This is a genomic window from Arthrobacter sp. FW306-1B-F12A (genome assembly GCF_058781865.1).
On record NZ_JBYSXD010000036.1, the window covers coordinates 1 to 47,921 of the forward strand.

General features: G+C 61.9%; 43 protein-coding genes and 2 tRNA genes. 22 read left to right on the top strand and 23 right to left on the bottom strand.

Going from position 1 to position 47,921, the window contains the following annotated elements; all coding sequences use genetic code 11:
* The coding region (locus AC3WJU_RS16020; RefSeq protein WP_492260340.1) for a hypothetical protein at positions 1 to 256 on the top strand (256 nt) is incomplete at its 5' end.
* 354 nt (positions 257 to 610) lie between these two features.
* On the opposite strand, the gene AC3WJU_RS16025 is transcribed toward AC3WJU_RS16020, so the two are convergent.
* Complete coding sequence (locus tag AC3WJU_RS16025; RefSeq protein WP_059388855.1) at positions 611 to 1,195, bottom strand: histidine phosphatase family protein; 585 nt, start codon at positions 1,193 to 1,195, stop codon at positions 611 to 613.
* Positions 1,196 to 2,692 (bottom strand): CCA tRNA nucleotidyltransferase, encoded by a 1,497-nt coding sequence (locus AC3WJU_RS16030; protein WP_492260341.1) that lies wholly within the window; start codon positions 2,690 to 2,692, stop codon positions 1,196 to 1,198.
* A 216-nt stretch (positions 2,693 to 2,908) separates the two neighbouring features.
* On the opposite strand from AC3WJU_RS16030, the gene AC3WJU_RS16035 reads away from it, so the two are divergent.
* The 5 genes from AC3WJU_RS16035 (at position 2,909) to trxA (ending at position 8,902) form a co-directional block, all read left to right on the top strand.
* Entirely contained in the window at positions 2,909 to 3,409 is a 501-nt protein-coding gene (locus AC3WJU_RS16035) for an NUDIX hydrolase (RefSeq protein WP_059388857.1), read from the top strand.
* A 60-nt stretch (positions 3,410 to 3,469) separates the two neighbouring features.
* Positions 3,470 to 5,524: a murein biosynthesis integral membrane protein MurJ gene (gene murJ / locus AC3WJU_RS16040; protein ID WP_492260354.1), complete on the top strand. Its 2,055-nt coding sequence runs from the start codon at positions 3,470 to 3,472 to the stop codon at positions 5,522 to 5,524.
* A 143-nt stretch (positions 5,525 to 5,667) separates the two neighbouring features.
* Positions 5,668 to 7,314: an ABC transporter substrate-binding protein gene (locus AC3WJU_RS16045; protein ID WP_492260342.1), complete on the top strand. Its 1,647-nt coding sequence runs from the start codon at positions 5,668 to 5,670 to the stop codon at positions 7,312 to 7,314.
* Between the two features lie 268 nt (positions 7,315 to 7,582).
* Complete coding sequence (gene trxB, locus AC3WJU_RS16050) at positions 7,583 to 8,539, top strand: thioredoxin-disulfide reductase (RefSeq protein ID WP_492260343.1); 957 nt, start codon at positions 7,583 to 7,585, stop codon at positions 8,537 to 8,539.
* A 36-nt stretch (positions 8,540 to 8,575) separates the two neighbouring features.
* Positions 8,576 to 8,902 (top strand): thioredoxin, encoded by a 327-nt coding sequence (gene trxA, locus AC3WJU_RS16055; RefSeq protein ID WP_059388860.1) that lies wholly within the window; start codon positions 8,576 to 8,578, stop codon positions 8,900 to 8,902.
* A 6,099-nt stretch (positions 8,903 to 15,001) separates the two neighbouring features.
* Here the strand turns inward: trxA and AC3WJU_RS16060 are convergent.
* The 8 genes from AC3WJU_RS16060 to rpmH all read right to left on the bottom strand — a co-directional run bounded on the left by AC3WJU_RS16060 (position 15,002) and on the right by rpmH (position 20,608).
* Complete coding sequence (locus AC3WJU_RS16060; RefSeq protein WP_306963417.1) at positions 15,002 to 16,198, bottom strand: ParB/RepB/Spo0J family partition protein; 1,197 nt, start codon at positions 16,196 to 16,198, stop codon at positions 15,002 to 15,004.
* Positions 16,199 to 16,265: 67 nt separating this feature from the next.
* Positions 16,266 to 17,321 carry a ParA family protein gene (locus AC3WJU_RS16065; RefSeq protein WP_253257323.1) on the bottom strand — a complete coding sequence of 352 codons (1,056 nt, stop codon included), beginning with the start codon at positions 17,319 to 17,321 and terminating at the stop codon, positions 16,266 to 16,268.
* Between the two features lie 86 nt (positions 17,322 to 17,407).
* Positions 17,408 to 18,058, bottom strand: coding sequence for a 16S rRNA (guanine(527)-N(7))-methyltransferase RsmG (gene rsmG / locus AC3WJU_RS16070; RefSeq protein ID WP_059388861.1), 651 nt, complete (start codon positions 18,056 to 18,058; stop codon positions 17,408 to 17,410).
* 6 nt (positions 18,059 to 18,064) lie between these two features.
* The gene (locus AC3WJU_RS16075; protein WP_492260344.1) at positions 18,065 to 18,640 is read right to left on the bottom strand and encodes a Jag family protein; all 576 of its coding nucleotides are present in this window, start codon (positions 18,638 to 18,640) and stop codon (positions 18,065 to 18,067) included.
* Positions 18,640 to 19,614, bottom strand: coding sequence for a membrane protein insertase YidC (yidC, locus tag AC3WJU_RS16080; protein ID WP_059388863.1), 975 nt, complete (start codon positions 19,612 to 19,614; stop codon positions 18,640 to 18,642). Before yidC ends, AC3WJU_RS16075 begins: the two co-directional genes overlap by 1 nt.
* A 17-nt stretch (positions 19,615 to 19,631) precedes the next feature.
* Positions 19,632 to 20,021, bottom strand: a complete 390-nt coding sequence (yidD, locus tag AC3WJU_RS16085; RefSeq protein WP_306963491.1) for a membrane protein insertion efficiency factor YidD — start codon at positions 20,019 to 20,021, stop codon at positions 19,632 to 19,634.
* Between the two features lies 1 nt (position 20,022).
* The gene (gene rnpA / locus AC3WJU_RS16090; RefSeq protein WP_084784496.1) at positions 20,023 to 20,430 is read right to left on the bottom strand and encodes a ribonuclease P protein component; all 408 of its coding nucleotides are present in this window, start codon (positions 20,428 to 20,430) and stop codon (positions 20,023 to 20,025) included.
* Positions 20,431 to 20,470: 40 nt separating this feature from the next.
* The gene (gene rpmH, locus AC3WJU_RS16095; RefSeq protein ID WP_011776797.1) at positions 20,471 to 20,608 is read right to left on the bottom strand and encodes a 50S ribosomal protein L34; all 138 of its coding nucleotides are present in this window, start codon (positions 20,606 to 20,608) and stop codon (positions 20,471 to 20,473) included.
* 456 nt (positions 20,609 to 21,064) lie between these two features.
* On the opposite strand from rpmH, the gene dnaA reads away from it, so the two are divergent.
* The 12 genes from dnaA to AC3WJU_RS16155 all read left to right on the top strand — a co-directional run bounded on the left by dnaA (position 21,065) and on the right by AC3WJU_RS16155 (position 34,353).
* Complete coding sequence (dnaA, locus tag AC3WJU_RS16100; protein WP_059388864.1) at positions 21,065 to 22,486, top strand: chromosomal replication initiator protein DnaA; 1,422 nt, start codon at positions 21,065 to 21,067, stop codon at positions 22,484 to 22,486.
* A 536-nt stretch (positions 22,487 to 23,022) separates the two neighbouring features.
* Positions 23,023 to 24,147, top strand: a complete 1,125-nt coding sequence (dnaN, locus tag AC3WJU_RS16105; RefSeq protein ID WP_059388865.1) for a DNA polymerase III subunit beta — start codon at positions 23,023 to 23,025, stop codon at positions 24,145 to 24,147.
* A 96-nt stretch (positions 24,148 to 24,243) separates the two neighbouring features.
* A complete protein-coding gene (gene gnd, locus AC3WJU_RS16110) occupies positions 24,244 to 25,128 on the top strand; it encodes a phosphogluconate dehydrogenase (NAD(+)-dependent, decarboxylating) (protein ID WP_059388866.1) in 885 nt (294 codons plus the stop codon).
* Positions 25,129 to 25,151: 23 nt separating this feature from the next.
* A complete protein-coding gene (gene recF / locus AC3WJU_RS16115) occupies positions 25,152 to 26,345 on the top strand; it encodes a DNA replication/repair protein RecF (protein ID WP_284988560.1) in 1,194 nt (397 codons plus the stop codon).
* Complete coding sequence (locus AC3WJU_RS16120; protein ID WP_492260345.1) at positions 26,332 to 26,886, top strand: DciA family protein; 555 nt, start codon at positions 26,332 to 26,334, stop codon at positions 26,884 to 26,886. Before recF ends, AC3WJU_RS16120 begins: the two co-directional genes overlap by 14 nt.
* A 397-nt stretch (positions 26,887 to 27,283) precedes the next feature.
* Positions 27,284 to 29,359: a DNA topoisomerase (ATP-hydrolyzing) subunit B gene (gene gyrB / locus AC3WJU_RS16125; protein WP_492260346.1), complete on the top strand. Its 2,076-nt coding sequence runs from the start codon at positions 27,284 to 27,286 to the stop codon at positions 29,357 to 29,359.
* A 63-nt stretch (positions 29,360 to 29,422) separates the two neighbouring features.
* A complete protein-coding gene (gene gyrA / locus AC3WJU_RS16130; RefSeq protein ID WP_306963406.1) occupies positions 29,423 to 32,158 on the top strand; it encodes a DNA gyrase subunit A in 2,736 nt (911 codons plus the stop codon).
* Positions 32,155 to 32,868 (top strand): DUF3566 domain-containing protein, encoded by a 714-nt coding sequence (locus tag AC3WJU_RS16135; protein ID WP_492260347.1) that lies wholly within the window; start codon positions 32,155 to 32,157, stop codon positions 32,866 to 32,868. Before gyrA ends, AC3WJU_RS16135 begins: the two co-directional genes overlap by 4 nt.
* 113 nt (positions 32,869 to 32,981) lie before the next feature.
* Positions 32,982 to 33,055, top strand: a tRNA-Ile gene (locus tag AC3WJU_RS16140).
* A 57-nt stretch (positions 33,056 to 33,112) separates the two neighbouring features.
* The gene (locus AC3WJU_RS16145; protein ID WP_216363197.1) at positions 33,113 to 33,229 is read left to right on the top strand and encodes a DLW-39 family protein; all 117 of its coding nucleotides are present in this window, start codon (positions 33,113 to 33,115) and stop codon (positions 33,227 to 33,229) included.
* Between the two features lie 73 nt (positions 33,230 to 33,302).
* A tRNA-Ala gene (locus AC3WJU_RS16150) sits at positions 33,303 to 33,378 on the top strand.
* Positions 33,379 to 33,444: 66 nt separating this feature from the next.
* Positions 33,445 to 34,353 (top strand): DMT family transporter, encoded by a 909-nt coding sequence (locus AC3WJU_RS16155; protein ID WP_284988564.1) that lies wholly within the window; start codon positions 33,445 to 33,447, stop codon positions 34,351 to 34,353.
* A gap of 4 nt (positions 34,354 to 34,357) precedes the next feature.
* On the opposite strand, the gene AC3WJU_RS16160 is transcribed toward AC3WJU_RS16155, so the two are convergent.
* Positions 34,358 to 35,242: a glycosyltransferase family 2 protein gene (locus AC3WJU_RS16160; protein ID WP_059388873.1), complete on the bottom strand. Its 885-nt coding sequence runs from the start codon at positions 35,240 to 35,242 to the stop codon at positions 34,358 to 34,360.
* Between the two features lie 123 nt (positions 35,243 to 35,365).
* Positions 35,366 to 36,346, bottom strand: a complete 981-nt coding sequence (locus AC3WJU_RS16165; protein ID WP_492260348.1) for a hypothetical protein — start codon at positions 36,344 to 36,346, stop codon at positions 35,366 to 35,368.
* Positions 36,347 to 36,499: 153 nt separating this feature from the next.
* Here AC3WJU_RS16165 and AC3WJU_RS16170 point away from each other — a divergent pair, with 153 nt between their 5' ends.
* On the top strand, positions 36,500 to 37,042 hold the full coding sequence (locus AC3WJU_RS16170; protein ID WP_059388874.1) for a peptidylprolyl isomerase: 543 nt from the start codon (positions 36,500 to 36,502) through the stop codon (positions 37,040 to 37,042).
* Positions 37,043 to 37,063: 21 nt separating this feature from the next.
* On the top strand, positions 37,064 to 37,933 hold the full coding sequence (locus tag AC3WJU_RS16175; RefSeq protein ID WP_059388875.1) for a rhomboid family intramembrane serine protease: 870 nt from the start codon (positions 37,064 to 37,066) through the stop codon (positions 37,931 to 37,933).
* A 13-nt stretch (positions 37,934 to 37,946) separates the two neighbouring features.
* Here AC3WJU_RS16175 and AC3WJU_RS16180 read toward each other — a convergent pair whose 3' ends face one another.
* From AC3WJU_RS16180 to AC3WJU_RS16230, 11 genes are all read right to left on the bottom strand, one after another.
* Positions 37,947 to 38,417 (bottom strand): SRPBCC family protein, encoded by a 471-nt coding sequence (locus tag AC3WJU_RS16180; RefSeq protein ID WP_284988567.1) that lies wholly within the window; start codon positions 38,415 to 38,417, stop codon positions 37,947 to 37,949.
* A complete protein-coding gene (locus tag AC3WJU_RS16185; protein WP_492260349.1) occupies positions 38,392 to 38,796 on the bottom strand; it encodes an ArsR/SmtB family transcription factor in 405 nt (134 codons plus the stop codon). The genes AC3WJU_RS16180 and AC3WJU_RS16185 overlap by 26 nt, the downstream gene beginning before the upstream one ends.
* A gap of 721 nt (positions 38,797 to 39,517) precedes the next feature.
* Entirely contained in the window at positions 39,518 to 40,873 is a 1,356-nt protein-coding gene (locus AC3WJU_RS16190) for an FtsW/RodA/SpoVE family cell cycle protein (protein ID WP_284988568.1), read from the bottom strand.
* 140 nt (positions 40,874 to 41,013) lie between these two features.
* Complete coding sequence (locus AC3WJU_RS16195) at positions 41,014 to 42,057, bottom strand: cation diffusion facilitator family transporter (protein WP_284988569.1); 1,044 nt, start codon at positions 42,055 to 42,057, stop codon at positions 41,014 to 41,016.
* The gene (locus AC3WJU_RS16200; protein WP_059388880.1) at positions 42,054 to 42,416 is read right to left on the bottom strand and encodes an ArsR/SmtB family transcription factor; all 363 of its coding nucleotides are present in this window, start codon (positions 42,414 to 42,416) and stop codon (positions 42,054 to 42,056) included. The genes AC3WJU_RS16195 and AC3WJU_RS16200 overlap by 4 nt, the downstream gene beginning before the upstream one ends.
* A 306-nt stretch (positions 42,417 to 42,722) precedes the next feature.
* On the bottom strand, positions 42,723 to 43,325 hold the full coding sequence (locus AC3WJU_RS16205) for a DNA-3-methyladenine glycosylase I (RefSeq protein ID WP_492260350.1): 603 nt from the start codon (positions 43,323 to 43,325) through the stop codon (positions 42,723 to 42,725).
* Between the two features lie 56 nt (positions 43,326 to 43,381).
* Positions 43,382 to 44,077 carry an alpha-ketoglutarate-dependent dioxygenase AlkB family protein gene (locus AC3WJU_RS16210; RefSeq protein ID WP_492260351.1) on the bottom strand — a complete coding sequence of 232 codons (696 nt, stop codon included), beginning with the start codon at positions 44,075 to 44,077 and terminating at the stop codon, positions 43,382 to 43,384.
* Positions 44,074 to 44,694: a methylated-DNA--[protein]-cysteine S-methyltransferase gene (locus AC3WJU_RS16215; protein ID WP_492260352.1), complete on the bottom strand. Its 621-nt coding sequence runs from the start codon at positions 44,692 to 44,694 to the stop codon at positions 44,074 to 44,076. The genes AC3WJU_RS16210 and AC3WJU_RS16215 overlap by 4 nt, the downstream gene beginning before the upstream one ends.
* A complete protein-coding gene (locus tag AC3WJU_RS16220) occupies positions 44,691 to 45,197 on the bottom strand; it encodes an RNA polymerase sigma factor (RefSeq protein WP_492260353.1) in 507 nt (168 codons plus the stop codon). Before AC3WJU_RS16220 ends, AC3WJU_RS16215 begins: the two co-directional genes overlap by 4 nt.
* Positions 45,197 to 45,706: a methylated-DNA--[protein]-cysteine S-methyltransferase gene (locus AC3WJU_RS16225; RefSeq protein ID WP_059388882.1), complete on the bottom strand. Its 510-nt coding sequence runs from the start codon at positions 45,704 to 45,706 to the stop codon at positions 45,197 to 45,199. The genes AC3WJU_RS16220 and AC3WJU_RS16225 overlap by 1 nt, the downstream gene beginning before the upstream one ends.
* A gap of 42 nt (positions 45,707 to 45,748) precedes the next feature.
* Positions 45,749 to 46,000 (bottom strand): cell division protein CrgA, encoded by a 252-nt coding sequence (locus tag AC3WJU_RS16230; protein ID WP_059388883.1) that lies wholly within the window; start codon positions 45,998 to 46,000, stop codon positions 45,749 to 45,751.
* A 178-nt stretch (positions 46,001 to 46,178) separates the two neighbouring features.
* Here AC3WJU_RS16230 and AC3WJU_RS16235 point away from each other — a divergent pair, with 178 nt between their 5' ends.
* Positions 46,179 to 47,039 carry a class E sortase gene (locus AC3WJU_RS16235; RefSeq protein WP_370872727.1) on the top strand — a complete coding sequence of 287 codons (861 nt, stop codon included), beginning with the start codon at positions 46,179 to 46,181 and terminating at the stop codon, positions 47,037 to 47,039.
* Between the two features lie 170 nt (positions 47,040 to 47,209).
* A complete protein-coding gene (locus AC3WJU_RS16240) occupies positions 47,210 to 47,851 on the top strand; it encodes an aminodeoxychorismate/anthranilate synthase component II (protein ID WP_059388885.1) in 642 nt (213 codons plus the stop codon).
* The last annotated feature ends 70 nt before the right edge of the window (positions 47,852 to 47,921 follow it).

Consider the following 47,921-nt stretch of genomic DNA (forward strand, 5'->3'; position numbering starts at 1 on the left):
TCCATCATCGGAAGACCTCGACCCCTATCCGGCCAACGACGCGCCCACCCCCGCTACACCCTCAAATGCGATGAGCCAATTAAGCCCCCCTGAATTCGAAGAAAACAAAGGCGGAATTAGGCATGTGAATGCCGGCGATGGTGGGTGGATTAAGCGGATCTATCGAATGACCGTAAACAGTACCGAAGCGTGGAGTTCCGGTACCTGGTATCCAGGGGGCAGCCGTCCCCAACAAGAAGCTGGTTCCGAACTATGAGGAAACTGCGCACCACGTCGATCGCGTGATACCGCTCAATGGCAGGCCCGACTCGAAGCCTGATTGCACTGTGAACCGCCCCGAGGAATCAGGGGAGGAAGTACATCAGGGGGAGTTAGGCCGCAAAACGGCGTCGAGCAGCAAAGGCCGGGGTGCCAGCAACGGTCATCTTCCATCCGCTAGTCAAAGTAATCATTTTCCCAACCTCCTTTTCTGCTTTGGCACTACCGCAGTTGACTGACTGGATAGTGCACGCCTCAATCCCGGCGAATCGCTCTGGGATCAAAAATAAAGTTACACCATGAATCGCACTGTTGACCAGCCAATTACAAAGAATTTAGAAATTAATTCTTCCTACAGTCCCCAGCGAAGAATGGCAGGCGTCCGCTTGTCCCATCCCAAGGTACAAACTTTGGCTGTTCCCAGGACAAAATGGCGTCCTTCCCGGGCATCCAATTCAAGCCAGCGGGCCGTGAGGATGCGGGAGAAATGGCCGTGGGCCACAATCAGGACGTTGTCCATTCCGGACTCGAGGACGCGGGCAATGATCTTGTCGGCACGGGCCGCCACGGAGTCGAGAGTCTCGCCGTTGGGAACGCCGTCGAACCAGATGAGGTAGTCAGGGTTGTCTTTGCGGATGAGGTCCGAGCTGATGCCTTCGTAGTCGCCGTAGTTCCACTCCACAGCGAGCGGTTCATGAACGGCGTCGGGGAAGCCCGCCAACTCCGCGGTACGCCGGGCTCGGCGCAGCGGCGATGTCAGGACCAGGTCGAAGTCGATGCCTTCCAGGATCTTGCGGGCTTCCACCGCCTGCTGTTCGCCTTCCACCGTCAAGGGAAGGTCCGTCAAACCGGTGTATTGGCCACTCTTGGACCATTCGGTCTCGCCGTGACGCATGATCCAGAGCTGTGGCCGGGAAGGCTTGGCTGCAGGGTTCACTTAGGACTCCTCTGGTTCGGCGGTGCCTGCTTTGGCATCGACGGCTGGTTCCGATGAAAGTTTGACGGCGGACTCCGGTTGCCCGGCCCACCACGCCAGGAGCTTGGACTCGGCATCCTCCTGGGACAGCGGACCGTTTTCCATGCGCTCCTCCAGCAGGAACTTGTAGGCGCGGCCAACCACGGGCCCGGGTTTGAGTCCCAGCAAAGCCATGATCTGCGCTCCGTCCAAGTCAGGCCGGATGGCATTGAGCGATTCCTGTTCGGCCAGGACCTCAATCCGTTGCTCAAGGTCATCGTAGGCAAAAGAGAGCCGCTCCGCCTTGCGCTGGTTACGCGTGGTGACGTCGGACCGGGTGAGTCGGTGCAGGCGCTCCAACAAGGGGCCGGCGTCGGCGACGTAACGGCGGACCGCGGAATCGGTCCAGCCCGCGTCTCCGTAGCCGTAGAAACGCATGTGAAGCTCCACAAGCCTGGCCACGGCCTTGATGGTGTCGTTGTCGAAGCGCAGGGCCTTCATGCGTTTTGCGGTCAGCTTGGAACCCACCATGTCGTGGTGGCGGAAGCTCACCGCGCCGCCCGGTTCGAAACGGCGCGTCGCCGGCTTCCCGACGTCGTGCATCAACGCGGCGAAGCGCAACACAAAGTCCGGACCAGGCACCGGGCCGTCCGGGCCCGTCTCGAGCGACGCGGCTTGCTCCAGGACCTGGAGGGAGTGTTGGTAGACATCCTTGTGGCGGTGATGCTCATCGGCTTCAAGGCGCAGCGCGGAAACCTCGGGGAGGACGAATTCGGCCAGTCCGGTCTCCACGAGGAGGTCGATGCCCGCACGCGGGTGCGCACCGTTGACGAGCTTGACGAGTTCCTCGCGCACGCGTTCGGCGGAAATGATCTTGATCCGCTCGGCCATGCCGGACATGGCGAGGCGGACGTCGTCGTGCACTGCGACGCCGAGCTGCGCGGCAAAGCGGGCAGCACGCATCATGCGCAGGGGATCGTCGGAGAATGACGATTCGGGAGAGCCAGGGGTAGCAAGCACCGAGGCGTGGAGGTCGCGGACCCCGCCGAATGGATCCACGAGTTCCAAGGAGGGCAGCCGGAGCGCCATTGCGTTGATGGTGAAGTCGCGGCGTAGGAGGTCGTCCAGGAGCGAGGAGCCGAAGGCCACCGCGGGCTTGCGGGAATCGGCGTCGTAGGCCTCGGCGCGGTAGGTGGTGATCTCGATCTGGAAGCCGGACTTCTTCATCCCGATCGTTCCAAAAGCGCGGCCGATCTCCCAGAAATTGTCGGCCCACCTCTTGATGATGGAAAGGGTCTGGTCCGGCGTGGCGTCGGTGGTGAAATCCAGGTCCGGCGAAACACGGCCCAGGAAGAGGTCACGCACGGGCCCGCCAACCAGCGACAGTTCAAAGCCAGCGTCCACAAACCGCTGGCCGAGGTCCAGGACCACTGGATCCATCTGGAAATTAACTGAAGAACTGTCCAATACTTGCGCCATAGTTCCTTAAGCTTGTCAGATTTCGCTGCGCCATCCCACCGGATCCTTGTCATTGCGCTGTGATTGCGTGGCGACTGCACCGGGATCACGGCCGAACGCCATCCGCACGTCACCGTGAGTCCATGTCCCGGTCATCACCAACGGGCAAGAGTCGTTAGAGTGGACTTCATGGCCAACCCGATCCCGAGTGCTCCTGGCAGGAGGACGAACGCACCATTGCCGTCGGCAATTGGTGCCCACGTCGCGCCCGCTCCGCACCCGGCACAGGCCGCCCTTCCGACCGTGGAAGAAGTCTCCGCCGGCGGCGTCGTGGTGGACACGTCCGACGGCGAACTGAGGGTTGCGATCATCGCCCGCCTTAATAGGGGTGGCCGGCTCGAGTGGTGCCTGCCGAAGGGGCACCCGGAGGGCAAGGAAAACAACGAAGAAGCAGCCGTGCGCGAGATTGCGGAGGAGACCGGGATCGAAGGCAACGTCCTCGCTCCGCTCGGCAGCATCGACTACTGGTTCACCGTAAGCGGGCACCGCGTGCACAAAACGGTGCACCATTTCCTCCTGCGTGCGACGGGCGGAGAGCTGACCATCGAGAACGATCCCGACCAAGAGGCCATCGATGCCGCTTGGGTTCCGCTCCAGGAATTGGCCCGCAAGTTGTCCTTTCCCAATGAGCGGCGCATCGCCGATCTTGCCCGGGAAGTCTTGCCCGAACACCTCTAACGCGGCCTTTTATATGGTCTTGACGCATCAGGCAGCCCGGCTCATGGGACGATAATGACAATGTCTGCCGCCAAAACAACCCAGTCAACCCAGTCCGGAGAAACCCGTTCCAGCGCCGTCATGGCCGCAGGGACGCTCGTTTCACGGTTCCTCGGCTTCGCCAAAACCTGGATGCTTGGCGCCGCGCTGGGCCTGGGATCGACGGTTAACGACACGTTCATCAACGCCAACAACCTGCCCAACCTGATCTTCCTCCTGGTGGCGGGCGGTGTGTTCAACGCCGTGCTTGTCCCGCAAATCATCAAAGCCAGCAAGGGCCCGGACCGCGGCGCGGACTACATCAGCCGGCTCCTGACGCTGGCGGTGCTGGTTCTCTTGGCGCTGACGGCGCTGGTCACACTGGCCGCGCCGATGGTTATCGACCTCACGACCCAGGGCTATTCACCCCAGCAGAAATCGCTGGCCGTAACCTTCGCGTTCTATTGCCTGCCGCAGATCTTCTTCTACGGTTTGTATGCGCTCCTGACCCAGGTCCTCAACGCCAACGGCGCCTTCGGGCCCGCCATGTGGGCGCCGATCCTGAACAATGTGGTGGCCATCGCTGGACTGGGCATGTTCATCTGGATCCTCGGCGCCAACATCACCAACCCCCACACTTTGGACAATTGGGGACCTTTCCAGACCTTCCTGATCGCGGGATTCTCGACCGTCGGCGTGATCGCGCAGACCGCCATACTCCTCGTCCCGGTGATCCGCCTGAGGCTCGGGCTCCGGCCGCGTTTCGGCTGGCGGGGCGTGGGACTGGGCCAGGCAGCAAAACTGAGCGTCTGGACGCTCCTGACTGCCGCCGTCGGGCAGCTCGCTTTCCTTTACGTCATGAGGATTGCCACGATTCCCGGCTCCGAGCGGCTCCGCCTGGCGCACGAAGGGGACCCTGCTGCCGCCACCCTCCCCGGTAACGCGGTCCTGGAAGTCGCCAGCCAGCTGTACTTGCTCCCGCACTCGATCATCGCGTTGTCGCTCGCCACGGTGCTGTTCAACCGGATGGCCCACGCCTCCCAGGCAGGCAACAAAGCCGAGCTCCGCGAAGCACTTTCGCACGGGCTGCGGACCATGGCCGTCGCCACTGTCTTCGGGGCACTGGCCCTGTTCGCCCTCGCCGGACCGCTGGGCATGTTCTTCTCCGGCGGGAACCCCCAGGACGGCGTCATGCTCGCCCAGACGCTGACGATCCTCGCGCTGAGCACGCCGTTCATGAGCGCCAACTTCATGATGTCCCGGGTCTTCTACGCCAACGAAGACGCCCGGACGCCCTTCTACATCCAGCTCATGCTGGCCCTGCTCAACGTTGTGGGCGCGTTCATCATCCAATTCCTGCCGGTGGGCCGGATCATCTTCGCGATCGCCGTCCTGTATACGCTCGGCAATATCCTTTCCGTGGTCATCAGCGTCTGGTTCCTGCGTCGCCTCCTCGGCCACGTGGACGGCCCCCGGATCGCAAACTCGTACATTCGCATGGGCTACGCCGCTCTGGGATCGGCGATCGCCGGCGCCTTGGCCCTATGGCTCCTGGGCAGCTATCACGCTGACGGCTTCGCCTGGAGCAGCAGGCTCGCCGCTTTGGTGACGGTGGTCGTCGTCGGACCCGTCATGCTCGTTGCGTATCTGTTCCTCCTGCGCGTCTTCCACGTCAGTGAGCTGCGCGATTTGCTCCGCCCGGTGCTCGGCCGGGGAGTTCCGGTCGCCAAGGCACCGTCCGCGGGCGGAAAGCAGCCCACGACGGCGGTCCGCGCCACAGTTTCGGACGACACCGGGCTCATTCCGCGCATCTCGGGCGAGTTCGACGCCGCATCCTTCCGCGCCGGACCCGCCTTGCAGACCATCCCTTCCAAGGACGGGTGGGATGACGTCCGCGATGGAGCTACTGCCGAAGGGAAAGATAAGGTGGACGCTTGGTCCGACGTCGAGAAGGCATACCTGCCCGATGAAGACATCCCCAGCACCGCGCAGGGGGCCGCAGGCCGCCCAGGCATCCCGTTGCCCGGCCGCCGCACCTATCAGGGGACGCTGGGAAACAACCCCTATTTCCGCGGTGGACCCCGCCGCAAAAGGTGACGCATCCTCGCAAACCGGGAGCCAGAACGGCCCAATCAGCTAGGATCAGAAACTAATACAGGTAGTTGCAGACCACGGGTCACCCGGCTGGCCGGATCCCGTATTCAGGACCCGCAGCTTCCGGACAGTCATAGGAGGAACCCGTGTCCCACCCGATCGATGTCGGATCAGTGCTTGGCGGCCGCTACAAAGTCACAGCCACCGTGTTGACTTCGCACGACCAAGATCTGGTGCTCGACGGCGTGGACCAGGTCCTCAACAGACCCGTCAGCATCCTCGTGGCGGGCCCCGGAAACGCCGATCAGGTTGCCAAGAGCGCCCGCGAGGTAGCCACTGGCGAACGCCCCGGGCATGTCCAGATCCTCGATCTCGGCGTCAGCGACAGCACCACGTACCTCATCACCAACCACAGCAGCGCTCCTGACCTGCTGGACCTCGTGGTGGCTACCAACCCGCCTTACGTCGAACCGTTCTTCACGGACACCCTCGGCAGCGAGATCTTCGGCCAGGCCCGGTCCCACGAGCCCGAGACCTACGACGGACTGTACGACGACGAAGAGCACGACGCCGAGTACATCAGTTACGACGAGGTCGAGCCGAATCCGGCCGGCGAACCACTACCAGGCGCCGCGTCACCCGCGGACCCGCGCCGCCCGGTGGTTCCTCCCATGCCCGCCAGCCGGCCGGCGTCGGCCCCGGGAGGCATCGGTTCCCGGATCGCCGCTGCGGCAGCCGGAGCAGGGGCGGCTGCCGCTGCGGCCGCGGCCGCCGTTAAGGGCACCGGCAAGTCAAACAGCGACGACGTCGAAGCCGCACCTTCGGCTGCCGCCCCATCGAACCGGGCCGATGAGTCTAACCGGACCGCTCCCCAGCAAATCCAGGCGCCCCCTGCCACGCAGGCTGTTCAAGCGTCCACCGCTCCCGCGCCTACCTCCGCGAACCCCGCCCAGGAATCCAAGGTCTCCCTCTGGTCCGAAGACGACTACGGCTTCGTTAACGACGACGCCCGCTCCCGCGGCGCAGGCGCTTCCCGCGAAGCGGCTGCCGCTACCGGCGGGTACAGCCGAGGAGCATCGAGCTTCCCGTCGACTGCGCGTGAGCAGGCAGAGCCGCTCGACGAGGACGAATACTACGACGAGGAACCAGTACGCGAGCCCCGTTCCTTCCGTTGGCTCGTGGGCGGGGTCCTTGCCGCCGTCTTGATCGTGGGTTTGATCCTGGCAGTCACCAACCTCGGCAACCTGATCCCCGGCGGGTCGCCTGCTGCCAAGCAATCCTCCACAGCGTCCCAAACGGTGACCGGCCAGCCGAGCAGCAGCGCATCAGCACCTCCGGTCGCAGCGCCTCCGGCCATTGATGGAGTCACTCGCATGGGCGATTTCGAGTTCGCTGCGACCTACGACAAAGACCTGGTCAAGGCTTACGACGGCAATGCCGCGAGTTACTGGTCGGACATGGAGTTCGCCACTGCGGACTGGGGTGGACTCGCTCCTGATGGAGTTTCGCTGCTCGTCAAGCTCAAGGCACCCTCGCAAGTGACATCCGTCACATTGAGCCAGTTGGGCGCTTCCGGTGGAAACATCAACGTTTATACCAACGATCGTCCGGCTATGGACGGCGCCAAATTGGTTGGCACCAACAGCTTCACCTCACCGGAGCTCACCATGCCGCTCAGTTCCCCTGTAACGGCCCAATACGTCATCATCTCCATTAAGTCCCTGCCCAAGCTGACCGCGCCGAAGACGCGCTACGGTTTCGGCCTGCGCCTTGCGGAGATCAAGGTCCAGTAGCCGACGGCGGGAAGACCCTTCGGCCGCTTGTCACCGCTCTGGCGTTTGCTTCCGCTGGGAGCTTGGGGCGCGTGCGTCCCGGGCGGCCGTCAACTCCGGTAACGGAGCCTTGTTCCTTCGATGCCTTGTGCTCCCGGAAGGTACCCTGAATGGTGGCGGATATTAGGGTCCCCGGGAACATCGGAATATTCCGCGCCGACATAGGGTTGTGCCATGTGGCCGGCCGCAAGGATCCGGTGCATCGACTAAGGAAGAGGTTCACCCACCAGTGAGCAACGCAGAAAACACCGCGTCCAACGTACGTGATGTCATCATCGTAGGCTCAGGGCCTGCCGGTTACACGGCGGCCGTCTACACGGCACGCGCCAACATGAACCCGCTGCTCATCGCCGGTTCCGTGACTGCAGGTGGCGAACTGATGAACACAACAGACGTCGAGAACTACCCCGGTTTCCCCGAGGGCGTCATGGGACCTGATCTCATGGAGAGCTTCGAGAAGCAGGCGGCACGTTTTGGGACTGAAATCCAGTTCGAGGACGTCACCGAACTGGACCTCGACGGCGACATCAAGTCCGTGACCATCGCCACGGGGGAGACCTTCAAGGCACGTGCCATCATCCTCTCCACGGGTTCCGCATACCGTGAGCTCGGCCTCGAGAATGAAAAGCGTCTTTCCGGGCACGGCGTGAGCTGGTGTGCAACCTGTGACGGTTTCTTCTTCAAGGACCAGGACATCGCAGTGATCGGCGGTGGCGACTCTGCCATGGAGGAAGCGCTCTTCCTCACCAAGTTCGCCAAGTCCGTCACGGTGGTGCACCGCCGCGACACCCTCAAGGCTTCCAAGATCATGGGTGACCGCGCCCAGGCCCACGAGAAGATCAACTTCGTGTGGAACACCGCCGTCGAGGACGTCATCGGTGGGGACAAGGTGACCGGCTTGAAGCTGAAGAACCTCGTCGACGGCACCGAGTCCGAACTCGCCGTCACAGGCGTTTTCGTGGCCATCGGCAACGATCCCCGCACGGAGCTCGTCAAGGGAAAGCTGCAGCTCGCTCCTGAAGGCACCATCGCCGTCGACGGCCGCAGCTCCAAGACCAGCATCAAGGGCGTCTTCGCCGCCGGCGACGTAGTGGACCCCACTTACCGCCAGGCCATCACAGCCGCTGGTTCCGGTTGTGTCGCGGCCCTGGACGTCGAGCACTATCTTGCAGACCTGCACGCCTAATCGGCACAGCAGCCATCCATTCGAAGGGAAAGAATTATGAGCAACGCTAAAAACGTTACCGACGCCAGTTTCAGCACCGACGTCCTGGCCGCTGAAAAGCCGGTCATTGTGGACTTCTGGGCAGAGTGGTGCGGCCCGTGCCGCAAGCTGGGTCCCATCCTCGACGAGATCTCTGTCCAGTACGGAGACAAGGTCGATGTCGTCAAACTGAATGTCGACGACAACCCAGCCATCGCCGCTGAATACGGCATCACGTCTATTCCGGCGGTTTACCTCTTCAGTGGGGGAGAAGTGAAGAGCACGGTGATCGGCGCCAAGCCGAAGCAGTTCTTCGAAAAGGAATTTGAATCCGTCCTGTCCTAGGACGTCTGGCGTCCCTTAGCGGGCGCCTCTGATTCGGCCGGTGGTTTTCGCTCTTGAGCGAAGGCCACCGGCTTTTTCGTGCCTTCGGGCACACGGTCCTGGGTCCAAGCCTCGCCGCCGGTGGTGATTGCTGGGGTATTGGTGGTCACTGGTACGCGCGGCGGCTGTCCTAAGTTTGGCTCCGCCTTTTGTGACCTATTTCAATTTCAAAACAGGCAGTTCTTTTGGGAGACGGCATAGATAGTCGTGGGGTCCGTTGCTGAGCTGGAACCGGGCAGTGGTGGGGCAATTGCCGGGAAAGTACGGCAAAGAGCAAAGGGGACAGGGGGACTACTGTCGAGTCTCCTAAGGCAGGACCGATGCCGAGGGGTCCACACACCTGCGTGGCCCGCGGGATCGGTCAACGACGAAGTCCTCCACTCCACTGTTTCACGTGAAACCGCGTTGTCCACTCATACGATCTAGGAAAGCTCCCAAATTGAATCAATTCCAGACAGGTACCTTTTTGCACTCGGTACACGCACCGTTTCACGTGAAACGTAGCTACCGACTCTTGTCCTCGAACTGCACGTCGATTTCCAATTCCGAGTGGCCAGAAATGCATGAAAGTAGAAACTGACGCGGTTTCACGTGAAACGTAATAGCTGATCAATACGAGAGCTGCGGGCACGTTCCGGGCTGGCGGGCTCCAGCGCTGCCGCACTCAAGGTGGGCTAGGTTCCCGTTTTCTCGGAACCACTGAACGCCGCTTCCTGCTCGCCACTTGGAATCACCACTTGGTGAGTGCACGTGCACGCTCCGGGCCATTCGACACCGGTACATATGCGTATCGCCAGCGCGCCCTTCCGTGCTTCATGTTTCACGTGAAACGGCGATCTGTCCGGAGAGCATCCCGCACATCACTCGGGCTGACTGGGTGCGGGCGGGCGGACGATTCGCGCGTAAGGTCCCACCGCGACATGCGTCAACACGGCGACTCACGCATGGCCGAGAGAAGCTTCAGTTCCCACTCGCGGGATTCCTGGTCCTTGGTAGTCTCCGCTTCATCTTGCGGATGCCAAGGCAATTAGCCTGGGTCTTGGGTTCGTCGCACGCACTGCCCGGCGTATCCAGACGGCGCCCTCGTCGCACGCACTTCCCGGTGTGTCCAGACGGCGCCTTCGGTGGCGCGATGATGCATCGAGGCGCCTAGTTTCTACGGAAACCGGTGTTATACAACCGCGATCAATCAATTTAGGGTGTCTGTCTGCATATATGCGGGCTTCCGCGCCTAAGGACTCAGTCCCTTTCTGTGCAGCGTCCGCAGTAGCTTTCCGATCGGAGACTTTAAAGAAGGCTGCTGACAAGGGACTGAGAGAAGATGATCCACCGGTGCACTTGGGCTGGATACACCGTCAGGCGTGCGGGAAGGCATTGTGCAGAGACATCTCTCTCAATGGCGCCAGGACTGATGTTTGGCATCTTGCAGCGTGACGTTGGCTTCTTGGCGCGTGAGAGTGGTTCAGATGCGCGCGCGCCTGTCGCCGGCCGCGCGCCTGCCTTCGAGGGCAGCTTGCATGGTGAACCCACAAGGGCGACGTTGAAGATTACGCCTTCAGGCCAGGCGCCCGGATCTTCTCCAGCAGCCATCATTCGCACACGGCAAGAAGAACAGCATTGCATCCAACTCCTGCGGGGCCGGCGGCCGGGAAAACAGCACGCCCTAACAGACGTCCATTTGCCCCGGCACGTCATTCGGGGGTTGAATCGCGACCAGGCGACCGAACCAAGCCCGAGCGTGGCGGGCTGCCTCTCGAAGGCCAGGCCCGATAGACAGATCGTGTTTCCAATTGGCATGGGGTCCGGTCTGGCTGAAGCCACGCCCCCCTCACTAAGCTCGTCCGGCAGTTTCCACGCGCAATTCCAACGTAAGACAGTCGTCCGAGGCACCCCAGTACCGCACCGTAGGCAACTCTGCATCGATCCGGCAACAGTGGTGCTTGCTCGTGAATCCCGAGCCCAGAACCGACGACGGACCTCCGCTGGGCGAACTATTGCCTGGACTTCGGCTGAATTTGCCCCTCCTTCCGAGCTGGCAGCCTCACGGCACGGAGGCACTCAGACACCAACTGCGGGCTTGTGGGGGTGATCATCCAGACACGCAGCAACCGCGGACACCGCATAGGGACAGGACATACCGCTCAGACACCGCTTCCATGAGCTTAAACACCCGGCACAGCCAGGAGTGGGAACGGGCCGATTCGCCCGCAGGGAGCGCGGAACCTGGGGGCGATGAAGGGCATTCGGTACTTGCGGGGCGCGAAACGTCTAGCGTGTATTGAAGGACCGGTGCACATCCTGGAGCGTAAGGTGCGCCCGGTTGTACAGGCTGAAGATCGGACCACAGATCCCATGGCTGAGGATTCGCTCGTCGCCCGTACATGGCGATCGTCTACCGATCTTTCGCCCGTGAAAGTGGGACTCAAGCTGGACCCAAAACAAGCGTCCGTGCCTTCGATCTAGATCGAAGGCGGGCGCGACTACTCGCTGGTCCCGTGGACGGACACTAACTCGGCGGACCAGGCTTTCGTCCAAGGCCCATGTTGATGTACTCCCAGACCTGCATCCGAGACGTCTCGGTACCGCCTTGAGGGTCGAGAATTTCTCCGTCGGCTGACGTCGTTTCACGTGAAACATGACTATGTCCGGCCGCTCAAAACGCCGGTCACGTTAGGCTTGGGAGCCCGTGGGGTCCCGTCGATAGGCGATCAAAGTGGCGATACTAGTCCCCAACATGGGACGGCCTTCCACAGCGGCTGCGTCGAGGCTGCGCCGGATATCCACCGTTCAGTCAGAAGTTATGCACAAAGTTATCCACAGCGATATCCACCGCATGAATGGGTTAGTTCGAACAACTCCTCCTACCCGGGTATTGGGCGCGATCAGTGCGAATCAGGGCGACATCCAGCTCCGCAGGTCAAATCAGATCGAACGCGGGCCCGAAGTGCTCGCAAAGGGCGATCAACCGCCCAAAATCAGGCCCAATTCGGGTGAAAATGGCCAGCTTCAAGACCATGGCTCTGTTTCACGTGAAACAGAGCCATCGAAGAACACGAGCTTCAAAGGACTATGACCGCCAGCCAGATACAGACCCAGACGATGCTCGCTGTCTACACTTCAACCTGGCAGACTTATCAACAAAGTTATCCACAGAGATATCCACCGCTGCTCTCAGACTTTTCAACAGCGGCTTCTCGTGGTGCAGGACGTGTACACATCCTGCGGGCGGAGCAAATCTTCACTTTCGTACACGGAGCCAGCTCCACACGACGCCTCCATCTTGCGTCATCGTCAGCCCTTAGAACCGTCAATATTTCCAGCCGATCTTCCGAATGAAGTGGCCGGGGCAGGCTCAGTGTTCCTACGATGACGCGCTGAGAGACCGGTCCGCGTACTACCCCAGAATTCGGATGGTCATGTGAACCAGCGGACGCAAACACTGCGCATCACCAACCAGTGCTCAAAGCCACACCCACCTGATTCGCGCGGGCACGAGGATGCCGTGTCGGGTCCAGGTTCACACGCGTCACCGCTTCCAGGGCTTTCAACAACATACTTGTTCCTTCGCATGGGTTGCCGGCCATCCACCTTGCCCAGCGTCACTCACATAACGCGAACGCGTGAGCCAACGAAAGAACGGTCACAGCGAAAGCGCAGCGACGCAAGAGTTGGGCCCGGAGCCAGTAAGACCACATTCAAGGCACGAGGGCACACTCTGGTTACGAGCCTTGGGGGAGCAAACGCTCCTTCAACTCCTTCCCGGCGATCACTCGACTAGTACAAGAGCACGAATCACCCGTCCGACTCCCGGCGTGGAAGCTGGTCTCAGCTCCAACGAGAACACTCCTACACACGAAGCCGGCGAGTTCAGGCGTACAGAGGGAATGCGGTGAGGCTACGTCTGGATCCGCTGACCCTACCGGTCCTTGAGTCACGGCCCGAGCCGGCGGCACAAATTGGACGACTTCCATCCCACGGGCCGGGACGTTTGTGAGCAGTCTTGCCTGCTTACCTGCATCGGGCATGGAACAACGTTGATGTCTACCCAGACCGGACCGGCCTATTGTTCCGGAGCGAGATGCAATCTACCCAGAGGGCACTTTGCTTGTATCGATCTCACCTTGTATCCAAACAGGGAACCGGTATCCGAGCGCCGACCTTGACCGCGCGTCGCATGTGTCGGAGTTCACGAGGGTTCAGCATGGGCTCGATCCGAACCTTACGCTTGCCGTCATCGGTCGTCGACGCATGCGACAGACACCTCCGGCAAGAGAACTACAACCCGTCACGTGACGCTGCGCTGTCGGAGGCAACTCCGCCGCAACCTTCCCACACACCGTGACCGGCCCCTGATCCTTCGGCGTTCAAGACTCGCAGAGCACCTTTCTGCATTGCATCTATTGGTGCCCAACCGCCACAGTGAGCCGCGCACCCGCCTGCACCTGACGCGAGCAGAGCGCTATTGAAGCCCACCTCACGCTGGAGGGGAATTGGAGGAGGAAGCTGAACGGACGCGCGATTGCCGGCATCAAGCGCCCAACAGAACTACTTCTTGGCCTTCCGCGCGCAGCCAACTGGCCTGGCGCTGAGTGTGATCGTAGTCCACCACAGGGGGAGGCTAGCGCCGAAAGGAGTCAGTTCGGCGCTCGAGAATGGCGGATGCGAAGGCATCATCGGGCCATCGCCACCATCTGGAGGTTTCGCTCAGTGGCTTTAGGCCAGAGCGCCAGCTCCTTTGACAGGCCAGATGGCGGCGTCGAAATGCCGAAGCATCACCTTATGGATGGTGAATTGAAAGAACCAAAGCGGAAAACCACCAGCCGGTGAGACACGCTACGAAGCCGCGTCTTGGGGATTCACGTCGTTATGCGAGTCGACTACCAATTACCTTAGGTGTCTGGCCCTGAACCCCACAGCCCAGACTGCGCCGCTTCGTTTCACGTGAAACAGAGCAAGTCGCTATCCACTACAGAAGCACTGGCTACAGGCCCACTGGCAGACTAGTGCCCTAACCAAACGAGCTCACGGGGACTAGCCGAACTCCAGCTATGCGAGGCCTCGTCTGGTGCTCTTCCTGTTCCACGTGAAACAGTGGCCACTGCTGTGCGGGGAAGGAGTCCCTAACTGGCTGCTCCCGCATTCTGAACCATCCCTAAATACCGGGTGCCGTTGATCGGCATGGTCGCGATCTCTGCGCGCACGACATGTCAGCTGGACGTTGTTCAGCTCTTGTCCACAAGTCCGCCTCGCGCGGGTACAACACGAGAGAAGGGGACGAAGCTGAACCGAACGCCAGAGAACAAATCGATCCAGGACAGCAGATACCTGAGTCCGCAGCGAAATGTTGGCGAAGCCCCTGCGCTCTAGCCGAGGGAGATCCGGGTGACGGTCAATCTGACGGCCGGCAAGCTGTGTTGTTTCACGTGAAACGCCGGGGTATGGGCCCATAAGGAACCTGGCGGCTAGGCATGAAGGAGCATATCTCGAACACGCCAGGAGCGGAGGCGACCTCTCAATCAGTGCGAAAGGGATGCAGGGAAGAAGGCGCCCAAGTATTCAATCGCCTACTAGAGACTCGAACTGCAGCTCATCCGGTCAACGATAAGCGGACTCTTGCCTTCTGTGCACTAAAGTCTGTTCGTTTCGCGTGAAACACCCGACTAGATCCGCAGCAGCCCCGATCGTTCCAAACGGGAAGATCGCTTGCCGCCGACCCCGCGGGCGCGAAGGCGCGCCACGTACGAGGGATAAGACGCAGCGGAAAGTCTTACAGCGAAGCATCGTTGAGAAGAGCGGGTGGCGGCTTGCTCCATTCCAGGCAAGGGCGGCCGTCATCTGACCCCGTTTGTAGAAAGGGCAACGGATCCCAGTTTGCTGCAAAAGCCATCCACAGCCCCCGGATGCACATCGAGGGCATCCGCGGAGCGAATCGTCGCCAGTCAGCGCGAGAAACGTGGCCGGATATCCTCCGAATGTCGATTCCCGCCTCGATCGACCGTTAAACGAAAAAGGGGGCTTGCCCCATTAGAAGCAAACCCCGATTCCGTAGAGATCCAGCGACTAGCCTTCGTCCCCGGGCGACAATACATCCATGATGCGGTTCAGATCTTCAACGCTCGCGAACTCAATACTGACCCGGCCCTTACGCGCACCCAAGGTGATCTTGACGTTTGTGTCGAGTCGATCCGAAAGGGAGGAAGCAAGGTAGTCGAGACGCTCATGGCGTGCATTGGGGCGCGGGATGCTGTTCTTGGGCGGCACCGTAGGATCCTGGTACAACGCGACTGCTTCCTCGGTAGCCCGTACGGACATACCCTCGGAGACAATCTTCTGAGCGAGACGCTCCATCGCGGCTGCGTCCGGGAGAGCGAGCAGCGCACGAGCGTGGCCGGCCGAGAGCACGCTGGCTGCAACGCGCCGTTGCACCAAGGGAGGAAGCTTGAGGAGACGGAGCGTGTTGGACACCTGGGGACGCGAACGTCCGATTCGATCAGCCAGCTGCTCGTGTGTGGTGCCGAAGTCTTCCAGGAGCTGCTGGTAAGCAGCTGCTTCTTCCAAGGGGTTCAGTTGGCTCCGGTGGAGGTTCTCCAGCAAAGCATCACGGAGGAGATCGTCATCGTTGGTATCGCGGACAATCGCCGGGATAGTTTCGAGCCCGGCAGCCTGTACAGCCCTCCATCGACGCTCACCCATCACCAGCTCATACGGTTCTCCACCCTTTTCGGTTGAAGTACGTACAACAATTGGCTGGAGAACGCCTATTTCCTTGACGGAGTGAACCAGCTCCGCCATGTCGTCCTCATCGAAGACGCTGCGGGGCTGCTTGCGGTTGGGATGAATGTCCCCGACCGGGATTTCGGCAAAGCGCGCGCCGGGAACCTCGACCAGCTGGACCTCGGACGCTTCTGTCGGAGCGAATTCAGAAACTGCTTTCCCAGCAGCAGCGGCAGGAGCCTCGGACGGTTCGGACGCGGACGGGTCTTCACCAGTGGTGACCTTCGCGGATGGCGACTTCGCAGCAGGCGTCTTTGCCGCCGTCGTACTCTTGGACGAAGAGCCTCGAGAGGGGGAACTCTTCGCTACTTCGGTTTCAGGCACCTCAGGCGTATCCACCGCCTCCGGGGCTTTGCGCGCCTCAGGGAAGAAGAGGTCCACGGGGCGGGACGCCGGAACGCCATTGCCCGATGCACCGGCCGAAGCGGAGCTGGGAATGAGAGCCCCAAGACCCCTACCCAGGCCTCGTCGCTTTTCGCTCATTAGTATGTCCCTCCGGTGGAATGGCAAGAATAGAGCCCGCCAAGGATATTGCAGTGATTAAGGAAGTCTAGCGCTCGGCGATTTCCGCGGCGGCTTCCATGTAGGACAACGCGCCGCTGGAAGACGGATCGTAGGTCATTACCGTCTGTTGGTAGCTCGGAGCCTCCGAGATACGCACGGAGCGGGGAACCACTGCGCCAAGAACCTGGTTCGGGAAATGTTGACGGACTTCGGAAGCCACCTGCGCGGCCAGATTGGTGCGGCCGTCGTACATGGTGAGGAGAATGGTGGAAACGACCAGATCAGCATTGAGGTGCTTCTGGATCATTTCGATGTTCTTGAGGAGCTGGCTCAGGCCCTCCAAGGCGTAGTACTCACACTGGATCGGGATGAGTACCTCGCTGGCCGCGCAGAAGGCGTTGACGGTCAGCAGGCCCAGGCTGGGCGGGCAGTCGATGAAGATGAAGTCCAGGCGACCTTCACCGTTCTTCGCGCGCTCCTTCGAATAGACATCGATTGCCCGGCGCAGGCGCTGCTCGCGTGCCACGAGGGAGACCAGTTCGATTTCGGCGCCCGCCAAGTGAATGGTCGCCGGCGCACAGATGAGATTCGGAATATCAGGGCAAGGAGCCACAACGTCACGCAGCGGAAGGTCGTTGATCAGCACATCGTAAATGCTGTCGACGTCTGCGTGGTGTTCAATACCCAGCGCGGTGGACGCATTTCCCTGAGGATCGATGTCGATCACCAGGACGTTGAGCCCAGCGGAAGCGAGGGCAGCCGCAATATTGACCGTCGTCGTGGTCTTTCCGACGCCGCCTTTTTGATTGGAGACGGTGAAAATGCGGGTCTTCTCCGGCTTGGGAAGCTCGCGTCCCACCAGGCGCTCGCGCCGTCGGGTTTCGTTGGCGAGCTGCCGCGCGATAGGGCTGGAGTCGTCGATGGAGTCCATGACGTTGTCGTGTCCGACGATCAGCGTTTCACGTGAAACAGCGGCGTTCGCAACCGAATTCGTACGCATCAGCGCAGATTCAAAAGACGCCGAGGGTGCAGCCATGGCCCGAGCCGACCCCAAGGAAATAAATGGCGGGATCCGCTGGGTGGAGGTTTCGCTACTGCCCACTGTCACACTCTCACTCTCATTCGGCTCTAGCTGCCGTTCTCTAGCTTAACCGCTCAGTTGCGGACACGCGGGACACAGCGCCGAAGCTAAGCGATCTTCCGCTGTTTGTTAACGACGATCCTCACCACTGTGGTGGGTTCTTCCAGGAGCTCCTGCCCACAAACCACAACGGACGTTTCCACGCCGCCGAGCCTGCGGATCACTTTTGCTGCTTGCTCAATCTCCTCGGCAGCACTGCGGCCCTTGATCGCAACCACTTCACCCTTGCCGTTAAGCAAAGGAATGGTCAAGCCGGCAAGCTTGGACAGGGCAGAGACAGCCCTCGCCGTGACAACGTCCGCGTCGACCATGCCCACTGCGAGCTCGGCGCGGGTGCGCATGACCGTGACGTTGCCCAGCCCGAGGTCGTCCACCACTTCCTGAAGCCAAATGACGCGCCGCTCCAGCGGCTCGATCAGCGTGAGTTCAAGATCGGGACGTGCAATCGCCAAGCACAAGCCGGGAAGCCCCGCACCGGAACCGACGTCCGCAACATGGCTTCCGTGGGCAATCGCGGACTCGATGACGGCGCAATTGAGAACGTGCCGGCTCCATAGGCGGGGAACCTCGCGCGGGCCAATCAGCCCGCGCTCGGTTCCCGATGTCGCCAAATGTTCTACGTACCGCTGGGCGAGGCCAAGCCGGTCACCGAAAATCTTCTCTGCCGCCTGCAGTTCGGCTGCCGTGATTTCAACCATGATCCGTTAGTCGGCCGAAACCACGATGTGGCGGCCGGCGCCTTCGCCCTCGGACTCGGAGACGAAACCGAGGTCCGCAACAGCGTCGTGCACAATCTTGCGTTCGTAGGCGCTCATGGGTTCGAGTGCCACAGGGGCGCCGGTTTCCTTGACCTTCGCCACGGCGTCTTCGGCAATCTGCTGCAGATCGCCGGCGCGTTCCTTGCGGTAGCCATTGATGTCGAGCACCAGGCGGGACCGGTTCTCGGTCGCGGACAGCACGGACAAGCGCGCGAGTTCCTGAAGGGCTTCGAGCACTTCACCGTCGCGTCCTACCAGGCTCTCAAGGCCCTCGGAGTCGTCTTCGGCTGCGATCGAGATGTAGGTGCGGCCATTGCGGATCTCAATGTCGATGTCGCCGTCGATGTCGGCAATGTCGAGGAGTTCCTCAAGGTAGTCTGCGGCGACGTCGCCCTCTTCCTCGAGGCGGCTCACGGAAGTGCCCTTACCGGCAGCAGCGCCCTCTTCGGAAGTTTCTTCCGCGGCTTCCGCCAATTCCTCGGCGGCAGTGGCCGTTGCCTCTTCGGTGCTTTCAACAGACATTACTTCTTCTTCCTGTTCTTACGTTGTGGCTGGATGCGCTGCTGTGCCTTGACCTCGACGGCGGCCACCTCGGCAGCGACGTCTGCGTCCTTCTTGCCGCCCAGGAGCGGGATGGACGGCAGGCCCTTGGCGGCGCGACGCTCAGCGAGTGCCTTGGCTGCGGGGGATCCCGGCGTCGGCATGCGGCGGATGACAAAGAACTGCTGGCCCATGGTCCATAGGTTGGTAGTGGTCCAGTAGATGAGCACACCGATCGGGAAGTTGATGCCACCGACGCCGAAGACGAGCGGCAGGATGTACAGCATCATCTTCTGCTGGCGCATGAACGGGCTGGCCATGGCCTCTTCGGACATGTTCTTGGCCATGATCTGCTTCTGCGTGATGAACTGCGACGCCGTCATGGCCAGGATCATCACGATGGAGAGTATCCACACAACCGTCTGGTCGGTACCCGCAGGGCCGCCGTGAAGCAGGGACGCGGACAGGGGAGCGCCGAAGATGCTGGATTCGTCGAACTGCACCACCTGCTCATGGCTCAAGGCTCCAATACCCTGGCCGGCCTGGCGGGCCTGGGTAATACCGGAAAGCACCTGGAACAGCGCGAAGAAGAACGGCATCTGGATCAGCATGGGCAAACAAGCGGAGAACGGGTTGGTGCCGTGCTTCTTGTACAGCGCCATCTGTTCCTGCGCCATCGCCTGGCGGGAGAGCTGGTCCGTCTTCCCCTTGTACTTCGCCTGCATCTTCTTCAGATCGGGCTGAAGCAGCTGCATACCGCGCTGTGCCTTGATTTGCTTGACGAAGACAGGGATCAGGGCGGCACGGATCACCAGCACCAGGCCGATGATGGACAGTGTCCAGGTCCAGCCGTTTTCCGGCGGCAGGCCGATGAAACTCAGCCCGTCGTGGAACCCCAGCATGATCGCGGACACTAGCCACTTGAACGGGGCCAGAATTGTTCCAAAGATGTCCATACGTTTTCCCTATTTCCTCAGGCCGCTGTGCGGCGACCGTCTTCATCAGACCACACAGCCAGGAACTGGTCCGGGTTGTTCAGTACAACAATTGTGGGCGTCTGGCCTTCGGGCCAGTGACGATGTCCGGCGGGGACGTGGTCCACGCCGCCGGCGTTCCAGGGGTGGCACCGCGCAAGGCGCCGCACTGCGAGCCAACTTCCCTTGACGGCACCATGTACCGTCACCGCTTCGAGGGCATATGCCGAGCAGGATGGGAAGAACCGGCATACCTGGCCGTATAAGGGAGAGATGATCTTGCGGTACGTCTTCAACAAGATGATGAGGACGTTGCGCGGCAGCTCCCACAGAAATGTTCCGAGGATCCTCGGAGCGACTCTAAAGAAGCGGACGACGGCGGAGCTCAGCTCATGCACGCGGTGTCCCTTCCGTTGTGGTGCCCTGGGTGGGCGAAACAACCCGCGGAGAGGATCCGCCGAGCCGTTTCGTGGTTGCCGCCAAGGCGGCGTTGTAATCCGTCAGCAGCTGGTCCCAGCTCGCCGTCGCAGCCGCCGGCAACGCCCGGACCACAACAGCAAGACCCGTGCCATGCCTTTTCAAGGACAAAGCACCTGCTTCTCTCAGTCTCCTCTTAACGAGGTTCCTGGTCACAGCGTTCCCGACAGCTTTGGAAACGATGAAGCCGATGCGGCTCGGTTCTCCGGCACCGATAGGTGCCGTATATAACACTAAGTTCCGGCGTCCATTGCGGACGCCGGAACGTACAGTTGTTGAAAAGTCGGTAGAAGTCCGCAGACGGTTACGGGTGGCTAGCACCTATTGACTCGCTTGGAAGGCTGACCGACGAGTCAGTTATTTAGGCCGACAGTTCGACGCGGCCCTTGCCACGACGGGCGGCCAGGATGGCGCGGCCGGCACGGGTGCGCATACGAAGGCGGAAGCCATGCTTCTTGGCCCGACGGCGGTTATTCGGCTGAAAAGTCCGCTTGCTCACGTTAGTTACTCCAGTGGATCAAAGGTGCGCCCACCCGATCAAAAGGGGAAGAACTGGCCGACGCTAAGTTTATTGAGTATCCGCCGCCGCCCAACGCCGGATTTACCGGAAGTGCGGGTGGTCAAAAAGCGGACACATAGGACTTCACAACGTTAGGGCAAAAAGACCCCCAAGGTCAAACTGGGAGCCTCGGTGCCCGCTATCCCCAGCTGTGGCTAAGTACACCCCCAGCCTGTGGATGAAGCCGGTCACAGACCCCGTTTCAGAACCACAACCGTGTAATTATCCACAAGCCTCTTCCCAGCTATCTTCTGGAGTTTCCATCCCCTAGAGTGTCTCAGTAGCCGATTATCCACGGACTGTGCATAACCCTGTGGATTCGGTTCGGAATCCACTCATGGTTTGGACCTTCGGCTGCCGCAATCCAGGCAAGCAAGCACTCGAGGGAACCAATTGATGACGGTAGACGAAGCCAACCACGCCAACACGGTCGGAAGTTCCTGGCGGCGGGTGCTGAGCCTGCTGGAACAAGACGATCGCGTCACACCCCGGCAGCGTGGTTTCGTTATCCTTGCCCAGGCACAGGGCCTGATCGGCTCCACGCTCCTGGTGGCCGTACCCAACGAGTTGACCCGCGAGGTTCTCCAGACGCAAGTCAAGGACGCCCTCGATGACGCCCTCCGCAGCGTCTTTTCCGACGACATCCGGTGCGCGATCGACGTCGACACGGATCTAGTGCCCATCCACGAAGAGCCTGCCCCCGCCGTCGAACTCTCCTCCGTGAACGACCTGGCCGTGGAATCCAAGCCACAGCCCACCCCGCCGAGTACTTCGCACGAATTCGGCCGGCTGAACCCGAAGTACGTCTTTGACACCTTCGTCATAGGTTCTTCCAACCGCTTCGCCCATGCTGCCGCCGTCGCGGTCGCGGAAGCACCGGCAAAGGCCTACAACCCGCTGTTCATCTACGGTGACTCCGGACTCGGCAAGACGCACTTGCTGCACGCGATCGGCCACTACGCCCGCCGGCTCTACAGCGGCATCCGGGTGCGCTACGTGAATTCCGAAGAGTTCACCAACGACTTCATCAACTCCATCCGGGACGACGAAGGCGCCAGCTTCAAGACCACGTACCGCAACGTCGACGTGCTCCTGATCGATGACATCCAGTTCCTGGCTGGCAAGGACCGGACGCTCGAAGAGTTCTTCCACACCTTCAACGCACTGCACAACAACAACAAGCAAGTGGTCATCACCTCGGACCTCCCGCCCAAGCAGCTTGCCGGCTTCGAGGACCGCATGAAGTCCCGCTTCGAGTGGGGCCTTCTGACCGATATCCAGCCGCCGGAACTCGAAACCCGTATTGCGATCCTCCGCAAGAAGGCCCAGAGCGAGGGACTGTCCGCACCTGACGACGCCTTGGAGTACATCGCTTCCAAGATCTCCAGCAACATCCGCGAGCTCGAAGGCGCGCTGATCCGCGTCACTGCCTTCGCCAGCCTCAACCGCCAGCCCGTGGATGTGGCCCTCGCCGAAATGGTGCTGAAGGACCTGATCACCGACGACGGCGCCCAGGAGATCACGGCCGACCAGATCCTGAAGCAGACGGCCGAGTACTTCAAGCTCAGCATGGAAGAGCTTTGCAGCAAGTCCCGGACGCGCACCTTGGTGACCGCACGGCAGATCGCCATGTACCTGTGCCGCGAGCTCACCGACATGTCCCTGCCGAAGATCGGCCAGGAGCTTGGCGGCCGTGACCACACCACAGTGATCCACGCAGATCGCAAGATTCGCGAACTGATGGCCGAGCGCCGTGTGATCTACAACCAGGTGACTGAGCTGACCAACCGCATCAAGCAGCAGCAACGCGATTCCTGAGCCGGCTCGCTCGAGGTACTACATACCTTATTAACAGGCGCATGTGGATAAGCCTGTGGATACTTAAGGGGACAAGCGCGGTTAATGGGCTTAAAACCCTTAAGCCGTCTGTGGATCGTTAAAAACGGCCCTGGGGGTTATCCACGTCCACACCCTGTTTAAAACCCCTGTCACCCACATATCGTGAACAGGCCTTAACCGCGGAACTGCGGGTCCAGGGACGGTTATCCACAGTTTCCACAGGGGTTATTAACACTACTAATCCCAAAAAAATGAATTCCCTCAAATAACAATCTCCTTCCGCCCACCCACCGACGCAGCCCGCGGCTGCTTCTAACCACAAGCCAGCAGGCCGGGGATGGGTTAATGCCCGAAGTTCCGGCTAAGCTGTCTGCATCGCGTCCATCCTTGGCGCTGCTTTGTAGTTCGCTCAGTGCGGACCATGCAGCGTTCGGGTTCCGGGCGCTGGTTTTCGGGGCTCCTGGGGGAGTTTCCGGTGGAACACTGGCAGCAGCAATGAAAGGCGGCACCCTTCCGTGAAGTTCAGAGTCGAGCGGGATGTCCTGGCAGAAGCCGTCACATGGACAGCCCGGTCCTTGTCTCCGCGGCCGCCCGTCCCGGTACTCTCAGGTCTCCTGCTCAAGGCGGAAGCCGGAACAGTGAGCCTCTCGAGCTTCGATTACGAGACCTCCGCCCGTCTCGAGATTCCAGCTGACATCACCACCGAAGGAACCATCCTGGTTTCCGGACGGCTCCTGGCCGATATCTGCCGCAGCCTGCCCTCGGCTCCCGTCGACATCGAAACCGATGGCAGCAAGGTCACCCTCACATGCCGTCGAAGCAGCTTCCATCTCGCCACGATGCCGGAATCCGAATATCCGCCGCTTCCGGCGCTTCCCGCCATCAGCGGAACCCTGCCCGGCGACGCCTTCGCCCAGGCCGTTTCGCAGGTCATCATCGCCGCCAGCAGGGATGACACCCTGCCGATCCTCACCGGTGTCCGGATGGAGATCGAGGATGACATGATCACCCTCCTCGCCACGGACCGGTACCGCCTCGCCATGAGGGAAGTACCGTGGAAGCCCGTCACCCCGGGAATTTCCACGAGTGCCTTGGTGAAATCCAAGACCCTCAACGAGGTAGCCAAGACTCTCGGCGGCAGCGGTGACATCCATCTCGCCCTCGCCGACGACGACAGCCGCCTGATTGGCTTCGAAAGCGGCGGGCGCACCACCACTTCATTGCTCGTTGACGGCGACTACCCCAAGATTCGGTCCTTGTTCCCGGATTCCACGCCGATCCACGCAACGGTCCAAACGCAGGAACTCGTTGAAGCCGTTCGCCGCGTGTCCTTGGTGGCCGAACGGAACACCCCGGTTCGCCTGGCGTTCACGCAGGGCCAGCTGAGTCTGGACGCCGGTACCGGCGAAGATGCGCAGGCCTCCGAGGAACTGGAAGCCCAGCTCAGCGGCGAAGACATCACGGTAGCGTTCAACCCGCACTACCTGGTGGAAGGCCTGAGCGTGATCGAGACCAAGTTCGTGCGCTTCTCCTTCACCACGGCACCGAAGCCGGCCATGATCACCGCCCAAGTTGACGCCGACGGCGATGACAAAGGCGACTACCGCTACCTCGTGATGCCTGTCCGCCTCCCCAACTAGCTCGCATTAGTTGTCGTTCTGGGCGCCCAAAACGACAACAAATGCGAGTCAGTCGGGTCAAGACCAAAACCACCAACGCAGGAAAGAGTTCACCCCGTGCACATCGGACTGATCGGCCTTGGAAAAATGGGTTTCAACATGCGCGAACGCATGCGGAAGGGCGGAATCGAGGTCACTGGCTTCGACCGCAATCAGGACATCGCCGACGTCGCGTCCGTTGACGAACTGATCGCTGCCCTTCCGGCGCCGCGCCTGGTGTGGGTCATGGTTCCCTCCGGCGAGATCACCGATGCCGTGATCAGCGAACTCGGCGAGAAGCTTTCCGCCGGGGACATGGTGATCGACGGCGGCAACTCACGCTTCACTGAAGACCAAAAACACGCCACTTTCCTGGCCTCCAAGGACATCCGCTTCGCCGATTGCGGTGTTTCAGGAGGCGTCTGGGGCTTGCAAAACGGCTACGGACTCATGGCAGGCGGCGCGGATGAAGACATCGAACTCGCCATGCCGGTATTCGACGCACTCCGTCCCGAAGGCGATCGCGCCGACAGCTTCGTCCACGTCGGCGGCGTCGGAGCAGGCCACTACGCCAAGATGGTCCACAACGGGATCGAATACGGCCTGATGCAGGCCTACGCCGAGGGCTACGAACTGCTCGCCGCCAAGGACATCATCAAAGACCTTCCCGGCACCTTCCGTGCGTGGCAAAAAGGCACCGTTGTCCGTTCTTGGCTACTGGACCTCATGGTCAAAGCCTTGGACGAAGATCCGGGACTGGCCTCCATCGGAGACTACGTCGAGGACTCCGGTGAAGGCCGCTGGACCGTTGAAGAAGCCATTGCCAACGCGATCCCTGCGCCGGCAATCACCGCTGCGCTCTTCGCCCGTTTCTCCTCGCGTGAAGACAACTCCCCGGCCATGAAGATGGTGTCTGCGCTGCGCAACCAATTCGGCGGCCACGCCACCCGTCCGGCCAACTAGGCCCCGGCCCACCAGCAGTACGCGTGTACCTCGAACATCTTTCGCTGACCGATTTCCGCAGCTACGCGCAGGTTGACCTCAAGCTCGGTCCCGGTGTGACGGTCCTGGTGGGGTCCAACGGCATCGGCAAGACGAACCTCATGGAGGCCATCGGATACCTGGCCACCTTGAGTTCGCACCGCGTGAGTACGGATGCGCCCCTCCTGCGCTTCGGCACGGAGCGCGCCTTGATCCGGGCGAAGCTTGTTCGCGGTGAACAATCGACCGTGGTCGAACTCGAGATCAACGCCGGCCGTGCCAACCGCGGCCGGATCAACCGCGGAAATCCTGTGCGCGCCCGCGACATCCTGGGCATTTGCCAGACGGTGCTTTTCGCCCCGGAAGACCTTGCCTTGGTCAAGGGTGATCCGTCCAACCGCAGGCGCTTCATGGACGAACTGCTGGTCAGCCTCATGCCGGTGCACGCGGCCACCCGCAGCGACTACGACCGCGTGCTCAAACAGCGCAACGCTTTGTTGAAATCTGCCCGCACCGGGAAATTCACCTCGGGCCACGAAGCAACGCTCGATGTGTGGGACCAGCACATGGCGCGGGCCGGTGCCGAGCTCCTGCATGCACGGCTGGAACTCGTGGAACTGCTTCGACCCCACCTCAAGAGCGCATACGCCCAGCTGACCGACGGATCGAAGGAAGCGGGCGCGGTCTATCGATCTACCATCCAGGGCGTGTTGGACGACGACGGCGGTCCCGCCGAGGGTCTCGCGGAAGGTTCGGAGGGGGTTGAGGACCTCCGCACATTGTCCGTGGAACAACTCACCGAGCGCTATGTCCAGGCTTTCGCGGCCTCGCGCCGGAAGGAGTTGGAGCGCGGGATCTCCCTGGTCGGACCCCACCGCGACGAACTCGAGCTGGTTCTGGGCCAAGCTCCGGCCAAGGGCTATGCCTCCCATGGCGAAACATGGTCCATGTGCCTCTCCCTGCGCTTGGCCTCCTACTACGTCATGCTCGATGACACCCGAACCGGCGGTTCTGCTCCGATCCTCATCCTCGACGATGTGTTCGCTGAACTGGACGTGCAGCGCAGGCGTAAACTGGCTGCAATAGTGGCCGGTGCCGAACAGGTGCTGGTGACGGCCGCCGTCGACGCCGACATTCCCGAGGAACTGGCGGGGCGGCGCGTGAAGGTTGTGCCCGGAGGCATTGATGGAGAAGGATAGCCCCGGCGGACGCCAGCCGGGCAGGGACCCTGACGAGATCGACGCTGCCCAATCAGCTTTGAACCGGATGCGCGAAGCGGCCGCAGCACGTGGCGAAATCCGCCGCGCTGCCCCGCGGACGGGCGCCGCTTCCAAACGCAAGGGCGTCCGCGACACCCGCGGATTCAGCCAATTCCACGGCAGCGGCCGGGATCCGCTTGGCTTGGGGAAAGTCGTCGGGAGGCTCGTGGCTGAACGCGGCTGGACGTCTCCAGTAGCTGTCGGTTCCGTGATGGCCGAATGGGATGCCTTGGTAGGACCGGAGATCTCCGCGCATTGCACTCCGGAGAGCTTCACCGACACCACGCTCCATGTCCGCTGCGATTCCACGGCGTGGGCAACGCAGCTCAGGCTCCTGAGTACAAGCCTCCTGGACATGTTCCGAAAGGAACTCGGAGACGGAGTGGTGACCTCCATTCAGGTGCTCGCCCCCACTGCACCGAGTTGGCGGAAGGGCGGCCGAAGCGTCAATGGGCGGGGCCCTCGGGATACCTACGGGTAACTTCCCCCGCGCCCATATTGGCGCATTTGCTTGAACGGCGCACAGGGGCGAGAAACCTCCCCGGACCGTACAGCTCCCTAGAGGGTGCTCTTTTGGCGGCTTGCAGATGGGGCCAGCGGCCTCCCAGAGCTACTTTCCTGAGCATAAGGGCCGGGTTTTGCAAGGAACTGCGCCCAGTCACGATAGAATCGGCATAGACAACTGGGCGCCGGTGAACGTTGATTGGCTCTGCTGAACAGCACTTGTATAAGCGGATCCGCCATTGACGAAGTAGCCGGCGTTAGCAGTGACGTCCCTGTTGGCGGCTGCCGTATCCCTGTGGTGTGTCCTGACGGACGTGCTTCCTTGGTGCGGTGACGGCCGGCGACCATCGAACACGGAGGAGTCGAAAGCGCCTGTGGCTAACGACAATGCAGAGACCTTGGCAGTAGATCCCGCGAAGGAGAACGCCCATAAGCCTGACACCCCCTCGGGGTCCAAGGAGTACGGTGCGAGCGACATTACCGTTCTTGAAGGTCTCGAAGCGGTGCGTAAGCGCCCGGGTATGTACATCGGATCCACAGGCCCGCGCGGCCTCCACCACTTGGTGTACGAAGTGGTGGACAACTCGGTGGACGAGGCGCTTGCCGGATACTGCAGCCACATCGAGGTGACTCTGCAGGCCGATGGCGGCGTGAAGGTCGTGGACGATGGCCGCGGCATCCCGGTAGACATGCACCCCACGGAGAAGAAGCCAACGGTCGAAGTTGTCATGACCATCCTGCACGCGGGCGGCAAGTTCGGCGGCAGCGGCTATGCCGTATCCGGTGGCCTTCACGGCGTCGGTATTTCCGTTGTCAACGCGCTTTCGCGCAGGGTTGACACCGAGGTGCGTCGCCAGGGCCACGTTTGGCGGATGAGCTTCGCCGACGGCGGCAAGCCGCAGGGTGGACTCGTCCAGGGCGAAGCAACGGACCAGACCGGAACGTCCCAGACGTTCTACCCGGACGGCACCATCTTCGAGAGCACCGATTTCGATTTCGAAACCCTCCGCGCCCGGTTCCAGCAGATGGCCTTCCTCAACAAGGGCCTGCGCATCACCCTCACGGATGAGCGTCCCGTCGCAGGAACAGGCGACGACGACCTGGATCTTGACGCGGTGGCGACTGAAGGCGAAGTGGCGGCCGAACACCGCACGGTCGTTTATCAATACGACGACGGCCTGCTCGACTACGTGAAGCATCTCAACTCGAACAAGAAGGTCGACGTCGTCCACGAGGACGTCATTGCCTTCGAAACCGAGGACACTGAGCGGCACATCGCCGTCGAGGTCGCGATGCAGTGGACCACGGCCTATTCCGAGAGCGTCCACACGTACGCCAACACCATCAACACCCACGAGGGCGGCACCCACGAAGAAGGTTTCCGTGCCGCGATGACCTCACTCATCAACCGCTACGCGCGCGAGAAGACCATCATCAAGGAAAAGGATGACAACCTGACCGGTGACGACATCCGGGAGGGCCTCACAGCCGTCATCTCCGTGAAATTGTCGGAACCGCAGTTCGAGGGCCAGACCAAGACCAAACTGGGTAACTCCGAGGTCAAGGGCTTCGTCCAACGGGTGGTCACCGACCAGCTTGGCGACTGGCTGGAACGAAACCCGGGCCCGGCGCGAGACGTCATCCGCAAAGCTGTCCAGGCGGCACAGGCCCGTATGGCCGCGCGCAAAGCCCGCGACAACGCACGTCGCAAGAGCCCGTTGGAATCCTTCGGTATGCCGGGCAAGCTGTCCGACTGCTCCTCAAAGGATCCCGCGCGCTGCGAGGTCTACCTCGTGGAGGGTGACTCCGCCGGGGGTTCGGCCAAGCGTGGACGCAACCCCGAGACCCAGGCCATCCTGCCGTTGCGCGGAAAGATCCTGAACGTCGAGCGCGCCCGCCTGGACAAGGCGCTCGGCAACAATGAAGTCCAGTCCATGATCACGGCCTTCGGCACGGGCATCGGCGAGGACTTCGACATCTCCAAGCTGCGGTACCACAAGATCGTCCTGATGGCCGATGCCGACGTGGACGGCCAGCACATCACGACGCTGCTGATGACGTTGCTGTTCCGCTACATGCGTCCGCTGATCGAGAACGGCTATGTCTATCTGGCCCAGCCGCCGCTGTACCGCATCAAATGGTCGAACGCCCCTCACGACTACGTCTACAGCGACCGTGAACGAGACGCCAAGCTGGTCTCCGGCCAGGCCGCCGGCCGCCGGATCCCGAAGGACAACGGCATCCAGCGCTACAAGGGCCTCGGCGAAATGGACTACACCGAACTCTGGGACACCACCATGGACCCGGACCACCGCACGCTCCTGCAGGTCACCATGGACGATGCCCTGGCGGCGGACCAGACCTTCTCCGTGCTGATGGGCGAGGACGTGGAGTCGCGCCGGAACTTCATTCAGCAGAACGCCAAGGACGTCAGGTTCCTGGATATCTAGAGACTTCAAAAGCCCTAGGAATATTCCAGTACTGACATATACCTGAAACGGAAATCATAAACTATGAGTGAAGAAACACCTGAGGTTCCCGCCGAGTCGGCCGGCATTCCGGAACCCGTACTTGAGGGCGACGTGCTGACTGACCGCGTGGACCAGGTGGACCTGCAGACGGAAATGCAGCGTTCCTACCTGGACTATGCCATGGCCGTGATCGTTGGCCGTGCGCTTCCGGACGTCCGCGACGGCCTGAAGCCTGTCCACCGCCGAGTGCTCTACGCGATGTTCGACGGCGGTTACCGCCCGGACCGCTCGTTCAACAAATGCGCCCGCGTGGTGGGCGAGGTCATGGGCCAATACCACCCGCACGGTGACACCGCGATCTACGATGCCTTGGTCCGCCTCATCCAGGACTGGACGATGCGCTATCCGCTCGCTCTTGGGCAGGGTAACTTCGGCTCCCCGGGCAACGACGGCGCCGCGGCTCCGCGTTACACCGAAACCAAGATGGCCCAGCTGGCCATGGAGATGGTGCGCGACATCGACGAAGAAACCGTCGACTTCCAGGACAACTACGACGGCAAGAACCAGGAACCCACCATCTTGCCGGCGCGTTTCCCGAACCTGCTGGTCAACGGTTCCTCCGGCATCGCCGTCGGCATGGCCACTAACATCCCGCCGCACAACCTCCGCGAAGTTGCCGATGGCGTGCAGTGGTACCTGGCCAACCCGACAGCCAGCCGCGAAGAGCTGCTCGAGGCGTTGCTTGTACGCATCAAGGGCCCGGACTTCCCGACCGGCGCCACTATCCTCGGTCACAAGGGCATCGAGGACGCGTACCGGACTGGCCGCGGCTCCATCACCATGCGCGCGGTGGTAAACGTCGAGGAACTCCAGGGCCGCACATGCCTCGTGGTCACCGAACTTCCGTACCAGGCAAACCCGGACAACCTGGCCATCAAGATCGCCGAACTGGTCAAGGACGGCAAGATCCAGGGCATCGCAGACCTCCGCGACGAGACGTCCGGCCGCACAGGCCAGCGGCTCGTAATCGTGCTCAAGCGCGACGCCGTGGCGAAGGTTGTGCTCAACAACCTCTACAAGCACACCCAGCTTCAGGACAATTTCGGCGCCAACATGCTGGCAATTGTCGACGGCGTACCCCGCACGCTGAGCCTGGACGCCTTCATCCGGCACTGGGTGGCCCACCAGATGAGCGTCATTGTCCGCCGGACCCGCTACCGCCTGCGCAAGGCCGAGGAAGAGGCGCACATCCTGCGCGCCCTGCTCAAGGCGCTGGACATGCTGGATGAGGTCATTGCACTCATCCGGGCCTCCAACACCACGGAGGCTGCCCGCGACGGCCTGATGGGTCTGCTGGAGATCGACGAGCTCCAGGCCCGCGCCATCCTCGACATGCAGCTCCGCCGGCTCGCCGCGTTGGAACGGCAGAAGATCCAGGACAGGCACGCCGAGCTTGAAGCCATGATCACGGAATTCAACTCGATCCTGGCCTCCGAACAGCGCCAACGCGACATCATCAGCCAGGAACTGGCCGAGATCGTGGCGAAGCACGGTGATGACCGCCGGACCCACATCCTCATGGGCTTCGACGGCGACATGTCCATGGAAGACCTCATCCCCGAGGAAGAAGTGGTGGTCACCATCACCCGCGGCGGATACGTCAAGCGCACGCGCAGCGACAACTATCGTTCGCAGCAGCGGGGCGGCAAGGGGGTCAAGGGTGCCCAGCTTCGCGGCGACGACGTCGTGGAGCACTTCTTCGTCACAACGACGCACCACTGGTTGCTGTTCTTCACCAACCTAGGCCGCGTGTACCGGGCCAAGGCATACGAGCTTGCCGAGGCCGGCCGCGACGCCAAGGGACAGCACGTGGCAAACCTGTTGGCCTTCCAGCCGGACGAGCACATCGCCCAGGTCCTCGACTTGCGCGACTACGAGCAAGCCCCGTACCTGGTGCTCGCCACCAAGAACGGCCTTGTGAAGAAGACGCGCCTGGAAGACTACGACACCAACCGCACGGCCGGCGTCATCGCCATCAACCTTCGGGACGAGGACGAGCTTGTCTCGGCGCAGCTTGTGTCCGAAACGGACGATCTCCTCCTGGTTTCCCGCAAGGGCCAGTCGATCCGCTTCACGGCCACCGACGAGGCATTGCGCCCCATGGGTCGCGCCACCTCGGGTGTGACCGGCATGAAGTTCCGCGAAGACGACGAACTCCTCGCGGCCGACGTGGTCCAGGACGGTTCGTTCGTGTTCGTGGTGACCGAAGGCGGGTACGCCAAGCGCACCGCCGTCGAGGAGTACCGGCTCCAGGGACGTGGCGGCCTGGGCATCAAGGTGGCCAAGCTTCAGGAAGAGCGAGGCGACCTTGTTGGTGCGTTAATCGTCAACGAAGAAGACGAAGTCCTGGTGGTCATGGAGGGTGGAAAGATTGTCCGCTCCGCCGTGGCCGGTGTGCCTGCGAAGGGCCGTGACACGATGGGCGTCATCTTCGCGAAGCCTGACAAGAACGACCGCATCATCGAGGTGGCCCGCAACAGCGAACGCGGCCTCGAGGACTCCGACGACGATCAGGGCGAGGGCACCGACGACGCCTCAAGCGTCAATAGCGTCGAAAATCCCGCCGGAGGAACGTCCGAGGCGGACGATGACGTAACGTTGGCTGCAAACGGCGGCGCCGATCAGGCGACCGCGACGGCCGAATCGGGATCGGCCGCAGGATCCGGTAATGGGTCCGGCGTCGAGCTGAACGAAGACAATACCGGAGGTAACGAGTGAGCAATTCGGACTCATATCCCAAGCCAAGCACGGGTGTCCCTGGAGGATTGCGGCAGCCGTCGGCTACTCCACGGGTAGACGCACCGGCCCGTCCCCAGCAGCGCCCTGCGGCATCCGCCTCGGGTGCGGCAGGAACTGGCGCGGAAAGGGTCCCAGGCCAGCGCCCGGCGGTTCCCGGTCAGCGTCCCGCCGTTCCTGGCCAGCGTCCCGCGGGAACCGCGGGAACCGCGGGAACCCAGCGCCCGGCGGGTCAGCGTCCCGCCGCGCCCGGCCAGCGCCCCGTGCAGGGCCAGCAGCGGCCCGCCGCCGGGGCCCCCGGACTCGTGAAGCCGGCACCTAAGGCGAAAGTTCGCCGCGCGCGCCTGCTCGTCAGCAAGGTTGATCCGTGGTCTGTCCTGAAGATGGCATTCCTGTTGTCCGTTGCCTTGGGCATCGTGACCGTGATTGCCGCAATCGTGCTTTGGACCGTTCTGGACCTCACCGGCATTTTCAACCAGGTGGACAGCCTTCTCGGCACCCTGGCGGGCTCGGAAAGCGGCGGCTTCGAACTCAAGAAGGTCGCATCCCTCGGCCAGGTTGCCTCGTTCGCAACCATCATTGCCGTGGTGAATGTTGTTCTACTGACTGCGTTGTCCATGCTGAGCGCCGTGCTTTATAACATTGCCGCAACACTCGTGGGCGGCATTGGCGTGACCCTCACCGACGACTGACCCAATCGGTCGGAAATTGGGGGAAACTGCTGGAAAACAGTGGTGAAAATACCTCGATTTGAGATCGGGCCGGGATGTGCTGTAAAGTCATGTCTCGGCCCGAAGAGGTATCGGGGCGTATAGCTCAGGCGGTTAGAGCGCTTCGCTGATAACGAAGAGGTCCCAGGTTCAAGTCCTGGTACGCCCACGGAACCTGCACAGGTTTTGTTAAAGGTTCAGGAAACTGAACCGGAACGGGGTGCATGTGAAGAAGTTGCTCGTAGTTGCAGCTGCGATCGCAGGCGTCCTGCTCTACAAAAAAGTGCAGGAATCCGAAGCCCAGAAGACAGTCTGGAGCAAGGCAACCGACACGGTTGACTAGCGAAAGGCGCCCCGCCTGGAGATGGCGAAAACCATCGAAGGAACTAGGGTAGTATGGACGGGTTGCTTCTTATGGGGGCATGGCGCAATTGGTAGCGCACCTGCTTTGCAAGCAGGGGGTTCGGGGTTCGAGTCCCCGTGCCTCCACCATAGGAAAGAGTCCCGGTCAGAAATGACCGGGACTCTTTGCGTTAACCGCCCCACTAAGGTTGAAATGTGAACTTCATTGTTGCTGCTTTGGGTGTGCTCGGCGTCGCGTCATCCGGACCCCTCATCGCGGGAACGCTTGGAGCTACTTCCGTCACGGCACTCGCTATCGCCTTTTGGCGCAACGCGATCGCCGCGGTCGTCATGGCCTCGCCGGTCCTGATCCGCGAGCCGCGCCAGTTCCGCAAGATCACCCGGAACGAGTTCACCTGGTCCGCTGTGGCAGCAGTGGCACTGGCCTTCCACTTCGCGTGCTTCATCACCGCGCTCCAACTCACCTCTGTCGCGGCCGCTACCGCCCTGGTGTGCCTGCAGTCCGCCTGGATCGCCGTCTTCCAGCTCCTCCGCGGCACAAAGCACCGCTGGCCGGTCCTCGTGGGCCTGGGTATCGCGCTGGGCGGCGTAGCCGCCATCACGGGCTTCGATATGGGATCCTCCCCGAAAGCCTTTCTTGGTGACATCCTGGCTCTCGCCGGAGGCGCCCTGGCCGGCCTATATACCTTGGCCGGAGGCAAAGCCCGCCAGAGCATGGGCATTGGAACATATACGACGCTTTGCTACGGGATCTGTGCGGCCATCGTCGCTGTGCTCGCCATCACGGGCGGCCAGCCGCTTGTAGGGTTCGACGCCGGCGGCTGGCTGGGGATCGTGGCCATCACCGTGTGTGCACAACTGGTGGGCCACACCGCCTTCAACCATCTCCTGGCGACCATGAGCCCGCTCCTGGTGTCCATGATCATCCTGCTGGAGATTCCGGGCGCAGCCATTCTCGCTGCCGTCTTCTTGCACGAGACCCTGCCGGCCGGTACCTATGCGGGACTCGCCTTGATCCTGGTTGGACTCGCCGTCGTCGTCGCCGGTCAGCGGAGCGGCAAGGGCGACGCCGAGGGCAAGATCGCCGAACTCGGCACTGACTGAGTGGCTAGAGGCCGCCTCGGCGGACGCCTTGGCCGGCATTGGCCGTGTGGATGGCCCGCAGAAGCTTGGCCGGGAAGTAGACCGAGAAGAACACCACCATGGGAGCCTTCAGGGCCATCTTCTTGACGTTGTGTGCCTTGTAGGTGCGGTCGAAGCGGGTCACGTAATAGCGGTAGTCGCGCGGTGAATCTTCGAGCCGGCGGGCAGACATGCCAGAGACCATCTGCGGCCAATACTGCACCCTGAGATCGTGGTCGGCAAGGTGCAGGGAGAGATCGATGTCCTCGTGCATCTCGTCCCTTTCATCCAGGCAGGTTTCGTCCCGGATGGTTTCCCATGCGGAGCGGCGAAGCGCCATGTTGGATCCAAAAAGGAAGTGGTACTGATGCTTCGCAAGCCGAAGCATGAGCTGGCGCATTTTGTCGTCGGCCTTGAGTCCGAATCGACGCATCGGCATGTCGTAGTAGACCACCGGACCCGTGGCCGCCTGCACCGAGGGATCGGCGAAAGCCTTTTGGACCTGCTCAACCCAGTCGGGTTCAACGACGGAGTCGGCATCGATCCGGCCGAGGATGTCCGACGTGGCTCGATTGAGGCCAAAGTTGCGGGTGGGGATGAGTCCCTGCGCTTTGTCCTGGCTCAGCAGCATGATGGGGCTTTCCGGGTATTCCTGCTGCATCTGCGTGACGATCTGGGCGGTGCGGTCCGTGGACTTGTTGTCAACGACGATGATCTCGTCCGCAGGTACTGACTGGTAGATGGCCGCGATCAGGCATTGCCGTATGACGCTTTCCTCGTTGTACGCCGGGATGATGATTGAAACGCTCGGCTTCACGGGTGCGACGGCTGCATTGGTGGCTGCATCTACGAAAGATCTATCGGCTGGCATCCCCATAAATCTAACATCACGGCGGTGTCACGTGAGGAAGCCTCCGGTGACAAGTGGCCAAACAATTGAAGGGACCCCGGCGAACCGGGATCCCTTCAACGTGGAGCGAATATGGCTGTTTGCCTAGGCCTCGTGCTTGCCGGCTTCGTCTGTGGCCGGCTGGTCCTTGGCCGCTTCGTCCTTGTGGAGGCTGGCGGCGATGTTCTTTACCGCGGTCTTGGCGTCGGTTGCCACTTTTGCTGCAGTGTCCGTAGCGTCCTCGACTGCGTGCTTTGCCTTCTCGGCTACGGCTTCGGCTTTCTCAGCAACGTTGAGTTTCACGTCGTCAATCGTGTCAGCTACCTTGGCGGCGGCCTCGTTCGCCTTGTCAGCGACCTTCTCGGCTGCTGCCGCGGCGGGCACCGGCGACGGCGTTACCGGGGCCGGGGTCTTCCACGGGTCCTCCACCGGACGGCTGGCCTTCCATGCGGCGACGCCGGCCGCGGCAGCTGCTGCAATGACCGTGAAGATCAGGAGACCGCGCTTTTTGGGCTTCCGGGTCTTGGCCAGTTCTTTCGAGACTGTTTTGGACGCTTCCTCGGCCGCGGCTTTCAGCTGGGCCCCTGTGGCTTGTGCTTGCTCCTGCAGATTGTGAACCACTCCCGAGTCCACCAGTTTCTGGGCGACTGCGTCCACCTGCGCGGGTGCATTCTCGAGGGCCTGGTGCACAACCACGGAGGCTTGCCCGAGCTGCTCGGAAAGCTTGGGCAAGTACTCCTCAACAACTTTGTCCCGCGCGTGGCTGAGCGCCGGGGTGGCTTTGTTAAGGGCTTCCTGGATCTTGGGTGAGGCGTCCTCGACGACGTCGTGGATCTTCGGCGCGAGGTTCGCCAGGCCTTCCTGGAGCTTCGGCGTGACGGTTGCAACGCCGTCGGCGAGGTTGTAGGCAGCCGATTTCAGGCCTTCCTGGAGCTTCGGCGACGCAGTGTCGATTCCGTGCTGGATGCGGGGAACAGCCCAGTTCACAGCTGCTTCGACGCGCGGTGTCGCCCAGTCCTTGGCATTTTCGACACCATTCACAACGGTGTGTTCAAGTTCGCGGGCAATCCGGTCCGATTTCTTCACAACTACCTCCCGATCAACATGCTCGTTTGTTGTTAGCCTACGTCGCTTGTTCGGCACCGGCTATTCATCCAGCGGATTCATGGAAGATTTCACCGAGCGCGGAACCGCCCTCCTGGCCGCCCCGGCGTTGACCCTGCGTGAAACAATGGCGATATGACCATCGCAACCGCAAAAGCAACTTTCCACACGAGCCTCGGTGACATCGTGGTTGACCTCTTCGGCAACCACGCGCCCAAGACGGTAGCCAACTTCGTTGGCCTGGCCACCGGCGAAAAGTCCTGGACGCACCCTGAGACCGGTGAAGACAAGACTGGTACCCCGCTGTACAACGGCACGATTTTCCACCGCATCATCAAAGACTTCATGATCCAGGGCGGCGATCCCCTCGGTCGCGGTATCGGCGGTCCGGGCTACAAGTTCGACGACGAGATCCACCCGGAACTCAACTTCAACGCCCCTTACAAGCTGGCCATGGCCAACGCCGGCATCCAGATGGGCAAGGGCACCAACGGCTCCCAGTTCTTCATCACCACGGTCAACACCGACTGGCTTTTCGGCAAGCACTCCATCTTCGGTGAGGTTGCAGACGAGGAGTCCAAGAAAGTTGTAGACGCCATCGAGGCTGTCCGCACCGGCATGGGCGATCGCCCCGTCGAAGACGTCGTCATCAACAGCATCGACATTGTCCAGCTCTGATCCCCGGAGCCTGAACAGCATATGAGTTACGGAATCCCGGCGGCAGAGCCGTCAGCAGACATTCCGGTGTGCCCCAGGCACCCGGACAGGCCCTCCTATGTGCGGTGCCAGCGTTGCGGGCGTCCCGCATGCCCCGAGTGCCAGCGGGCGGCCGCCGTCGGGTTCCAATGCATTGACTGCGTCAATGAAATGAAGCGTTCGACGCCGGCAGTGCGTTCCGCCTATGGCGGCGCCATTGCGACAGGACGTCCTTTGGCGACGTACATACTTATCGGGCTGTGTGCCCTGGTGTACGTGCTGCAATGGTTGATTCCCGGCGGTGTCGTGGAGAATCAACTCGCTTTTGCGTCCGTCTACGCCGCTCCGCAATACGGGGCCTTCGAACCCTGGCGGATGCTGACCAGCGCTTTTGTCCATTCCCAGGGCTTTGTCCTGCACATCGTGCTCAACATGTACATGCTCTGGATTTTCGGCCAGGTGCTGGAGCCGGTCTTGGGGCGCATCCGCTTCCTGGCCGTCTACCTGTTGTCCGCCATTGGCGGCTCTGTCGGTTTCCTGCTTCTGACACCTGTTTTGCCTCCCACTGGAGTGGAAGGTGCGTCCGGCGCCATCTTCGGCCTCTTTGGCGCACTGTTGGTAGTTCAAAGCCGGCGCGGCGGAGACACCCGGCAGCTGTGGATCCTCATTGCCATCAACGGCGTGATTGGCTTCGTTGTCCCCGGCATTGCCTGGCAGGCCCATTTGGGCGGCCTGATCACGGGTGGCCTGTGCGCAGCCGTGATTGCCTTTGCTCCGCGTGGACCCCGCCAGGCGCTGTTGCAGACCGCAGGCATGGCCCTGGTGGCCGGGATTCTGGTCCTCGCTACCGTCCTTCGGGCCACAGCGGGCTAACAGCGCCCTGGCTTTACCCCAGGAGTTCCTCCAAGCGGTCCATCGACTCTTTGATGCCCGCATCCATGCCGCTGGCTACTGCCATGTCCCGGGCTTCCACCGAGGGAAACACAGAGTGCTGCACTACGCGCGTGCGGCCTCCGAGGTCTTCAAACCTGGTGGTATCCAGCGTGACTTGCCCCGGGGCGCCGTCGAACTCAAAGGTCTGGATGATCCGCAATGGCTCCTGGACCTCGTGGAAGACCCCGCGGAAACCGAACTCGTTGCCTTGTTCGTCCACATGCGTGTAGCGGTAGCTGCCGCCCGTGCGCGCGTCGTATGACTCCAGGCGCATTTCCAGGCGACGCGGACCCAGCCATTTGACGACGAGTTCGGGGTCCGTGAAAGCCTGGAACACGCGCGAGGGTGCGGCGTCGAAGTCGCGGCTCGTATCGATGAACGGCGTGCCCGCGGCGACGTCAATGGTTGTTGTGTTGGTGCTCATTGTTCTTCTCCTTTTCGGGACTGTCTTTGTCGGTTGTGCTGGCCAATAGTTGGTCCAGCCGGGCGAAACGTTCCTCGGCCTGAAGACGGTAGTTCTCGATCCACTCAGCCAAGGGACCCAGCGCTGTGATGTTCAAATGGCAGGGACGGCGCTGCGCTTCCCTGCTCCTTGTGATGAGGCCCGCGCCCTCGAGCACTTGAAGGTGCTTGGAGATGGCTTGGAGGGTGACGGTGAAGGGCTGGGCGATCTCGTTGACGGTGGCATCGCCCAAGGCCAACCGCGCGAGTATCTTGCGGCGGACAGGATCGGCGAGGGCCATGAACGCCCTGTTGAGCTGGTCTTCCGGGTCCAGCACCGCTGCAGCAATCGTGCCCGGCATGCTTCTCCCCTGGTGGGTCGGGCCTGAGGATCGCGGATTTCGGGGTCCTCCGCCGTACTCAAGCAGATGGTTTATCAACTAGTTCATTGAATAACGCCAGCTTAGAACTGAGCTTTCAGGTCCGTCAATACTTTTGGATATGTTTTCCACAGGCCTTATCCACAGTGTGCGTAACTTACAAGCTTGTAGTTCGATGGTGAATGGACACTGTAGGGCGAGATGGCAGGGGCTGCGCTTTTCTCCGGCGATTAACGTCCACACCTGTGGATAACTTTTGCCCACACGCCTGTGGGTATGTGGATAAGAAGTGGGTTATCCGGTGGTGTGTGGACAACCTCAGTGTTCGCAGCCAAAAGAGCGCGGTATCAACAGAGTTATCAACATTGTTAATAACTCACATCGCTGTAGTTCGTTGTCTTTGCTGCCCCTTGAGGCCCGCCGTTCCGGGAGTTTTCCACTATGCAGGCACGGTTTTTCCCCAACTGTGGATAACTTGTGGGTAGCTGCCTGTTGTTAAGTGCGTAACTTCGACTTAAGGTGCCGGCGCGCGGCTAACCCAACTAGCTCGCAGTTGTTGTCGTTATGAGGCTCCAAAACGACAACAACTGCGAGGGCCCACGCCGGGAGGGTTCCCTGGCCGCGGGGCCTTGCGAGGCGAGGGTGGCGGTGGGACTAGCTGGGCGGCTCGCCACGTGGTAGCTGACCGGTGTCCGTAAGGGTGTCAGACCGGAACGTGTTCGGTCTGGGACGCAACTGTTTGGGGCCTACGCGCAGCGTCGCTGATCCGCAACAGCAGGGCGACGATGATCCAGTTGGCGAGGAGGGAGGACCCGCCAGCGGAGAGGAACGGCGTCGTGAGCCCCGTGAGGGGGATAAGGCGGGTGACGCCGCCGATAATGATGAAGCACTGAAGAGCCATGGAGAAGGCCAGCCCGCAGGCAAGGAGCTTCCCGAAAGCATCCCGGATGCCCAGGGCGGCCCGGAACCCTCTCGTGAAAAGGAGCAAATAGAGGAGAACGATAGCGAACAGCCCGATCAGGCCGAGTTCTTCACCAAGGGAAGCGATGATCATGTCGCTGTTCGCGAAAGGCACCAGGTCAGGGCTCCCGAGCCCGAGGCCCTTGCCGATCAGGCCGCCGTCGGCCATCCCGAAGAGGCCCTGGACAATCTGGGCGCTGCCTCCGGGGAATCGGGTGAAGACCTGGGGGTCGAAAGCGTTGATCCACGCGTCAATGCGCAAGCCGACATGGGAAAAAATCTTTGCCGCGGCGTATCCGCCCAAAAGCATGAGCACGACGCCGAGGACCAGCCAGCTGGCCCGGCTTGTGGCAACGTAGATCATCACGATAAATAGGCCGAACAGCAGTATGGACATGCCGAGGTCGTGCTGGAAAACCAGTACGCCCACGCTCGCGGCCCACGCGGTGATCATGGGCCCGGTGTCCTTGATCCTGGGGAACTGCAGGCGCCCGAATTTCCTGCCGGCCAGCAGGATCAAGTCCCGGTTGGAGGACAAGTAGCCCGCGAAGAAGACGGCCAGCGTAATCTTCACGATCTCGCCGGGCTGGAACTGCAGTGAACCGAGGCGTATCCAGACATTCGCGCCGTTGATGTCGCCGGCCGAAATGCCGGGCACGAGGGGAAGGATAAGGAGGGCGGCGCTGACCGCAAGTGCAATGAAGGTGTAACGGCGCAAAAGCCGGTGGTCCTTCAATAGCCACAAAACGGCGGCCGCGACCAGGACCGAAACGATCGTCCATGTGAGCTGATTAGCCCCGGCAGTCGTACCGTTTGAGGCATCCAAGCGTCGGATCATGGCGATGCCGAGGCCGTTCAAAGCCACCACAATCGGGAGGATCACGGGATCCGCATACCTTGCCTTGAACCGCAGGACGACGTGGAAGATCCCCGCCAGCGCCGTCAAGGTACCGGCCTGAAGCCAGAATCCAACGTCGAGGGCTTCCTTCTTGTCGACACTGGTCATTGCAAGGGCCCCAATGCCGACGCCAAGTGCCAACACCAGCAGCACCATCTCCACGTTTCGGCGAGGCTTCGCCAGAATCGCTTGCTGGCTCATGGGCATCTTCTTTCGTGGATCTCGGGCGGCCGGCGGGTCCGGTTCGTTGGCTCAAGATCGGGTCAGTGGCTCAACATAAGGTTCAGTGGGCCATCATAACCGCAGCGGCTGGGGAGCGGTTGGGAACTGGATCCGGTCGATCAGCGGCAAGCGTCCGTAACGGCCTGTATCACCATGTCGTCGAGCTTGGGGAGCGCGTGTTCAAGCCGGTGCCTGGCCTCGCCGACAGTTTCTTCAATCGCTGACAGCGGCGCGTCGGCGACGACGATTGTCGTGGCGCCCTGCAGGCGATGGCCGACCCAACGCAGTTGCAGTTTTGGCACCGAGAATACACCGGGTGTCATTTCCAACGCCGCCTGGGCGCTGTCCAGCACCTCGGGTTCTATGCCGTCCATCAGGCGTCGTCCGATGCTGCGAACCGTTCCCCAAAGCAGGACGATGATGGCGGCCGAAATCAGCAGGCCGACAATCGGGTCCGCCAGAGGGAAACCGAGCAGAACGCCGCCTGCTCCAAGCACCACTGCGAGGGAGGTGAATCCGTCAATGCGCGCATGCACGCCGTCGGCAACCAGCGCAGCTGACCCGATCTGCCGGCCGACCCTGATCCTGTAGACGGCCACAATTTCATTGCCCGCAAAGCCTATGATTCCGGCCGCAAGAACCCACCACAGATTGTGCAGGGGTTGGGGATGGAAAAGGCGATCGATGGATTGCCATGCGGCGACCACTGCTGAAAGCGCTACGACGCCGACAATGAACAGCCCGGCAAGATCCTCCGCCCGCCCGTATCCATAGGTGTAGCGACGGGTTGCCGCACGACGTCCCAGTATGAACGCGATCCACAATGGCACTGCGGTGAGCGCGTCCGAGAAGTTGTGGATTGTGTCGGCCAGCAATGCGACGGAGCCGCTGATGAGGACCACAAGAAACTGCAGGACCGTGGTGCCCAGGAGTATGAAAAGGCTGATCTTCAGTGCCCGGACGCCCTGCGTACTCGACTCGAGGGCATCATCGATTGAATCGGCGGAATCGTGGGTGTGCGGGACAAAGAGCTCATACAGCCACCCCTTGAGACCCTTGTGGTGCGTATGGGAGTGTCCGTCGTGGTCGTGGTCGTGGTCGTGGTCGTGGTCGTGGTCGTGCACGTGGTGCTCGTGATGACCAATTTGCGGGTGACCGCTCATGCCGATTCCTGTTCTGCGCGGTGGTGTGCCGGGGTACCGCCCAAGGCGTGCTCCGCCTGGAATATTGCATCCGCGACGAGCTGGCGTGCATGCTCGTTCTCGAGGCGGTACATGACCCTGGTTCCGTCCTGTCGCGTGGAAACCATTCTCGCCAAGCGCATTTTGGCAAGGTGCTGCGACACTGCGGCCGGAGACTTCCCTAGGAGTTCCGCCAGAGCTCCGACGGCCATTTCGCCGTTCCGGAGCGCCAGGACGATCCGGACCCTCGTGGCGTCAGCCAGCATCGCGAATACTTCCACAGCCAATTCAACGTATTGGCTATCGACCCCCAGCGAGCAAGCACTCTTATCTGCATTCATACGCAGATTCTTTCACACATCCCGACTAAACCGATATCGCGGACCCGGGATAGCGAACCGGAAGCTGATGGGTCCGTGATGAGCGGGGCCAGAATGAAGTTCTCAATACCTCGGGAGTGAACTCTCCGTGAACCCGCGGACACTATCCACAGCCTTGTACACACTGGGTAAAACCACGGGACCAAGGCATGGGTGCTCGGCTATCGCCTGAATGTCGGGGATCCCGGCTTCATGTACATGGATGTCCACATGAATTGTCCACAGCTGTGGATAAAGTTACGCACTTCTGTGGAAAGGGGGTGGGTGTCAGAGCCAAACTCCCGAGCTGCCCCGACGATGGCTGTCCAGAAGGTGGGTATCGATCATCCCGATCGCCTCCATCAGCGCGTACATGGTGGTGGGGCCCACGAACGCGAAGCCCTTCTTCCGCAGCGCCTTGGACAGGGCAATCGATTCCGGCGATTGGGTAGCGACGTCGGCAAAGGTGCGCGGTTCCGGCGTCGACTCCGGTTGGAACGACCACACGAAGTCCACCAACCCGCCCTCGCTCCGCAAGGCGATCGTCGCCTTGGCGTTGGTGATGGCCGCACGGATCTTGAGGCGGTTGCGGACGATTCCCGAATCCTGCATCAACCGCTCCACGTCCGCCTCCGTGAAAGCCGCGACGCTTTCAGGGTGGAAGTACAGGAAAGCGGACCGGAATGCCTCCCGCTTGCGCAAAATGGTGGACCAGGACAGGCCCGCCTGGAAGCCCTCGAGGCTGATGCGCTCATACAAGCCCCGTTCGTCCCTTACAGGCATGCCCCACTCGTGGTCGTAGTACTCCCGCATGAGCGGGTCAACGGATGCCCACGGCGGACGCGCAAGGCCGTCGTCGCCAATGATGGTGCCGTTCTCGGGCGGGTTCATAGCTGTTCCTCCACAGGAAGCCGGGCAGAAGCTGTTGTTGCCATTGTGCCCCGGTCCTACGACATTCCCGTGACGCGCATGGTGATGTTGATCCGCCCCCTCGGCAGCCCGCAACCTTCAGGAGCCGTTCCGGGGAGGACTTTGGTGACTCCGTGGTACGCAAAACGGGAAGCGCCTCCGAACACGAAGAGGTCTCCTGAGGAGAGCCCGACGTCGGTATACGGCTTGGCGCGCGTCTCCGTGTTTCCGAAGCGGAAGAGGCAACTGTCTCCCATGCTGAGGGACACCACGGGGGCCCGGGACTTTTCGTCCTTGTCCTGGTGCATCCCCATCTTGGCGGTCTCGTCGTAGAAATTCACCAGCGCGGTGTCCGGCGTATACCTGGCGGCTTCGGCGGCGTCGCCGTACGCCTCCAACATTGCTTTGCGGCCCAGGCGCACCATCCAGTCAGGAAAGTCGAGGACCCGACGCCCGTTGACGTCAAAGGCCTCGCGTGTGTATCGATAGGGCTGCCAGTGCCAGCCGAGGCAGACTGTCCGTACGGACATCGGGTGGCCGCCGGGAAGGACGGCGGCACGCAAGGGGACGGGACCCCGCGTCCACTCTTCGAAGCGGGCCACTATCCACCGCTGCTGCTCAAGGCTCAGCCAGCCCGGAACGTGCACCGCGCCGGGCGCGATTACCCGGGGACCGGCGTCGGGCGCGTCCGGCAACTCAAGGGGAAACAGCGGTTCCGTCCACCCGGAACTCATGCTGCCTCAAGAGCCAACAAGGCGCGCTTGGCTTCCGTGCCGCCGAGGTAGTTGCCGAACGATCCATCGGATTTCACCACCCGGTGGCAAGGCACAATCACCGGCAGCGGGTTGGTGGCGCAAGCGGTGCCGACGGCGCGCACGGCTCGCGGGCTCCCGGCCGCCAAGGCCACTTGCGCGTAGCTTTCCGTGTGGCCGTAGGCGATCTGCGGCAAATGTTCAAGGACGCTGAGCCGGAACCCGCGCGAAAGGCTGAAATCCAAGGGGACGTCGAACTGGTGCCGGGTCCCGGCAAAATACTCGTCCAGTTCGCGGGCAGCCGTATCCAGGCGGCTCGCCGAGAAAAGGATCCGCGGACTGAGCTTTTCCGCGAGGAGCTGCAGTACGGCGTCGTGGCCTTCCACTTCGAACGCCACGCGCACCATGCCGCGTTCCGTGGCCGCGAGGAGCAGTTTGCCGATCGGGGAATCCACTGTGCGGTAGGCAATATCGAGCGTGTGCTGCTCCGCCGCGGCCGCTGCGAGGCGGTCGTGGAGGCGCTGCATGACGGCTGGTTCCGCGGATTCGAGGGGTGCGAGGAGCTCGGAGACGTCCGCGTCATCGTGGTGGATGGTCATGGGGTTTCTTCTTTCACGTAGCTCAAGGAGCTGTCGAGGAGAATGGTGCGCAACGCCTTGACGCCGTCGGCTCCCGCGCGGCGCGCGGCGTCGGGAGTTCCGCCGAGGAGCCCGGCGACTTCTTTGTACGGGAGCCCGGCGAGGTAGTGGTACGCCACAGCTTGGCGCTGTTTCGGCGGAAGCTGCCCGACGGCGTCGAGCACCTCCCGGTGGCCGTCGCCGGGGATGCCGAGTCCGGACGGTCGCACAGGCAGTTCGTCCACGGGAACCGGCCGGCGGTTCCTGGAGCGGACGATGTCGATGGACTTGCGGTGGGCGATGGTGACGAGCCAGGCCTGGACGTTGGCACCCGCCGGCAGTTCGGGGTAGGCCTTCAAGGCGGAGAGGAAAGTCTCGGACCAGCCGTCTTCCGCGTCATGGTCGCCGAGGACCGCGCGGCACACGCGCAGGACCGTGGGTCCGTGCTCGCGGACCACCAGCTCGAACGGCTTCTTGGGCTCCATTAGAAGAGCTTGCTTTCCTTTGCCGCCGCTGGTTCTTCGAGTTCCAGGAGGAACCGTTTGTTGTCGAGGCCGCCGGCGTAACCGGTGAGCTTCCCGTCGCGCCCCACAACCCGATGGCACGGGATGATGATGCTCAGCGGATTGCGGCCGACTGCCGAGCCGACGGCCTGGGAAAGGTTGCGATCGCCCAGTTCAGTGGCCAATTCCCCGTAGCTGACGGTTTCCCCGTACGGAATTTCTTCGAGTCTTGCCCAGACCCGCTCCTGGAAAGGATTCCCTGAAGCCTTGAACGGGACATCGAACACGGTCCGCTCGCCAGCCAGGTACTCGCCCAGTTCAAGAGCGGTTTGCTGGAACAAGGGATCCTCAGCCGGGACGGCCTCACCGAAGAACTCCGATGGCGGCTTATGCCAATGACCCTCGAAGAAAATGCCGGTCAGCAGATCGTCCTGGGCAGTCAGCGTGAGCCGGCCCAGCAGGGAATCAATGGTTGTGTGCCTGGTGGTCATGTCTGGTAGACGCTGCAGGCGGCCGAAATGTGAGGTCGCCGCTCAGGAGCGCCAGCGCGTGGTCATGAGGAAGCCGACGATCGCGATGCCGAAGCCCGCCACGATGTTCCAGGACGCCCATGCAGGTACGGGAAGCTGGCCGCTGGTGATGTAGAACGTGATGATCCACAGCAGGCCGATGATCATGAGACCGAACATGACTGGCTTGTACCAGATGGGGTTCGGTTTGTACTGCTGCGTGGTGGCCGCTTCGGTGGGGCGGGCGGCCCTCTTGCGGGGCTTGGACTCGGGCACGGTTCCTCCTTGGCCGGCTGAATGAAAGGCCGCGCGCCGGCTTGATATCCTGCAGGAAGGAAAATTCCAGCGGTCAACGCGCACGCGGCAATTCCGGGGTTCGTTCTAGCAGTCAAGTCTAGCCGGATTTCGGGGGCTGCTCGTCGTCGGGCATCCGCGCCTGCAAAGAGGAGATCCAGTGGCGCAGCAGCAGACGCAGCAAGCCGCTGCCGTGCCGGACGACGGCACAGGAACCGGCGCGGAGGGTTCCGGCCCCGCGGGACACAAGCCGCGCCCGGCGAGGCGCAAGGGACGGCCAAGCACGGGGGACGTCGTGCGCAAGATCGTCCAGGTCGTGGGCGAGTTGCTCGTCACCGCCGGACTTATCCTGCTGCTCTTTGTGGCGTGGGAACTGTGGTGGACCAACGTCGAAGCCGATGCCAAGCAAAGCCAGGCCGTCCAGGGTTTTGCCAAGAGTTTCGCGGGACCGGTGGCACCCGTTGTCCCTGCCAACCCTGCTGCACGGCCCGACTACGGGAAGCCCGTGGTTGCCGAGGCTCCCGAACACGGCGGCATGATCGGCATCATGTACATCCCTCGATTCGGCGCGGATTATTCGCGGCCCATCATCGAGGGCACCGGTTCCGACATCCTGGATACGCTGGGCCTCGGCCACTACGGAACCACGAGCATGCCCGGAGCCCCTGGCAACTTCGCCGTCGCCGGCCACCGCCAGACCCACGGCGCAGTGCTGGACAACATCCACCTCCTGGTTCCGGGCGACAAAATCTACGTGCAGACCAAAGACGGCTATTACACGTATGTCTTCCGCAACAACCAGATCGTGCTGCCCTCGCGGACGGACGTCCTTCTGCCGGTCCCCGCACAACCAGGTGCGACGCCCACCGAAAGCTACCTGACCATGACGAGCTGCAATCCGCGCTTCGGTGCGCAAGAACGCATCATCGCCTACTCCTTGTTGGAAAGCTGGCAGCCGGCATCAGCCGGGCCGCCGCAGGACATCGCCAAGCAAGTCGCCCAGACGGCCGGAAAGGGCTAAGCCATGTACGGATGGATCTTCCGCCACCTCCCGGGACCCCTCTGGGTGCGTATCCTGACATCAGCGGCACTCGTGGCATGCGCGCTTGTCCTAATGGTCCAGTTCCTCTTCCCCTGGATGTCACAATTCACTACCTTCACCGACTCAACGATTGGTTCAGCACAGCAGCCATGAGCACAACAAAAATCCTCGTCGTGGACAACTACGACAGCTTCGTCTACACCCTGGTCGGCTACCTGCAGGAGCTCGGCGCGGAAACCACAGTGGTCCGGAACGACGACGTCACTCTCGCCGAAGCGATCGAGCTGGCGGACGCGCGCGACGGCGTGCTGATCTCCCCCGGCCCCGGGACTCCCGCCGAAGCCGGCGTCTGCATTGAATTGATCAAATGGTGCGGAGACAACAACAAGCCGATGTTCGGGGTCTGCCTTGGGCACCAGGCGCTGGCCGAGGCCTACGGCGGGACTGTCACTCATGCCCCGGAGCTGATGCACGGCAAGACCTCACCTGTGCAGCACGACGGCAAGAGCGTTTTCGCCGGTCTGCCCTCGCCGGTGACGGCCACCCGGTACCACTCCCTCGCGGCTGTCCGGGAAAGCATCCCCGACGTCCTGGAAATCACGGCCGAAACCGCCAGCGGGGTTGTCATGGGCCTGCAGCATCGTTCGGCGCCGTTGTGCGGGGTGCAGTTCCACCCGGAATCGGTGCTCACCGAAGGCGGCTACCTCATGCTGGGCAACTGGCTTGAATCACTCGGAATGTCCGGGGCGGCCGCCCGTGCTGCCACCCTGAGCCCGCTGATCCAGCGCTAGCCGCCTAGTCCGCCCAGGCCGCCGCCGCCCTTGGTGTCGCTAGGCGACGGCGTGGGGGTCGGGGTGGGAC

Bases quoted from the DNA above. Each gene is read 5' to 3' on its own strand.
- rsmG (WP_059388861.1), bottom strand. From the start codon at position 18,058: ATGGTTGAAATCACGGCAGCCGAACTGCAGGCGGCAGAGAAGATTTTC.
- AC3WJU_RS16215 (WP_492260352.1), bottom strand. From the start codon at position 44,694: ATGACCATCCACCACGATGACGCGGACGTCTCCGAGCTCCTCGCACCC.
- AC3WJU_RS16185 (WP_492260349.1), bottom strand. From the start codon at position 38,796: ATGCCGGGCACGATTGCTGCAGCGGTGCTGGACCCGGAAGACCAGCTC.
- trxA (WP_059388860.1), top strand. From the start codon at position 8,576: ATGAGCAACGCTAAAAACGTTACCGACGCCAGTTTCAGCACCGACGTC.
- AC3WJU_RS16060 (WP_306963417.1), bottom strand. From the start codon at position 16,198: ATGAGCGAAAAGCGACGAGGCCTGGGTAGGGGTCTTGGGGCTCTCATT.
- AC3WJU_RS16120 (WP_492260345.1), top strand. From the start codon at position 26,332: ATGGAGAAGGATAGCCCCGGCGGACGCCAGCCGGGCAGGGACCCTGAC.
- dnaA (WP_059388864.1), top strand. From the start codon at position 21,065: ATGACGGTAGACGAAGCCAACCACGCCAACACGGTCGGAAGTTCCTGG.
- yidC (WP_059388863.1), bottom strand. From the start codon at position 19,614: ATGGACATCTTTGGAACAATTCTGGCCCCGTTCAAGTGGCTAGTGTCC.
- AC3WJU_RS16180 (WP_284988567.1), bottom strand. From the start codon at position 38,417: ATGAGCACCAACACAACAACCATTGACGTCGCCGCGGGCACGCCGTTC.
- AC3WJU_RS16210 (WP_492260351.1), bottom strand. From the start codon at position 44,077: ATGAGTTCCGGGTGGACGGAACCGCTGTTTCCCCTTGAGTTGCCGGAC.
- AC3WJU_RS16030 (WP_492260341.1), bottom strand. From the start codon at position 2,692: ATGGCGCAAGTATTGGACAGTTCTTCAGTTAATTTCCAGATGGATCCA.
- AC3WJU_RS16240 (WP_059388885.1), top strand. From the start codon at position 47,210: ATGAGCACAACAAAAATCCTCGTCGTGGACAACTACGACAGCTTCGTC.
- AC3WJU_RS16170 (WP_059388874.1), top strand. From the start codon at position 36,500: ATGACCATCGCAACCGCAAAAGCAACTTTCCACACGAGCCTCGGTGAC.
- gyrA (WP_306963406.1), top strand. From the start codon at position 29,423: ATGAGTGAAGAAACACCTGAGGTTCCCGCCGAGTCGGCCGGCATTCCG.
- AC3WJU_RS16175 (WP_059388875.1), top strand. From the start codon at position 37,064: ATGAGTTACGGAATCCCGGCGGCAGAGCCGTCAGCAGACATTCCGGTG.
- AC3WJU_RS16205 (WP_492260350.1), bottom strand. From the start codon at position 43,325: ATGAACCCGCCCGAGAACGGCACCATCATTGGCGACGACGGCCTTGCG.
- murJ (WP_492260354.1), top strand. From the start codon at position 3,470: ATGTCTGCCGCCAAAACAACCCAGTCAACCCAGTCCGGAGAAACCCGT.
- AC3WJU_RS16195 (WP_284988569.1), bottom strand. From the start codon at position 42,057: ATGAGCGGTCACCCGCAAATTGGTCATCACGAGCACCACGTGCACGAC.
- AC3WJU_RS16225 (WP_059388882.1), bottom strand. From the start codon at position 45,706: ATGACCACCAGGCACACAACCATTGATTCCCTGCTGGGCCGGCTCACG.
- AC3WJU_RS16200 (WP_059388880.1), bottom strand. From the start codon at position 42,416: ATGAATGCAGATAAGAGTGCTTGCTCGCTGGGGGTCGATAGCCAATAC.
- AC3WJU_RS16160 (WP_059388873.1), bottom strand. From the start codon at position 35,242: ATGCCAGCCGATAGATCTTTCGTAGATGCAGCCACCAATGCAGCCGTC.
- AC3WJU_RS16190 (WP_284988568.1), bottom strand. From the start codon at position 40,873: ATGAGCCAGCAAGCGATTCTGGCGAAGCCTCGCCGAAACGTGGAGATG.
- AC3WJU_RS16220 (WP_492260353.1), bottom strand. From the start codon at position 45,197: ATGGAGCCCAAGAAGCCGTTCGAGCTGGTGGTCCGCGAGCACGGACCC.
- AC3WJU_RS16075 (WP_492260344.1), bottom strand. From the start codon at position 18,640: ATGTCTGTTGAAAGCACCGAAGAGGCAACGGCCACTGCCGCCGAGGAA.